The 55,479-nt window shown below is 60.6% G+C and carries 55 protein-coding genes and 1 pseudogene (1 of these 56 only partly in view); 32 read left to right on the plus strand and 24 right to left on the minus strand.

What is annotated here, in order from left to right; translation table 11 throughout:
• Genes dnaA through gyrB form a run of 4 tightly spaced genes read left to right on the plus strand, consistent with a single transcriptional unit; the run spans position 1 to position 6,216 of the window.
• Positions 1–1,521, plus strand: coding sequence for a chromosomal replication initiator protein DnaA (dnaA, locus tag V6607_RS00005; RefSeq protein ID WP_032868695.1), 1,521 nt, complete (start codon positions 1–3; stop codon positions 1,519–1,521).
• 39 nt (positions 1,522–1,560) lie between these two features.
• Positions 1,561–2,664, plus strand: coding sequence for a DNA polymerase III subunit beta (gene dnaN, locus V6607_RS00010; protein ID WP_003213582.1), 1,104 nt, complete (start codon positions 1,561–1,563; stop codon positions 2,662–2,664).
• Positions 2,665–2,684: 20 nt separating this feature from the next.
• On the plus strand, positions 2,685–3,788 hold the full coding sequence (recF, locus tag V6607_RS00015; RefSeq protein WP_003213585.1) for a DNA replication/repair protein RecF: 1,104 nt from the start codon (positions 2,685–2,687) through the stop codon (positions 3,786–3,788).
• 4 nt (positions 3,789–3,792) lie between these two features.
• A complete protein-coding gene (gene gyrB / locus V6607_RS00020; RefSeq protein WP_003213587.1) occupies positions 3,793–6,216 on the plus strand; it encodes a DNA topoisomerase (ATP-hydrolyzing) subunit B in 2,424 nt (807 codons plus the stop codon).
• Positions 6,217–6,314: 98 nt separating this feature from the next.
• Here gyrB and V6607_RS00025 read toward each other — a convergent pair whose 3' ends face one another.
• Complete coding sequence (locus tag V6607_RS00025; RefSeq protein ID WP_003213588.1) at positions 6,315–7,037, minus strand: response regulator transcription factor; 723 nt, start codon at positions 7,035–7,037, stop codon at positions 6,315–6,317.
• Positions 7,038–7,210: 173 nt separating this feature from the next.
• On the opposite strand from V6607_RS00025, the gene V6607_RS00030 reads away from it, so the two are divergent.
• The 3 genes from V6607_RS00030 to V6607_RS00040 all read left to right on the plus strand — a co-directional run bounded on the left by V6607_RS00030 (position 7,211) and on the right by V6607_RS00040 (position 11,037).
• Positions 7,211–7,462 (plus strand): hypothetical protein, encoded by a 252-nt coding sequence (locus V6607_RS00030; protein WP_003213590.1) that lies wholly within the window; start codon positions 7,211–7,213, stop codon positions 7,460–7,462.
• 269 nt (positions 7,463–7,731) lie between these two features.
• A complete protein-coding gene (locus V6607_RS00035; protein WP_256344554.1) occupies positions 7,732–8,727 on the plus strand; it encodes a FecR domain-containing protein in 996 nt (331 codons plus the stop codon).
• Between the two features lie 18 nt (positions 8,728–8,745).
• The gene (locus tag V6607_RS00040; protein ID WP_134325482.1) at positions 8,746–11,037 is read left to right on the plus strand and encodes a CHASE2 domain-containing protein; all 2,292 of its coding nucleotides are present in this window, start codon (positions 8,746–8,748) and stop codon (positions 11,035–11,037) included.
• A gap of 180 nt (positions 11,038–11,217) precedes the next feature.
• Here V6607_RS00040 and V6607_RS00045 read toward each other — a convergent pair whose 3' ends face one another.
• The 4 genes from V6607_RS00045 to glyQ all read right to left on the minus strand — a co-directional run bounded on the left by V6607_RS00045 (position 11,218) and on the right by glyQ (position 15,616).
• Positions 11,218–11,988 (minus strand): lysophospholipid acyltransferase family protein, encoded by a 771-nt coding sequence (locus tag V6607_RS00045; RefSeq protein WP_003213596.1) that lies wholly within the window; start codon positions 11,986–11,988, stop codon positions 11,218–11,220.
• A gap of 84 nt (positions 11,989–12,072) precedes the next feature.
• The gene (gene gmhB / locus V6607_RS00050; RefSeq protein ID WP_166742131.1) at positions 12,073–12,609 is read right to left on the minus strand and encodes a D-glycero-beta-D-manno-heptose 1,7-bisphosphate 7-phosphatase; all 537 of its coding nucleotides are present in this window, start codon (positions 12,607–12,609) and stop codon (positions 12,073–12,075) included.
• Between the two features lie 2 nt (positions 12,610–12,611).
• A complete protein-coding gene (glyS, locus tag V6607_RS00055) occupies positions 12,612–14,666 on the minus strand; it encodes a glycine--tRNA ligase subunit beta (RefSeq protein ID WP_003213599.1) in 2,055 nt (684 codons plus the stop codon).
• The gene (gene glyQ / locus V6607_RS00060; RefSeq protein ID WP_003213601.1) at positions 14,663–15,616 is read right to left on the minus strand and encodes a glycine--tRNA ligase subunit alpha; all 954 of its coding nucleotides are present in this window, start codon (positions 15,614–15,616) and stop codon (positions 14,663–14,665) included. The genes glyS and glyQ overlap by 4 nt, the downstream gene beginning before the upstream one ends.
• An 81-nt stretch (positions 15,617–15,697) precedes the next feature.
• Here glyQ and tag point away from each other — a divergent pair, with 81 nt between their 5' ends.
• Together tag and V6607_RS00070 are read left to right on the plus strand one after the other, a co-directional pair.
• Entirely contained in the window at positions 15,698–16,255 is a 558-nt protein-coding gene (gene tag, locus V6607_RS00065; RefSeq protein WP_087694571.1) for a DNA-3-methyladenine glycosylase I, read from the plus strand.
• Between the two features lie 40 nt (positions 16,256–16,295).
• Positions 16,296–17,183, plus strand: a complete 888-nt coding sequence (locus V6607_RS00070; protein ID WP_003213605.1) for a lysophospholipid acyltransferase — start codon at positions 16,296–16,298, stop codon at positions 17,181–17,183.
• Positions 17,184–17,317: 134 nt separating this feature from the next.
• Here V6607_RS00070 and V6607_RS00075 read toward each other — a convergent pair whose 3' ends face one another.
• From V6607_RS00075 to def, 5 genes are read right to left on the minus strand one after another with little or no spacing between them, the layout of a single operon-like run.
• Positions 17,318–17,629 carry a hypothetical protein gene (locus V6607_RS00075; protein ID WP_134325483.1) on the minus strand — a complete coding sequence of 104 codons (312 nt, stop codon included), beginning with the start codon at positions 17,627–17,629 and terminating at the stop codon, positions 17,318–17,320.
• An 18-nt stretch (positions 17,630–17,647) separates the two neighbouring features.
• The gene (gene trkA / locus V6607_RS00080; protein WP_003213611.1) at positions 17,648–19,021 is read right to left on the minus strand and encodes a Trk system potassium transporter TrkA; all 1,374 of its coding nucleotides are present in this window, start codon (positions 19,019–19,021) and stop codon (positions 17,648–17,650) included.
• A gap of 22 nt (positions 19,022–19,043) precedes the next feature.
• Positions 19,044–20,354 carry a 16S rRNA (cytosine(967)-C(5))-methyltransferase RsmB gene (gene rsmB / locus V6607_RS00085; RefSeq protein WP_134325484.1) on the minus strand — a complete coding sequence of 437 codons (1,311 nt, stop codon included), beginning with the start codon at positions 20,352–20,354 and terminating at the stop codon, positions 19,044–19,046.
• Positions 20,351–21,310 (minus strand): methionyl-tRNA formyltransferase, encoded by a 960-nt coding sequence (gene fmt / locus V6607_RS00090; protein ID WP_003213615.1) that lies wholly within the window; start codon positions 21,308–21,310, stop codon positions 20,351–20,353. Before fmt ends, rsmB begins: the two co-directional genes overlap by 4 nt.
• 57 nt (positions 21,311–21,367) lie before the next feature.
• Entirely contained in the window at positions 21,368–21,874 is a 507-nt protein-coding gene (def, locus tag V6607_RS00095) for a peptide deformylase (RefSeq protein WP_003213617.1), read from the minus strand.
• A gap of 150 nt (positions 21,875–22,024) precedes the next feature.
• On the opposite strand from def, the gene V6607_RS00100 reads away from it, so the two are divergent.
• The 3 genes from V6607_RS00100 (at position 22,025) to V6607_RS00110 (ending at position 24,583) form a co-directional block, all read left to right on the plus strand.
• Entirely contained in the window at positions 22,025–22,813 is a 789-nt protein-coding gene (locus V6607_RS00100; RefSeq protein ID WP_134325485.1) for a peptidoglycan-binding protein, read from the plus strand.
• A gap of 63 nt (positions 22,814–22,876) precedes the next feature.
• A complete protein-coding gene (dprA, locus tag V6607_RS00105) occupies positions 22,877–23,971 on the plus strand; it encodes a DNA-processing protein DprA (RefSeq protein WP_003213620.1) in 1,095 nt (364 codons plus the stop codon).
• A gap of 54 nt (positions 23,972–24,025) precedes the next feature.
• Positions 24,026–24,583, plus strand: coding sequence for an L-threonylcarbamoyladenylate synthase (locus tag V6607_RS00110; protein WP_003213622.1), 558 nt, complete (start codon positions 24,026–24,028; stop codon positions 24,581–24,583).
• 145 nt (positions 24,584–24,728) lie between these two features.
• Here the strand turns inward: V6607_RS00110 and V6607_RS00115 are convergent, their stop codons facing one another.
• Complete coding sequence (locus V6607_RS00115) at positions 24,729–25,706, minus strand: NADPH:quinone reductase (RefSeq protein ID WP_076013283.1); 978 nt, start codon at positions 25,704–25,706, stop codon at positions 24,729–24,731.
• A gap of 158 nt (positions 25,707–25,864) precedes the next feature.
• On the opposite strand from V6607_RS00115, the gene hemF reads away from it, so the two are divergent.
• Together hemF and aroE are read left to right on the plus strand one after the other, a co-directional pair.
• On the plus strand, positions 25,865–26,794 hold the full coding sequence (gene hemF, locus V6607_RS00120; protein ID WP_134325486.1) for an oxygen-dependent coproporphyrinogen oxidase: 930 nt from the start codon (positions 25,865–25,867) through the stop codon (positions 26,792–26,794).
• Positions 26,794–27,612, plus strand: a complete 819-nt coding sequence (gene aroE / locus V6607_RS00125; protein ID WP_134325487.1) for a shikimate dehydrogenase — start codon at positions 26,794–26,796, stop codon at positions 27,610–27,612. Before hemF ends, aroE begins: the two co-directional genes overlap by 1 nt.
• 114 nt (positions 27,613–27,726) lie before the next feature.
• On the opposite strand, the gene V6607_RS00130 is transcribed toward aroE, so the two are convergent.
• From V6607_RS00130 to betC, 3 genes are all read right to left on the minus strand, one after another.
• Positions 27,727–29,295 carry a SulP family inorganic anion transporter gene (locus tag V6607_RS00130; RefSeq protein WP_134325488.1) on the minus strand — a complete coding sequence of 523 codons (1,569 nt, stop codon included), beginning with the start codon at positions 29,293–29,295 and terminating at the stop codon, positions 27,727–27,729.
• A gap of 165 nt (positions 29,296–29,460) precedes the next feature.
• Positions 29,461–30,381 (minus strand): choline ABC transporter substrate-binding protein, encoded by a 921-nt coding sequence (choX, locus tag V6607_RS00135; protein WP_003213633.1) that lies wholly within the window; start codon positions 30,379–30,381, stop codon positions 29,461–29,463.
• A gap of 16 nt (positions 30,382–30,397) precedes the next feature.
• Positions 30,398–31,912 carry a choline-sulfatase gene (betC, locus tag V6607_RS00140; protein ID WP_008439571.1) on the minus strand — a complete coding sequence of 505 codons (1,515 nt, stop codon included), beginning with the start codon at positions 31,910–31,912 and terminating at the stop codon, positions 30,398–30,400.
• A gap of 104 nt (positions 31,913–32,016) precedes the next feature.
• Between betC and V6607_RS00145 the strand changes: the two genes are divergently transcribed.
• From V6607_RS00145 to V6607_RS00170, 6 genes are all read left to right on the plus strand, one after another.
• Complete coding sequence (locus V6607_RS00145; RefSeq protein WP_134325489.1) at positions 32,017–32,967, plus strand: LysR family transcriptional regulator; 951 nt, start codon at positions 32,017–32,019, stop codon at positions 32,965–32,967.
• Between the two features lie 31 nt (positions 32,968–32,998).
• Entirely contained in the window at positions 32,999–33,325 is a 327-nt protein-coding gene (locus V6607_RS00150) for a DOPA 4,5-dioxygenase family protein (protein WP_003213639.1), read from the plus strand.
• A 102-nt stretch (positions 33,326–33,427) separates the two neighbouring features.
• Positions 33,428–34,396, plus strand: coding sequence for a 2-dehydro-3-deoxygalactonokinase (locus tag V6607_RS00155; RefSeq protein WP_134325490.1), 969 nt, complete (start codon positions 33,428–33,430; stop codon positions 34,394–34,396).
• Positions 34,397–34,409: 13 nt separating this feature from the next.
• On the plus strand, positions 34,410–35,030 hold the full coding sequence (locus V6607_RS00160) for a 2-dehydro-3-deoxy-6-phosphogalactonate aldolase (RefSeq protein WP_134325491.1): 621 nt from the start codon (positions 34,410–34,412) through the stop codon (positions 35,028–35,030).
• A 33-nt stretch (positions 35,031–35,063) separates the two neighbouring features.
• Complete coding sequence (dgoD, locus tag V6607_RS00165) at positions 35,064–36,212, plus strand: galactonate dehydratase (RefSeq protein WP_003213645.1); 1,149 nt, start codon at positions 35,064–35,066, stop codon at positions 36,210–36,212.
• Positions 36,213–36,392: 180 nt separating this feature from the next.
• Complete coding sequence (locus V6607_RS00170; protein WP_003213647.1) at positions 36,393–37,697, plus strand: MFS transporter; 1,305 nt, start codon at positions 36,393–36,395, stop codon at positions 37,695–37,697.
• A 186-nt stretch (positions 37,698–37,883) separates the two neighbouring features.
• Here the strand turns inward: V6607_RS00170 and V6607_RS00175 are convergent, their stop codons facing one another.
• From V6607_RS00175 to trpB, 3 genes are all read right to left on the minus strand, one after another.
• Complete coding sequence (locus tag V6607_RS00175; protein ID WP_003214903.1) at positions 37,884–38,327, minus strand: anti-virulence regulator CigR family protein; 444 nt, start codon at positions 38,325–38,327, stop codon at positions 37,884–37,886.
• Between the two features lie 140 nt (positions 38,328–38,467).
• On the minus strand, positions 38,468–39,277 hold the full coding sequence (trpA, locus tag V6607_RS00180; RefSeq protein WP_003214901.1) for a tryptophan synthase subunit alpha: 810 nt from the start codon (positions 39,275–39,277) through the stop codon (positions 38,468–38,470).
• A complete protein-coding gene (gene trpB / locus V6607_RS00185) occupies positions 39,278–40,504 on the minus strand; it encodes a tryptophan synthase subunit beta (RefSeq protein WP_003214899.1) in 1,227 nt (408 codons plus the stop codon). It abuts the gene before it with no gap.
• 109 nt (positions 40,505–40,613) lie between these two features.
• On the opposite strand from trpB, the gene V6607_RS00190 reads away from it, so the two are divergent.
• Positions 40,614–41,510, plus strand: a complete 897-nt coding sequence (locus V6607_RS00190) for a LysR family transcriptional regulator (RefSeq protein WP_134325492.1) — start codon at positions 40,614–40,616, stop codon at positions 41,508–41,510.
• Here the strand turns inward: V6607_RS00190 and V6607_RS00195 are convergent.
• Entirely contained in the window at positions 41,507–41,833 is a 327-nt protein-coding gene (locus V6607_RS00195) for a DUF883 family protein (protein WP_003170746.1), read from the minus strand. The two genes, V6607_RS00190 and V6607_RS00195, sit on opposite strands and share 4 nt — an antisense overlap.
• 156 nt (positions 41,834–41,989) lie before the next feature.
• Here V6607_RS00195 and V6607_RS00200 point away from each other — a divergent pair, with 156 nt between their 5' ends.
• Together V6607_RS00200 and V6607_RS00205 are read left to right on the plus strand one after the other, a co-directional pair.
• Complete coding sequence (locus V6607_RS00200; protein ID WP_008439585.1) at positions 41,990–42,205, plus strand: dodecin; 216 nt, start codon at positions 41,990–41,992, stop codon at positions 42,203–42,205.
• A 117-nt stretch (positions 42,206–42,322) separates the two neighbouring features.
• Positions 42,323–42,550, plus strand: coding sequence for a DUF1161 domain-containing protein (locus tag V6607_RS00205; protein ID WP_003214893.1), 228 nt, complete (start codon positions 42,323–42,325; stop codon positions 42,548–42,550).
• A gap of 118 nt (positions 42,551–42,668) precedes the next feature.
• Here the strand turns inward: V6607_RS00205 and V6607_RS00210 are convergent, their stop codons facing one another.
• On the minus strand, positions 42,669–43,670 hold the full coding sequence (locus tag V6607_RS00210) for an LLM class flavin-dependent oxidoreductase (RefSeq protein WP_087694564.1): 1,002 nt from the start codon (positions 43,668–43,670) through the stop codon (positions 42,669–42,671).
• A gap of 217 nt (positions 43,671–43,887) precedes the next feature.
• Between V6607_RS00210 and V6607_RS00215 the strand changes: the two genes are divergently transcribed.
• Both V6607_RS00215 and V6607_RS00220 read left to right on the plus strand, forming a co-directional pair.
• Positions 43,888–44,319, plus strand: a complete 432-nt coding sequence (locus V6607_RS00215; protein ID WP_008439587.1) for an OsmC family protein — start codon at positions 43,888–43,890, stop codon at positions 44,317–44,319.
• Between the two features lie 113 nt (positions 44,320–44,432).
• Positions 44,433–44,672: a DUF1161 domain-containing protein gene (locus tag V6607_RS00220; RefSeq protein ID WP_003214887.1), complete on the plus strand. Its 240-nt coding sequence runs from the start codon at positions 44,433–44,435 to the stop codon at positions 44,670–44,672.
• Here the strand turns inward: V6607_RS00220 and V6607_RS00225 are convergent, their stop codons facing one another.
• On the minus strand, positions 44,673–45,095 hold the full coding sequence (locus V6607_RS00225; protein ID WP_032899915.1) for a hypothetical protein: 423 nt from the start codon (positions 45,093–45,095) through the stop codon (positions 44,673–44,675). It abuts the gene before it with no gap.
• A 142-nt stretch (positions 45,096–45,237) separates the two neighbouring features.
• Here V6607_RS00225 and V6607_RS00230 point away from each other — a divergent pair, with 142 nt between their 5' ends.
• Complete coding sequence (locus V6607_RS00230; RefSeq protein WP_134325493.1) at positions 45,238–46,293, plus strand: aminopeptidase; 1,056 nt, start codon at positions 45,238–45,240, stop codon at positions 46,291–46,293.
• Positions 46,294–46,389: 96 nt separating this feature from the next.
• Here the strand turns inward: V6607_RS00230 and V6607_RS00235 are convergent, their stop codons facing one another.
• Positions 46,390–47,043 (minus strand): HAD family hydrolase, encoded by a 654-nt coding sequence (locus tag V6607_RS00235; protein ID WP_134325494.1) that lies wholly within the window; start codon positions 47,041–47,043, stop codon positions 46,390–46,392.
• Between the two features lie 11 nt (positions 47,044–47,054).
• Positions 47,055–47,597 carry a gamma carbonic anhydrase family protein gene (locus V6607_RS00240; protein ID WP_134325495.1) on the minus strand — a complete coding sequence of 181 codons (543 nt, stop codon included), beginning with the start codon at positions 47,595–47,597 and terminating at the stop codon, positions 47,055–47,057.
• 54 nt (positions 47,598–47,651) lie between these two features.
• Between V6607_RS00240 and prlC the strand changes: the two genes are divergently transcribed.
• Both prlC and V6607_RS00250 read left to right on the plus strand, forming a co-directional pair.
• On the plus strand, positions 47,652–49,751 hold the full coding sequence (prlC, locus tag V6607_RS00245) for an oligopeptidase A (protein WP_173406107.1): 2,100 nt from the start codon (positions 47,652–47,654) through the stop codon (positions 49,749–49,751).
• Positions 49,748–50,020: a YheV family putative zinc ribbon protein gene (locus V6607_RS00250; RefSeq protein ID WP_003214872.1), complete on the plus strand. Its 273-nt coding sequence runs from the start codon at positions 49,748–49,750 to the stop codon at positions 50,018–50,020. Before prlC ends, V6607_RS00250 begins: the two co-directional genes overlap by 4 nt.
• Positions 50,021–50,047: 27 nt before the next feature.
• On the opposite strand, the gene V6607_RS00255 is transcribed toward V6607_RS00250, so the two are convergent.
• Positions 50,048–50,734: a tyrosine-protein phosphatase gene (locus tag V6607_RS00255; RefSeq protein ID WP_102604429.1), complete on the minus strand. Its 687-nt coding sequence runs from the start codon at positions 50,732–50,734 to the stop codon at positions 50,048–50,050.
• A gap of 284 nt (positions 50,735–51,018) precedes the next feature.
• Here V6607_RS00255 and V6607_RS00260 point away from each other — a divergent pair, with 284 nt between their 5' ends.
• The 3 genes from V6607_RS00260 to V6607_RS00270 are packed head-to-tail and all read left to right on the plus strand — an operon-like array spanning position 51,019 to position 54,842.
• Complete coding sequence (locus V6607_RS00260) at positions 51,019–51,759, plus strand: gluconate 2-dehydrogenase subunit 3 family protein (protein WP_003214869.1); 741 nt, start codon at positions 51,019–51,021, stop codon at positions 51,757–51,759.
• Between the two features lie 2 nt (positions 51,760–51,761).
• Positions 51,762–53,546: a GMC family oxidoreductase gene (locus V6607_RS00265; RefSeq protein ID WP_003214867.1), complete on the plus strand. Its 1,785-nt coding sequence runs from the start codon at positions 51,762–51,764 to the stop codon at positions 53,544–53,546.
• 12 nt (positions 53,547–53,558) lie between these two features.
• On the plus strand, positions 53,559–54,842 hold the full coding sequence (locus tag V6607_RS00270) for a cytochrome c (protein ID WP_102604427.1): 1,284 nt from the start codon (positions 53,559–53,561) through the stop codon (positions 54,840–54,842).
• A 54-nt stretch (positions 54,843–54,896) separates the two neighbouring features.
• Here V6607_RS00270 and V6607_RS00275 read toward each other — a convergent pair whose 3' ends face one another.
• Complete coding sequence (locus tag V6607_RS00275) at positions 54,897–55,082, minus strand: hypothetical protein (RefSeq protein ID WP_177437389.1); 186 nt, start codon at positions 55,080–55,082, stop codon at positions 54,897–54,899.
• A 287-nt stretch (positions 55,083–55,369) separates the two neighbouring features.
• On the opposite strand from V6607_RS00275, the pseudogene V6607_RS00280 reads away from it, so the two are divergent.
• A pseudogene (locus V6607_RS00280) lies at positions 55,370–55,479 on the plus strand (radical SAM protein); its annotated part runs 115 nt beyond the window's last position; the annotation flags it as partial.

Genomic DNA, 55,479 nt, shown 5'->3' on the forward strand with positions numbered 1-55,479 from the left:
GTGTCAGTGGAACTTTGGCAGCAGTGCGTGGAGCTTTTGCGCGATGAGCTGCCTGCCCAGCAATTCAACACCTGGATCCGTCCGCTACAGGTCGAAGCCGAAGGCGACGAGTTGCGTGTCTACGCACCCAATCGTTTTGTTCTCGACTGGGTCAACGAGAAATACCTGAGCCGCGTTCTCGAATTGCTCGACGAACACGGCAACGGGCTTGCTCCGGTGCTCTCCTTATTAATAGGCAGCAAACGTAGCTCGGCACCTCGTGCTGCGCCGAATGCACCGTTGGCAGCCAGTGCCTCCCAGGCTCAGGCCGCTGCGGCACCTGTTAATAACTCGCCAGCCCCGGTCGCCCAGACGCCTTCGAAATCCTCGTCGCAGAAAAACGCGCCTATAAATGAAGAGCCGTCCCGCGACAGCTTTGACCCAATGGCCGGCGCCAGCTCACAACAGGCCCCGGTTCGTGCCGAACAGCGCACCGTCCAGGTAGAGGGTGCGCTCAAGCACACCAGCTATCTGAACCGCACGTTCACCTTTGAGAACTTTGTCGAAGGTAAATCCAACCAGCTGGCCCGCGCGGCTGCCTGGCAGGTCGCCGACAATCCCAAGCACGGTTACAACCCGCTCTTCCTTTATGGTGGCGTTGGCTTGGGTAAAACTCACTTGATGCACGCCGTGGGTAACCACCTATTAAAGAAGAACCCGAATGCCAAGGTCGTGTACCTGCATTCGGAGCGCTTCGTGGCCGATATGGTCAAGGCGTTGCAGCTCAACGCCATCAACGAGTTCAAGCGGTTCTACCGTTCCGTTGATGCCTTGCTGATCGATGACATTCAATTCTTCGCCCGCAAGGAACGTTCCCAGGAAGAGTTTTTCCATACGTTCAACGCGTTGCTCGAAGGTGGCCAACAGGTCATCCTGACCAGTGACCGTTATCCGAAGGAAATCGAAGGCCTGGAAGAGCGCCTGAAGTCGCGCTTCGGCTGGGGCCTGACCGTAGCGGTAGAACCGCCGGAGCTTGAAACCCGCGTCGCGATCCTGATGAAAAAGGCCGACCAGGCCAAAGTCGACCTGCCGCACGACGCCGCGTTCTTTATCGCCCAGCGCATTCGCTCCAACGTGCGTGAACTGGAAGGCGCACTCAAGCGGGTCATCGCTCACTCGCACTTCATGGGTCGTGACATCACCATCGAGCTGATTCGCGAATCCCTGAAAGACCTGCTGGCGTTGCAAGACAAGCTGGTGAGTGTGGATAACATCCAGCGCACCGTGGCCGAGTATTACAAGATCAAGATTTCCGACCTGCTGTCCAAGCGCCGTTCGCGCTCGGTAGCACGTCCCCGCCAGGTAGCGATGGCGCTCTCCAAAGAGCTGACCAACCACAGCCTGCCGGAAATTGGTGATGTGTTTGGCGGTCGCGACCACACCACGGTCTTGCACGCGTGCCGCAAGATCAACGAACTTAAGGAATCCGACGCGGATATTCGCGAGGACTACAAGAACCTGCTGCGTACACTGACTACTTGATGAACACCAGCGCAGCTTATTAAGGCAAGGGACTAGACCATGCATTTCACCATTCAACGCGAAGCCCTGTTGAAACCCCTGCAACTGGTCGCAGGCGTCGTCGAGCGCCGACAGACCTTGCCGGTGCTTTCCAACGTATTGCTGGTTGTCGAAGGCCAGCAATTGTCCTTGACCGGTACCGACCTGGAAGTCGAGCTGGTCGGTCGCGTCCAGCTCGAAGAGCCCGCCGAACCCGGCGAGATCACCGTGCCGGCGCGCAAGCTGATGGACATCTGCAAGAGCCTGCCCAACGACGCGCTGATTGACATCAAGGTTGATGAGCAAAAGCTGGTGGTCAAGGCCGGTCGCAGCCGTTTCACCCTGTCGACCTTGCCGGCCAACGACTTCCCGACCGTGGAAGAAGGCCCAGGCTCGCTGACCTGCAGCCTGGAACAAAGCCGACTGCGCCGTTTGATCGAGCGCACCAGTTTCGCCATGGCCCAGCAGGACGTGCGTTATTACCTTAACGGCATGCTGCTGGAAGTCTCCGAAGGCATCATCCGCGCCGTAGCCACCGACGGTCACCGACTGGCCATGTGCTCGATGAAAGCCGATATCGGTCAGCCGGATCGCCACCAGGTGATCGTGCCGCGTAAAGGTATTCTGGAACTCGCGCGCCTGCTGACTGAGCCGGATGGCAATGTCAGTATCGTGCTGGGCCAGCACCACATCCGCGCGACCACTGGCGAGTTCACCTTCACTTCCAAGCTGGTTGACGGCAAGTTCCCGGATTACGAGCGCGTTCTGCCTAAAGGCGGCGACAAGCTGGTGATTGGTGATCGTCAGGCCCTGCGTGAAGCGTTCAGCCGTACCGCCATTCTTTCCAACGAGAAATACCGTGGTATCCGCCTGCAATTGGCCAACGGCCAACTGAAAATCCAGGCGAATAACCCTGAGCAGGAAGAAGCGGAAGAAGAAGTGGGCGTCGACTACAACGGCGGCAACCTGGAAATCGGCTTCAACGTCAGCTACCTGCTGGACGTGCTGGGCGTGATGACCACTGAACAGGTTCGCCTGATTCTGTCTGACTCCAACAGCAGCGCCCTGGTACAAGAATCCGACAACGATGACTCGGCTTACGTTGTCATGCCGATGCGCCTGTAATCATGTTCAGCAGAAGCTAGATGTCCCTCAGTCGCGTCTCGGTCACCGCGGTGCGCAATTTGCACCCGGTGACCTTCTCCCCCTCCCCCCGCATCAATATCCTCCACGGCGCCAACGGCAGTGGCAAAACCAGCGTGCTGGAAGCCATTCACCTGCTGGGGCTCGCTCGTTCCTTTCGCAGTGCCCGCTTGTTACCGGTGATTCAGTACGAACAACTGGCGTGCACAGTATTTGGCCAAGTCGAATTGGCCGAAGGCGGTCATAGCAGCCTGGGGATTTCTCGTGATCGTCAGGGGGAGTTTCAAATCCGCATCGATGGGCAGAATGCTCGTAGTGCTGCGCAGCTGGCAGAAATCCTGCCGCTGCAACTGATCAACCCGGACAGCTTCCGCTTGCTGGAAGGCGCGCCAAAAATCCGCAGGCAATTCCTCGACTGGGGAGTGTTCCACGTGGAACCGCGTTTCATGGCCACTTGGCAGCGCCTGCAGAAGGCCCTGCGGCAGCGGAACTCATGGCTGCGGCATGGTACACTTGACGCCGCTTCGCAAGCTGCTTGGGACCGGGAACTGTGCCTGGCCAGCGCTGAAATAGATGAATACCGCCGCGCCTATATCAAAGCCTTGAAACCAGTCTTTGAGCAGACCTTGAGCGAGTTACTTGAACTCGAGGGGCTGACGTTGAGCTACTACCGTGGTTGGGACAAAGACCGGGAACTGAGTGCAGTGCTCGCGACGTCCTTGCAACGGGATCAGCAAATTGGTCACACCCAGGCCGGACCACAACGGGCTGATTTGCGCCTTAGATTGGGCGCACATAATGCTGCGGATATCTTGTCCCGCGGTCAGCAGAAGTTGGTGGTCTGCGCTTTGCGTATCGCCCAGGGGCATCTGGTTAGCCAGGCCCGGCGCGGGCAATGTATTTATCTGGTGGATGACTTGCCGTCCGAACTGGACGAGCAGCACCGCCGCGCGTTATGCCGCTTGTTGGAAGACTTACGCTGCCAGGTGTTTATCACCTGTGTAGACCACGAATTATTGAGGGAAGGCTGGCAGACGGAAACGCCAGTCGCTTTGTTCCACGTGGAACAAGGCCGTATCACCCAGACCCACGACCATCGGGAGTGAAGGCATGAGCGAAGAAAATACGAATACGTACGACTCGACCAGCATTAAAGTGCTTAAAGGTTTGGATGCCGTACGCAAACGTCCCGGTATGTACATCGGTGATACCGATGATGGCAGCGGTCTGCACCACATGGTGTTCGAGGTGGTCGATAACTCGATCGACGAAGCTTTGGCCGGTCACTGCGACGACATCAGCATCATCATCCACCCGGACGAATCCATCACCGTACGCGACAACGGTCGCGGCATTCCGGTAGATGTGCATAAAGAAGAAGGCGTTTCGGCGGCAGAGGTCATCATGACCGTGCTCCACGCCGGCGGTAAGTTCGACGATAACTCCTATAAAGTATCCGGCGGTTTGCACGGTGTAGGTGTTTCGGTAGTAAACGCCCTTTCCGAAGAGCTGATCCTGACTGTACGTCGTAGCGGCAAGATCTGGGAACAGACTTACGTTCATGGTGTTCCACAGGAACCGATGAAAATCGTCGGTGACAGCGAAAGCACTGGTACGCAGATTCACTTCAAGCCTTCGGCTGAAACCTTCAAGAACATCCACTTCAGCTGGGACATTCTGGCCAAGCGGATTCGTGAACTGTCTTTCCTGAACTCCGGTGTGGGTATCGTCCTCAAGGACGAACGCAGCGGCAAGGAAGAGCTGTTCAAGTACGAAGGCGGCCTGCGTGCGTTCGTTGAATACCTGAACACCAACAAGACCGCGGTCAATCAGGTGTTCCACTTCAACATCCAGCGTGAAGACGGCATCGGCGTAGAAATCGCCCTGCAGTGGAACGACAGCTTCAACGAGAACCTGTTGTGCTTCACCAACAACATTCCTCAGCGCGATGGCGGTACTCACCTGGTGGGTTTCCGTTCTGCACTGACGCGTAACCTGAACACCTACATCGAAGCGGAAGGCCTGGCGAAGAAACACAAAGTCGCCACCACCGGTGACGATGCCCGCGAAGGCCTGACCGCCATTATCTCGGTCAAGGTTCCGGATCCGAAGTTCAGCTCCCAGACCAAAGACAAGCTGGTGTCCTCCGAAGTGAAGACAGCGGTCGAACAGGAAATGGGCAAGTACTTCTCCGACTTCCTGCTGGAAAACCCGAACGAAGCCAAGCTGGTTGTCGGCAAGATGATCGACGCAGCACGGGCTCGTGAAGCGGCGCGTAAAGCCCGTGAGATGACCCGTCGTAAAGGTGCGCTGGATATCGCCGGCCTGCCGGGCAAACTGGCTGACTGCCAGGAGAAAGACCCTGCCCTCTCCGAACTGTACCTGGTGGAAGGTGACTCTGCTGGCGGTTCCGCCAAGCAGGGTCGCAACCGTCGCACCCAGGCCATCCTGCCGTTGAAGGGTAAGATCCTCAACGTCGAGAAGGCGCGTTTCGACAAGATGATTTCCTCGCAGGAAGTCGGCACCTTGATCACCGCCCTGGGCTGTGGCATCGGCCGCGATGAGTACAACATCGACAAGCTGCGCTATCACAACATCATCATCATGACCGATGCTGACGTTGACGGTTCGCACATCCGCACCCTGCTGCTGACGTTCTTCTTCCGTCAGTTGCCGGAGTTGATCGAGCGTGGCTACATCTACATCGCCCAGCCACCGTTGTACAAAGTGAAAAAAGGCAAGCAAGAGCAATACATCAAAGACGACGACGCCATGGAAGAGTACATGACGCAGTCGGCCCTGGAAGATGCGAGCCTGCACTTGAACGACGAAGCCCCGGGCATCTCCGGTGAAGCGTTGGAGCGCCTGGTAAACGACTTCCGCATGGTGATGAAGACCCTCAAGCGTTTGTCGCGCCTGTACCCCCAGGAGCTGACCGAGCACTTCATCTACCTGCCATCCGTCAGCCTGGAACAGTTGGGTGATCATGCTCACATGCAGGCTTGGTTGGCCCAGTACGAAGTCCGCCTGCGTACCGTTGAAAAATCCGGCCTGGTCTACAAAGCCAGCCTGCGTGAAGACCGTGAACGTAACGTCTGGCTGCCAGAGGTCGAACTGATTTCCCACGGCCTGTCGAACTACGTCACCTTCAACCGCGACTTCTTCGGCAGCAACGACTACAAGACGGTTGTTACCCTCGGCGCGCAACTGAGCACCCTGCTGGACGACGGTGCTTACATTCAGCGTGGCGAGCGCAAGAAAGCGGTCAAAGAGTTCAAGGAAGCCCTGGACTGGTTGATGGCGGAAAGCACCAAGCGCCATACCATTCAGCGATACAAAGGTCTGGGCGAAATGAACCCGGATCAGCTGTGGGAAACCACCATGGACCCAGCCCAGCGTCGCATGCTGCGCGTGACCATCGAAGACGCCATTGGCGCGGACCAGATCTTCAACACCCTGATGGGTGATGCGGTCGAGCCTCGTCGTGACTTCATCGAGAGCAATGCCCTGGCGGTTTCCAACCTGGACTTCTGATCAGGTTGCAGCGCAAAAACAAAAAAGGCCAACGCTTAGCGTTGGCCTTTTTTATGGGCTGGATATGAGCATTTTATAAATGCTCCACGTGGAACATCTCAGTCCTCGGAAGCCGCCGTCACACTCTCCAACCGATATCCGTACCCATAGATCGTCAGCAACTGCCAACCCCGATCCGCCGTCAGCCCGAGCTTATTCCGCAGCCGATAAATATGCGTATCCAGCGGCCGCGACGACACCATCTCCTCATGGGTCCAGAACCGTTCATACAGGTACTCTCGAGACAGCGGCCGCGCCAGGTTCTCAAACAGGCACCGCGCCAGGCGGTATTCGCGCTCCGTCAGGCTGATGGGTTTTCCCGCCCTGCTCACCGTGAGTTCAGCATCATCAAAGGTCAGGTCATTGAAGGTATGCACCTCACTGGCTGCAGACTTCTGCAACCCGTGGCGACGCAGAACGGCATTCACCCGAGCCTTAAGCTCGTTGGGACGAAACGGCTTGCTGACGTAATCATCGGCACCACTGTTCAGCGCCTGGACGATATCGCTCTCGGCATCGCGGCTGGTAAGCATGATGGCGGCTGGCGGCGCTTCCATGTGCTCGCGGGTCCAGCGCAGCAATGCCAGGCCACTGAGGTCGGGCAGTTGCCAGTCAAGGATCAGCAAGTCGAAGGTCTCGCGGCGCAGTTGTCGCAGCAGGTCTTCTCCACGCTCGAAGCAGTGCAGGGTCCATGGCTGATCCGCAGCGCTGGGGATTTGTCGCAGTGTCTGTTCCACCCGCCGCAGTTCAGCAGGTTCGTCATCCAATATTGCGACACGCATGGCAGGGTCCTTTCTTATTGAAGAATGCGGGCATCGAATCTGAACAATTATGGCCAGATTCTCAGGCCCTCTGAATCTCTCGGTACGCTGATATCAAATGGCCGCAAGCCATTGGAAATCGTCAACACCCAAGCTGGGAAGATACCGGCTCGAGACCTTCAGGAAAAGGATCAATGGCAATCTGGTTTTATGCTGTTTCGAGACGTATGGCCGTTCTGGGGAAGGTTGATGTATGGGGAAGACTGGTATTGGTGGTGATGGTTGCTACGCTGGGCACGGAAACGGTCGGGGCCAATAAGCCGGCGATACCTATGCCGTTCGAGGAACGGCAGACTTTGAGTGAGCCCGGCAATGGCATGGGCTTCGCCCGTTCACCGTTTCAGCAACTCAGCGAACAGCAGCAGACCCAACGTTGGGTATTTTAAGTACCCGCAAATCTGAACAAATGTTGCGAATCGGTCCGATGCACCTATGTTGTAGGTAAATTCGCTCTCGCTGGATGACACACGGATTGGAGCGACGGAAGTGCTCCGACACAGGGACGTGTCATCTTCTGCAATGGATCTCACGCCCCCAGATATTTCGGCTATCGACTGGATACCTCATCGAGTATCGTAGACGGTACTCAAGGTCTTCCCGCTGCAAGACGCTGCCTGAAAGTGCTTTCTGATGACCCATTAGAACTAGAATCTTGATGAGCGCCATGACCTTTTTCCCCTGCCGATTCCGCTCTGCCGCTTCTACGCTGTTGAGTTCGGGCCTGATCGTTACGCTTGGCGTAGTGAGTCTTCCGGCCTTGGCACGCCCTGCCCCTCCCCGTGCACCCTATATCGACGACAACCGGATGTGCCGCGCGCAACCGCTTCCGGCGGTGGTGCAGCACCTCACGGGCGAAGCCTGGAAACTGGATGCCAAGGGTGTGTCCACGGCCCTGGAAGAAGGCATGTTCATTGATGAACAAGAAAGCGTAAAAACCTCATCGGGCGCATTTGTCAGCCTGTTGCTGGGGGACGGCTCGCGGATTGTCTTGCCCTCCAGCTCCCAGGTCCGATTGCATCTGGTCGAGGAGCAATCCATTCCCCAGGTGATTCTTGAAGAAGGTCAGGTCGAGGCTTACGTGATCAAGCGTGCCAGCGACTATGACCGTTTCCAGATCATGACCCCGGTGGGCGTTCTGGGGGTACGCGGCACGCATTTCCGTGTACGTAACGATGGCGAACAATCGCTGGTGGAAGTACTCAACGGGCAAGTGGCGGTCAATCGTGATGACGCTCCACCGACCCCGCGCCCTATCAAGAAGAAGCCCATTACCGGTCCAGTCTCTGGTGAAGTAAAGGTTGGTGCGCGGCAGGGCCTCGCGTTCAAGAAACAAGGCGAACTCAAACCCGTGGAACTGCTTGATGCGCCACGGTTGGTCGGCCAGGACGGTCAAAAGGGCGATGCGCCTGTCTGGACCCTGTTCCTGCGGCCATTGGCCGGGGCCCAGCGCTACCGGGCCCAGGTCGCGACCGATAAGGAGTTTCTGAACATCAAGCAGGAAAACTTCTCCGACAAGCCGCAAATGCGCTTCACTGGGCTGAAAGCATCGTTCTATCACGTTCGCTTGTCGGCATATGATGAACACGGGCTTGAGGGAGAAACCGGGGTTTATGACATTTTCTATTACCCACCCGCGAACCGCGTGCAGTAGTGCCCTGGACGCGAGCCGGTGAGGCTGTGGCACAGGGCTGAAAAGCGCCAACCGACTCAGGCTCAGCGGCTGTTCAATGGCCTGGTGCGCGAATGGCTGTGGGTCAGCCTGTTGCTATTACCCATCACGGCCTTCCTGTCCCTGAGCCCTGGCCTGGCCCTCAATAACCTGCTGTATGACAGCCTCCGCCGGCTGGCGCCTTTATCGGTGGATCCACGCATCCTGCTGGTCACGATCGACGACCGAAGCCTGAAGGAGCTCGGCCAATGGCCGTGGTCCCGACGTATGCATGCCGACCTGCTTGATCGGCTGAGCGCCGCCAAGCCTGCCGGCATCCTGTTTGATGTGATCTTCAGCGAGCCCGCCCGGGAGCCAGCCAATGACCTGCGCCTGGCCGAGGCTATGTGCAACGCTGGCAACGTCCTGTTGCCTTTGATTCGTGAAGGCTCGCCGCGCTACGGCCAGCCTGTGGCGCAAATCCTGCCCGTGTTGCCCTTGCGTGATTGCGCCCGTAGCGTCGGCCATATCAACGTGGAAGCGGACAGCGACGGCATCGTTCGAAGCCTGTATTTGCGTGAAGGTCCACCAGGTAATTTGACACCGCAGTTAGCCTGGCTGGCGTTTGAACTGAGCGGCCAGCCATCCGGAATGCCGGGCGCACCTGGTCCGTCGGAAAGCTCCAGCTGGCAGCGGGAAAATGCCATTCGAATTCCTTTTATTGCCAGTCATGCCGGCTTTCCCAGCGTGCCGTATATCAGTGTCTTGCGCGGGGAGGTGCCATCCGAGTTGCTGCGCGACCGCTTGATCCTGATTGGCGCTACGGCACCGGGCATGGGCGACCGTTATGTCACGCCGCTTTCGGCCAGTGTCGGCACCACCCCGGGCGTGGAGATCCAGGCAAATATTCTCAATGGCTTGCTGCAAGGGCGCAGTATTGTCGATCTGCCCGTGTGGATGGCGACGCTACTGGCCACCGCGATGGTCGCGGTGCTGTTGGGCCTTCTGCTGTTTCGCCCGCGTTATGCACTGTGGCTGACCCTCGGTTGCATGGTGGCTGCGCTTCTGGGTTCATGGGGCCTGTTGCGCCTGGGCCATTGGTGGTCGCCGGCAGCAAGTCTGATTGGCATGCTGCTCAGCTACCTGATCTGGAACTGGCGGCGCCTGAGCGTGATCCTGGCCTACTTCGGCTGGGAACTGGCACGCCTGGACAACGAACCCAAAGTGCTCCCGGAGCGCCGTCGAGCGCCCGCCAGCCAGGGTGATGTATTGCAGGGACGAATCTTCGCCCTCGAACAAGCGGTCAGCCGTACCCGGGACACTCGTCGCTTCATGGCCGATGGGCTGGAATGTTTGCCTGTAGCAACCTTGATTACCGACCCCAAGGGCAACGTCCTGCTGGCCAATCGAATTGCCCGCGATGTGTTCGGCAATGAACTGGTGGCCGAAAACCTCTTGGATCAGCTCGCCGCATTGGGTTATCCACCGCTGCAGGACGGTGTTCGCCCTGCCCTGTCGACGCTGGATATTGTCGAGTTCCGCGACACCCTTGACCGCAGCCTGCGCCTCGACCTGGCGCCGCTGCTGCCTGCAGACGGTGACGTGGCCCTGGGCTGGCTGCTGAGCCTCACAGACCTGAGCATTGAGCGTGATGCCCAGCAGCAACGGGAGACCCTGCTGCGCTTTCTGTCCCATGACCTGCGTGCGCCGCATTCGGCGATCCTGGCCCTGTTGGATGTTCAGGACTCCGCCGCGCCGATATTTGCGCAGATCGAACAACAAGTCCGCCGTGCCCTGAACCTGACCGAATCATTCGTGCAGTTGGCGAAAGCCGAATCCGATGGCTACCAATTCCAGCCCAGCCTGTTCGCCATGTTGGTACTCGACGCATTTGATCAAGTCGCAGTGCACGCCCAGTTGAAAGGCATTCGCCTGGTCCATCACCTGGATGAAGTCGGCGAAGAAATGGTGTGGGCGGATCAATCGCTGCTGACCCGCGCCTTGTTCAACCTGTTGGAAAATGCGGTGAAATACAGCCCATCGGGCACCACCGTTACGTTAAGCCTGACCCGCCATGAAGACGCTTTGGAGTGCCGTATCAGCGACCAGGGGCGAGGAATCTCCCCGCAGGATTTGCCCGAACTCTTCGCTCAATACCGGCGCTTCGCCTCGGCTCAGGGCAGTGAAGGATTGGGGTTGGGGCTGACCATGGTCAAGGCCGTCGTGGATCGTCACGGTGGGAGAATTCGCTGCGAAAGCGAGGTGGATAAAGGTACGACCTTCATGCTTCAGCTGCCATTGTGGCGAGACTGAATCGCGGCTTTTCACCTGTGCATAAAAAACCGGTCTCAAGGACCGGTTTTTTAATGCGGGAAAAACTTATGCACCTTTTCCGCTGTTTTATGAGCTTGGGAAATATGTAAGTAAATCAGCAGCCTATAAGCTAAAAAGCGCAATTCGCCAACAAACCGTACACAGGTTATCCACAGAAACTCAAATCACCGGCGTGTCGACCACAACCGGCTCCGGCGGCAACGAACCCATGGCCCGTTGTTGCGCTTCATTCCATGCCTGGGCACGGTCGTTCAGCGCTGCAATGGCACGTGGGCCTTCGCCCTCGGCATACATGGGCTCGCCAATGATTACAGTGATGGTGCCTTCACGCTTGGCCCAGCCGGTCTTTGGCCAGAACTTGCCGGCGTTGTGGGCAATCGGCAGCACCGGCAGCCCGGCGTTCACCGCCAGGGCCGTACCGCCACGTGAGAACTTGCCCACAGTGCCGTAGGGCACGCGTGTGCCTTCAGGGAAGATCAGCACCCAAACCCCATCCTTCAACAGCTCATCGCCCTTCTTGGCCACATGCTTGAGTGCGGCCTTGGGGTTGTCGCGGTCGATGGCGATCGGTCGCAGCATGGCCATGGCCCAGCCGAAGAATGGTACGTACAGCAGCTCACGCTTGAGCACCTGGCTCAGGGGCGAGAAATACGCAGACAGGAAAAAGGTTTCCCAGGTGCTCTGGTGGTTCGACAGAATCACACAAGGCTGGTCCGGGACGTTTTCGGCGCCCTTGATCTCGAAACGAATGTTCAGGAACACCTTGGTCAACCACAGCGCGCAGTTGCACCAAAAGACGTTGATGAAACGATAGCGCGCCTTGAACGGCAGGAAAGGCGCGATAAAAAAGCTCAGGGTGCACCAGAGAAAAGAGCTGGTGCCCAACAGCAGGTAAAAGAAGAAGGTTCTGATGGCCTGCAAAATCGACATGGCGGCATTTACCGTTGCGGGACAACGCCCGCCTGTTAAAAGCGCGCTCCCGAACAGTCCTTGGTCAGGAAGTCAGAAGGGCTGCTAGTTGTTGATAAGTTCTGCGGCAACCGCCGCCAGATCGTCAAAAATCAAGGTACCTACCGGCAGGGTTTTAGCCTGGGTCTTTTCGCCTTTCCCGGTTTTTACCAAAACTGGCTGAGAGTCGACGGCTTTGGCGGCTTCCAGGTCACCGAGGCTGTCCCCGACAAACCATAGCCCAGCCAACGGCACGTTGTAATGTTCAGCAATAGTTTTAAGCATACCCGGTTTGGGCTTGCGGCAATCGCAGCCTTCATCCGGGCCGTGCGGGCAATACACCACCAGCCCTACTTCACCGCCCTGCTCGGCCACCAGCGTGCGCAGGCGCGCGTGCATGGCGTCGAGGGTGGCGATGTCGTAGTAGCCGCGGGCGATGCCGGACTGGTTGGTGGCGATGGCCACCGTCCAGCCCGCTTTGCTCAACTGCGCGATGGCCTCGATCGAGCCGGGCAGTGGAATCCATTCCGCCACCGATTTGATGTAAGCGTCGGAGTCGTAATTGATCACTCCGTCCCGATCGAGAATCAGCAGTTTCAACATGGTCAGCTCAGTACGGAAATGTCAGCGATATTGATGAACAGGCCGCGCAGGCGCGCCAGCATGGCGTAGCGGTTTTTCCGCACGCCCGCGTCTTCGGCATTGATCATCACCGCTTCGAAGAACGCATCCACCGGCTCACGCAAGGTGGCCAGGCGCGCCAGTGCTTCGGCGTAGTTGCGTTCGGCGATCAGCGGCTTCACTGCGTTTTCCGCCTTGGCGATGGCCGAGTTCAGCGAGAACTCCTTGGCATCGGCAAACAGGCCCGGGTCGACTTCGGCATTACCGAGGTTGTCGGCCTTGCTCAGCAGGTTCGACACACGCTTGTTCACGGCGGCCAGGGCACCGGCTTCCGGCAGCTTGCGGAAGGCCTGTACGGCCTGCACACGCTGGTCGAAGTCCAGCGCCGAACCTGGTTGCAGGGCACGTACCGACAGGTACACCGAAACGTCCACGCCTTCGTCTTCGTAACGCGCACGCAGACGGTCGAACACGAACTCCAGCACTTGCTCGGCCAGGCCCGCTTGCTTGACCTTGGCACCGAACTGGCCAACCGCAAACACCACGGCCTGGGTCAGGTCGAGGTCGAGCTTCTTGTCGATCAGGATGCGCAGCACGCCCAGGGCCGCACGGCGCAGCGCATACGGGTCTTTGCTGCCGGTAGGCAACATGCCGATACCGAAGATACCGACGAGGGTATCCAGCTTGTCAGCGATGGCCACGGCCGCACCGGTGAGGGTGGTCGGCAGCTCGGCGCCAGCACCGCGCGGCATGTACTGCTCGTTCAGCGCGAGGGCGACATCCTGCGGCTCGCCATCATTCAGGGCGTAGTAGTAACCGGCAACACCTTGCATCTCCGGGAACTCGCCGACCATCTCGGTGGCCAGGTCGCACTTGGACAGCAGGCCGGCACGCGCAGCCCAGGCAGCATCGCCACCAATGCGTGGCGCGATGTAGGCCGCCAGCTTGGAAACCCGTACGGCCTTGTCGTAGACGCTGCCGAGTTTTTCCTGGAACACCACGTTCTGCAGGCGCAGGTTGAAGTCTTCGAGCTTCTGCTTCTTGTCTTGCTTGAAGAAGAACTCGGCGTCAGTCAGGCGCGGGCGAACGACTTTTTCGTTACCGGCGATGATCTGCTGGGGGTCCTTGCTTTCGATGTTGGCCACGGTGATGAAGCGCGGCAGCAGCTTGCCGTCGACGTCCAGCAGGCAGAAATACTTCTGGTTGTCCTGCATGGTGGTGATCAGCGCTTCCTGCGGCACGTCGAGGAATCGTTCCTCGAACGAGCACACCAGCGGCACTGGCCATTCAACCAAAGCGGTCACTTCGTCCAGCAGGCTTGGCGGCACGATGGCGGTGCCTTCCTGCAGGCGGGCCAGCTCTTCGGTACGCTTGCTGATCAGCTCGCGGCGCTCATTGGCATCCGCCAGCACATAGGCTGCACGCAGGTCATTGAGGTAGTTGGCGGGCGCGGTGATGCGCACGGCTTCAGGATGGTGGAAGCGGTGGCCACGTGAATCACGGCCGGCCTTCTGGGCGAGGATGGTGCAGTCGATGACCTGGTCACCGAGCAGCATCACCAGCCATTGGGTCGGGCGCACGAACTCTTCCTTGCGGGCACCCCAGCGCATGCGCTTGGGAATCGGCAGGTCGTTCAGCGAGTCTTCAACGATGGTCGGCAACAGGCTGGCGGTCGGCTTGCCGGTGATGACCTGGCTGAAACGCAGCTTCGGGCCGCTCTGGTCGATTTCGCTCAGCTCGACGCCACACTTCTTGGCAAAACCAAGGGCGGCTTGAGTCGGGTTGCCTTCAGCATCGAAGGCGGCCTGGCGTGGCGGGCCGTCGAGGTTGATGCTGCGGTCCGGCTGCTGGGTTTCCAGTGCGGTGAGCAACACAGCCAGTCGGCGCGGCGCGGCGTAGACTTTTTTTGCGGCGAACTTCAGGCCAGCGGTTTGCAGGCCTTTTTCGATACCGGCCAGGAATGCGTCGGCCAGGGTATTCAGTGCCTTGGGTGGCAGCTCTTCGGTGCCCAGTTCAACCAGGAAATCTTGAGCACTCATTGTGCAGCCTCCAGCTTAGCCAACACTTCATCACGCAGGTCCGGGGTGGCCATCGGGAAGCCCAGCTTGGCGCGAGCCAACAGGTAGGCTTGGGCGACGGAACGCGCCAGGGTGCGTACACGCAGGATGTATTGCTGGCGCGCAGTTACCGAGATGGCACGACGGGCGTCCAGCAGGTTGAAGGTGTGGGATGCCTTCAGAACCATTTCATAGCTTGGCAACGGCAGCGGCTGATCCAGTTCGATCAGGCGCTTGGCTTCGCTTTCATAGAAGTCGAACAGTTCGAACAGCTTCTCGACGTTGGCGTGCTCGAAGTTGTAGGTCGACTGCTCCACTTCGTTCTGGTGGAACACGTCGCCGTAGGTCACCTTGCCGAACGGGCCGTCAGCCCACACCAGGTCGTAGACCGAGTCCACGCCTTGCAGGTACATGGCCAGGCGCTCGAGACCGTAGGTGATCTCGCCGGTCACCGGGTAGCACTCGATGCCGCCGGCTTGCTGGAAGTAAGTGAACTGCGTCACTTCCATACCGTTGAGCCAGACTTCCCAGCCCAGGCCCCAGGCGCCCAGGGTTGGCGATTCCCAGTTGTCTTCGACGAAACGGATGTCGTGGACCAGCGGGTCCAGGCCGACATGTTTCAACGAGCCCAGGTACAGCTCCTGGAAGTTGTCCGGGTTTGGCTTCAGAACCACCTGGAACTGGTAGTAGTGCTGCAGGCGGTTCGGGTTTTCGCCGTAGCGGCCGTCAGTCGGGCGACGACTGGGCTGCACATAAGCGGCGTTCCAGGTTTCCGGGCCGATGGCCCGCAGGAAGGTAGCGGTGTGGAAAGTGCCGGCGCCTACTTCCATATCGTAGGGCTGAAGTACCACACAACCTTGCTCGGCCCAGTATTGCTGGAGGGCGAGGATCAAGTCTTGGAAGGTACGCACGGCTGGCGTAGGCTGGCTCACGAAATTCACCTGTTACTTGGGCTGCGATTTAAAGAGCGGGAGTATACCCGATTCGGCCGCGCCACCATCCCCTGGAGCCTTATGCCACGCTGCTTTTGGTGTTCTGAAGATCCGCTGTACATGGCTTATCACGATCAGGAGTGGGGAACGCCGCTGCGCGATGCGCAGGGACTGTTCGAGTTGCTTTTGCTCGAAGGGTTCCAGGCGGGCCTGTCCTGGATCACCGTTTTACGCAAACGCGAGCATTATCGAAAGGTCTTGTTCGGCTTTGATGCGCAGCGTCTGGCCCAACTGAGCGATGCCGAGATCGAAGCGCTGATGCTCGATCCGGGCATCGTGCGTAACCGCCTGAAACTCAATGCCACCCGGCGCAATGCCGCCGCCTGGCTGGCGCTGCAGGACCCCGTGGAGTTTCTGTGGTCGTTTGTGGGCGGCGTGCCCAAGGTCAATCATTTCAAGGACCGCAGCCAGGTTCCGGCCATTACGCCGGAGGCTGAGGCCATGAGCAAAGCCTTGAAAAAAGCCGGCTTCACCTTCGTCGGGCCGACCATCTGTTACGCGTTCATGCAGGCCTCGGGCATGGTCATGGACCACACTCAGGACTGCGACCGTTACGCGGACCTCGCCAACGCCGGTTAGAATGGCGGCTTTGCGCACCACACACGATCAGGAGTGACCTGTGGAAAAGTTTAAAGGCGCCTTGCTGGTAGGCGCTCTTCGGTTGTTTGCCCTGCTGCCCTGGCGCGCGGTGCAAGCGGTCGGTTCGGCAATTGGCTGGATCATGTGGAAAACCCCCAACCGTTCCCGCGAGACGGTGCGGATCAACCTGTCCAAATGCTTCCCGGACATGGATCCGGCCGAGCGCGAGCGTCTCGTTGGACGCAGCCTGATGGACATCGGCAAGTCCCTGACCGAAAGCGCCTGCGCCTGGATCTGGCCGGCCCAGCGTTCCATCGACCTGGTGCGCGAGGTCGAAGGCCTGGAAGTGCTGCACGAAGCCCTGGCCTCGGGCAAAGGCGTGGTCGGTATCACCAGCCACCTGGGCAACTGGGAAGTGTTGAACCACTTCTATTGCAGCCAATGCAAACCGATCATTTTCTACCGCCCGCCGAAGCTCAAGGCGGTGGATGACTTGCTGCGCAAACAGCGGGTGCAACTGGGTAACCGCGTGGCGGCGTCCACCAAGGAAGGCATCCTCAGTGTCATCAAGGAAGTGCGCAAAGGCGGCCAGGTGGGCATTCCTGCGGATCCGGAGCCGGCGGAATCGGCCGGGATCTTCGTGCCGTTCTTCGCCACCCAGGCGCTGACCAGCAAGTTCGTGCCGAACATGCTGGCGGGGCACAAGGCGGTCGGGGTGTTCCTGCATGCCCTGCGGCTGCCGGATGGCTCGGGCTACAAAGTGATCCTGGAAGCGGCGCCGGAAGACATGTACAGCACCGACACCGCCACTTCGTGTGCGGCGATGAGCAAGGTGGTGGAGCGCTATGTGGGGGCTTACCCGAGCCAGTACATGTGGAGCATGAAACGCTTCAAGAAACGCCCGCCGGGTGAGGCGCGGTGGTATTGATTTACGGCTGACTCAAGGTTGGCACAAAACAAAATGTGGGAGCGGGCTTGCTCGCGAAGGCGGTGTATCAGACACAAATTCGGTGACTGACACGACGCCTTCGCGAGCAAGCCCGCTCCCACATTGGGTTCTGCTTAAACTTGGCGGTCGAGTTTCTTCAGGAATACGGTCATTTCCTTTTCGGCCTGCTTGTCGCCATGTGCCAGGGCCGCTTCAATACCCTTCTCCCAAGCTAACCGCGCTGCAGCGTTATCACCCTGCCCCAACTGCGCCTTGCCCAACAGCTTCCACGCCGCCGAATACTTCGGGTCGAACTCGACGCATTTCTGCAAATGCTCGGCCGCTTTGGCGTTGTCCTTCAGATCAAGATAACCCTTGCCCAAACCAAACCGCAGCAGTGAGTTATCCACGCCCTTGGCGAGCATTTTTTCCAGGGATTCGAGCATGTCGGTCACTCCGTTTGATCAGAAAAAGCTCAGGCCCACGTGGAACAGCTTCTCCACATCGCGGATATGTTTTTTATCCACAAGGAACAGAATCACGTGGTCGCCCGTGGCGATCACCGTGTCGTCGTGGGCGATGATCACTTCTTCATCGCGAATGATTGCGCCGATGGTGGTGCCCGGCGGCAGGCCGATATCGCGGATCGCCTTGCCAATCACCTTGCTCGATTTTGAATCACCGTGGGCAATCGCCTCGATGGCTTCCGCCGCACCCCGGCGCAACGAGTGCACACTGACGATATCGCCGCGCCGCACGTGGGCCAGCAAGGTGCCGATGGTCGCCAGTTGCGGGCTGATGGCGATGTCGATATCGCCGCCCTGGATCAGGTCGACGTAGGCCGGGTTGTTGATGATGGTCATCACCTTCTTCGCCCCCAGCCGCTTGGCCAGCAACGACGACATGATGTTGGCTTCGTCATCGTTGGTCAGGGCCAGGAAGATATCGGCGTCGGCGATGTTTTCTTCCAGCAGCAGATCACGATCCGAGGCGCTGCCCTGCAGGACCACGGTGCTGTCGAGGGTGTCGGACAAATACCGGCAGCGTGCCGGATTCATCTCGATGATCTTCACCTGGTAGCGGCTTTCGATGGCCTCGGCCAAGCGCTCACCGATCTGCCCGCCGCCGGCGATGACGATGCGTTTATAGGTCTCATCCAGACGGCGCATTTCGCTCATCACCGCGCGAATGTTCGCTTTGGCGGCGATGAAAAACACCTCGTCGTCAGCCTCGATCACCGTATCGCCCTGGGGCAGGATCGGCCGGTCGCGACGGAAGATCGCCGCCACCCGCGTCTCGACGTTGGGCATGTGCTCGCGTAGCTGGCGCAGTTGCTGGCCCACCAACGGTCCGCCGTAGTAGGCCTTGACCGCCACCAGCTGTGCCTTGCCTTCGGCGAAGTCGATCACCTGCAAGGCGCCCGGGTGTTCGATCAGGCGCTTGATGTAATGGGTCACCACCTGTTCCGGGCTGATCAGCACATCGACCGGGATCGCGTCGTTGTCGAACAGTCCGGCGCGGGTCAGGTAGGCCGCCTCACGCACTCGGGCGATCTTGGTCGGAGTGTGAAACAGGGTGTGGGCGACCTGGCAGGCAACCATGTTGGTCTCGTCACTGTTGGTGACTGCCACCAGCATGTCGGCATCGTCGGCACCGGCCTGGCGCAGCACTGTAGGAAACGAGGCGCGGCCCTGTACGGTACGGATGTCCAAACGGTCGCCCAAATCCCGCAGGCGCTCCGCGTCGGTGTCGACCACGGTGATGTCGTTGGCTTCGCTGGCCAAATGCTCGGCCAGCGTACCGCCAACCTGCCCTGCGCCGAGGATGATGATTTTCATCCGGTCACTCCCTTAAAACCATTCAGCCGCGAGCGGCGGCAATCTTGATCAGCTTGGCGTAATAGAACCCGTCGTGGCCGCCTTCCTGGGCCAGCAACTGGCGGCCATGAGGCTGCTTGATCCCGGCCTGGATGTCGAGGTCCAGTTCCCGTGCGCCGCTGGTGCGAGCAAGGAAGGCTTCGATGACTTCAGTGTTTTCGGTAGGCAGCGTCGAGCAGGTGGCGTACAGCAGGATGCCGCCTACTTCGAGGGTCGGCCACAACGCGTCCAGCAACTCGCCTTGCAGCACGGCCAGGGCGGCGATGTCGTCGGGTTGGCGGGTCAGCTTTATGTCCGGGTGGCGGCGGATCACGCCGGTGGCGGAGCACGGTGCGTCCAGCAGGATGCGCTGGAACGGCTTGCCGTCCCACCAGGTGGCGGTGTCGCGGCCGTCGGCGGCGATCAGGTCGGCGCTGAGGCCCAGGCGCGCGAGGTTTTCCCGCACACGCACCAGGCGCTTGGCTTCCAGGTCGACGGCGACGACACCGGCCAGGTCTGCTTGCACTTCCATGATGTGGCAGGTCTTGCCGCCGGGGGCGCAACAGGCGTCCAGTACGCGTTGGCCCGGGGCCAGGTCCAGCAGGTCGGCGGCCAGTTGAGCGGCTTCGTCCTGCACGCTGATCCAGCCTTCGGCGAACCCGGGCAGGTTACGTACATCGCCCGGTTCTGTAAGAACGATGCCGTCCTGGCTGTAGACGCAGGCCGTGGCCGCTACACCGGCTTCGCCAAGCAATGTGAGATAAGCGTCGCGGGTGTGATGACGGCGATTGACCCGCAGGATCATCGGCGGGTGCGCGTTGTTGGCCGCGCAGATGGCTTCCCATTGCTCGGGCCAGAATGCCTTCAGGGATTTTTGCAGCCAGCGCGGGTGGGCGGTGCGCACCACCGGGTCATGTTCCAGCTCGGCCAGCAGCGCTTCGCTTTCGCGCTGGGCGCGGCGCAGCACGGCGTTGAGCAGGGCCTTGGCCCAAGGCTTTTTCAGCTTGTCGGCGCAACCGACGGTTTCGCCGATGGCCGCGTGGGCCGGCACGCGGGTGTAGAGCAGTTGATACAGGCCCACCAGCAGCAGCGCCTCGACATCGGCGTCCGCCGCCTTGAACGGCTTTTGCAGCAGCTTGGCCGCCAGCGCCGATAAACGTGGCTGCCAGCGGGCGGTACCGAAGGCCAGGTCCTGGGTAAAGCCGCGATCGCGGTCTTCGACTTTATCCAGTTGGGTCGGCAACGAACTATTGAGGGAAGCCTTGCCGTTGAGCACGGCGGCCAGGGCCTTGGCGGCGGACAGACGTGGGTTCATTGCGCGTCCACCGCTTGGCCGAGGACGATGCCAACGGCAAATTTCTCACGGCGGCTGTTGAACAAATCGCTGAAGTTCAGCGCCTTGCCGCCGGGCAATTGCAGACGGGTCAGACACAGCGCCTGTTCACCGCACGCTACCAACAGGCCGTCCTTGCTGGCGCCGATGATCTCGCCGGGGGCGCCCTTGCCTTCGGCCAGGGTGGCGGCCAGTACTTTCAAGGCCTCGCCATTGAGCGTGCTGTGGCAGATCGGCCACGGGTTGAAGGCACGCACCAGACGCTCCAGCTCAACGGCCGGGCGGCTCCAGTCGATGCGGGCTTCATCCTTGTTCAATTTGTGGGCGTAGGTGGCGAGGCTGTCGTCCTGCACTTCACCTTGCAGAGTGCCGGCAGCCAGGCCTGCGATGGCCTGGACGACAGCCGGCGGGCCCATTTCGGCGAGGCGATCATGCAGGCTGCCGCCGGTGTCTTGCCCGGTGATCGGGGTGGTGACTTTCAGCAGCATCGGCCCGGTGTCCAGGCCTGCTTCCATGCGCATCACGGTCACCCCGCTTTGCGCATCACCGGCTTCGACGGCACGCTGGATCGGTGCCGCGCCACGCCAGCGAGGCAGCAGCGAGGCGTGGCTGTTGATGCAGCCCAGGCGCGGGATATCCAGCACAGCCTGGGGCAGGATCAAGCCGTAGGCCACCACCACCAGCAGGTCTGGTTTCAGCGCAGCCAGTTCGGCCTGGGCATCGGCGTTGCGCAGGGTCGGCGGCTGCAGCACCACAATGTTGTTTTCCAGTGCCAGCTGCTTGACCGGGCTGGGCATCAGTTTTTGCCCACGACCGGCCGGGCGATCGGGCTGGGTGTAGACCGCCACGATTTCATAAGGGCTGGCGAGCAGGGCCTTGAGGTGTTCGGCGGCGAATTCGGGGGTGCCGGCAAAAACGATGCGCAGTGGCTCGGTCATAGGAAACGTCTCACAAAAGAAAAAGGCTTGCCGGAGCAAGCCTTTGAAAGAAGGGAATCAAGCTTGCTGGCGATGCTTCTTTTCCAGCTTCTTCTTGATCCGGTCGCGTTTAAGCGTGGACAGGTAATCGACAAACAGCTTGCCGTTGAGGTGGTCGCACTCGTGTTGGATGCACACCGCCAGCAGGCCTTCGGCAATCATCTCGAACGGCTTGCCGTCACGGTCCAGGGCCTTGATCTTGACGCGCTGGGGACGGTCGACGTTCTCGTAGAAGTCGGGCACCGACAGGCAGCCTTCCTGGTACTGGCCCATCTCGTCGGTCAGGGTTTCGAACTCAGGGTTGATAAACACCAGGGGCTCGCTGCGGTCTTCGGACAGGTCCATGACCACGACGCGCTGATGCACGTCGACCTGGGTCGCGGCGAGGCCGATACCCGGGGCTTCATACATTGTTTCAAACATGTCATCGACCAACTGACGAACCTTGGCGTCCACTACGGCCACTGGCTTGGCGATGGTGCGCAGGCGTGAGTCCGGAAATTCGAGGATGTTCAAAATAGCCATAAGCGTAATTGCTGCACATGTGAGGTAAAGGCAAGTCGGCGCCGGGGATGGACCCTTGATGTGCCGGGATAAGTGCCGTGGGAAAACGTCCGAAAGCCGCGAAGGCCAAGGCGTTTCACGCGAATGCACATAATAAAGGAGATTCACCCCATGAGGAAATCGCTACTCGTCTTGCTGCTGTGGGCCCAGGCCGTTATTGCCCAGGTTCCCGAGAGCTATCCACAGCCCGGCCAACCGTTGCCGCTTCATACGCAGCAGGCCATCCAGCGCTTTTTACTGCACAACCGCATTCTCGATACCCCCCAGGAACTGGAGCACGCTCCCTATATTGTTGCAGCAGATGCCGGACGAGTATTGGGCGCCGATGGCGAGCGTATTTATGCGCGAGGTGCCCTGAACCCTACCGCCGAAAGCTACGGGATCTTCCGTCGCGGCAAGGCCTATACCGACCCGCAAAGCCAGGAATTGCTGGGTATCAACGTCGACGACATTGGCACCGCACGTTTTGTGACGGCGGGCGATGTCAGCACGTTGGGTGTGCAGCGCGTCACCCAGGAAGTGCGGCCCGGCGACCGATTGCTCAGCCAGCAAGCGCCCACCGACCTCGCCAGCCTGGTGATTCAGATGCCTGCTCGCGCCACTGCCGGGCACATCATCGACGTGCCACGGGGCGTGACGCAGATCGGCGTGCTGGACGCGGTGACGCTGAACAAGGGCCGTCGTGACGGCCTGACGGAAGGCCATTTGCTGGCCGTGGTGAAAACCGGGGAAACCGTTCGGGACCGAGTAACCGGTGCTCCGGTGAAGATGCCCGACGAGCCGGCCGGGACGCTATTGGTGTTCCGCACCTACGAAAAGCTCAGCTACGGCCTGGTGCTCAGCGCGTCGCGTTCGCTGGCGGTAATGGACCGTTTTGAGGCGCCTGAACGAAGACAATAATTAGGTTGCTAAATAAGTTACCAACAGAGTTATCCACAGCTTGTTCCGATCAAGGACGATCATATGTTACCGACGAATGACCGTGAAATTTCCCCGGCAGAACTGGAAGCCCGACTACGCTTGCACAGGCTGCCGGAACTGGGTCCCAAGGGCTTTAAAAAACTTATCGAGGCCTTTGGTTCTGCGTCAAAAGCCATCAGCGCACCGGCCAGTGCCTGGCGCTCCCTGGGGCTCAAGGTGGCCAGCGCCGATGCCCGGCGTTGCGAGGAAGTACGTGATGGTGCCAGTGCGGCATTGGCCTGGTTGGAGCGTCCGGCCCAGCATTTGCTGATGTGGGACCAACCCGACTACCCGGCATTGCTTGCAGAATTGGATGACGCACCCCCGCTATTATTCGTCGCCGGCAACCCGGCGATTCTGGAGAAACCGCAGCTGGCGATGGTCGGCAGCCGTCGCGCCTCCAGGCCAGGAATGGATACCGCCGCCGCGTTTTCCCGCAGCCTGGCGAGTGCCGGTTTTGTCATCACCAGTGGCCTTGCCCTGGGTATCGACGGTGCTGCTCACCAGGCGGCTTTGGATGTTGGTGGACATACAATCGGCGTGCTGGGCACCGGGCTCGAAAATTTTTATCCACAGCGCCATCGACGCTTGGCCGAGGCGATGATTGCCCAAGGCAGCGCCGTGGTTTCCGAGTTTCCGTTGGACGCCGCGCCCCAGGCCGGCAACTTCCCGCGCCGCAACCGTATTATCAGTGGCCTGTCGCTTGGGGTACTGGTGGTGGAGGCCAGCATGGCCAGCGGTTCGCTGATCACCGCGCGGCTGGCGGCGGAGCAAGGGCGCGAGGTATACGCCATCCCCGGCTCCATCCATCACCCCGGGGCCAAAGGCTGCCATCAACTGATCCGCGATGGCGCGGTGCTGGTGGAAACCATCGAGCACATTCTCGAAAACCTGCGTGGCTGGCAGGCCCTCTCCCGCCCGGCGCCGATTGCGGTCAATCATCCGCTGGTGGCGCTGTTGCACGCGGCGCCCCACACCAGTGAAGCCCTGGCGATTGCCAGTGGCAGGGCCTTGTCCGAGGTGCTGGCCAGCCTGACGGAGCTGGAACTGGAAGGCCGGGTGATCTGCGAAAGCGGGCGCTGGCTTGCGCGCGGCTAGGTTTTGTAACGAAGATCGGTAAACTGCGCAGAGCTTTAGTCCGGAGAGTGAGTAATGGTCAACAGGTGGCGTGTGCGAGAAGCCGCACGAGAAATTCGCGCAGGCGCAGTGATTGCCTATCCAACCGAGGCGGTCTGGGGCCTGGGCTGTGACCCTTGGAACGAAGAAGCGGTGGATCGGTTGCTGGCGATCAAGGGCCGGTCTGTGGATAAGGGGCTGATCCTGATTGCCGACAATATCCGTCAGTTCGATTTTCTCTTCGAAGACTTTCCCGATGAGTGGATGGACCGCATGGCCAGTACCTGGCCTGGTCCGAATACGTGGCTGGTGCCCCATCAGGACTTGCTGCCCGAGTGGATTACCGGGGTGCATGACACGGTGGCGTTGCGGGTGACTGATCATCCGCAAGTGCGGGATCTGTGCTCGCTGGTCGGGCCACTGATTTCCACCTCGGCCAACCCGCAGGGCCGCCCGGCGGCGCGCACGCGGATTCGTGTGGAGCAGTACTTCCGCGGGCAGGTGGATCTGGTATTGGGCGGGAATCTGGGTGGGCGCAAGAACCCGAGTCTGATTCGGGATCTGGCGACGGGTGAGGTTGTGCGGCCTTCCTGAGACCGAGCCGCCTGCTTTCGCGAGCAAGCCCGCTCCCACATTTGACCGAGTCCAACTTTTGGAACGCGGACAAATGTGGGAGCGGCGGTGCGACGATTCGACTTGCTCGCGAAGAGGCCCTCAAAGCCGCTGAAAATCCAACGCCCTATGGCAACAGAATGGTCGACCCAGTCGTCCGCCGCGCCGACAACTCAATTTGCGCCTTCGCCGCATCCCCCAACGAAAACCGTTGGTTAATATCAATCTGCAGCTTCCCGCTGATGATCATCGAAAACAGATCATCCGCCATCGCCTGCAGGTTTTCCGGGTTGTTGGCATAGGTCGCCAATGTCGGCCGGGTCACATACAGCGAGCCCTTGGCCGCCAGAATCCCCAGGTTGACCCCATCCACCGCCCCCGAAGCATTACCAAAACTCACCACCAAACCGCGTGGCGCAACGCTATCCAAGGAGGTGAGCCAGGTGTCCTTGCCTACGCCGTCGTACACCACTGGGCACTTCTTGCCGTCAGTCAGTTCCAGCACGCGTTGTGCGACATTTTCCTTGCTGTAGTCGATGGTTTCCCAGGCGCCGAGGGATTTGGCCAGCGCGGCTTTTTCCGGCGAACTCACGGTACCGATCAGCTTCACGCCCAGGGCCTTGGCCCATTGGCAAGCCAGGGAGCCGACGCCACCGGCAGCGGCGTGGAACAGAATGGTTTCGCCGCCCTTCAACTCATAGGTCTGGCGCAACAGGTACTGCACCGTCAGGCCCTTGAGCATCGCGCCGGCGGCCTGTTCGAAGCTGATGTCGTCCGGCAGGTGCACCAGGTTGGCAGCCGGCAACACATGCAATTCGCTGTAGGCGCCCAGCGGGCCGCTGCCGTAGGCCACGCGATCGCCGACCTTGAATTGAGTGACTTCGCTGCCCACCGCATCAACCACGCCGGCACCTTCCGCGCCCAGGCCCGACGGCAAGGCCGGTGGTGCATACAGGCCGCTGCGGAAATAGGTGTCGATGAAGTTCAGGCCAATGGCCTTGTTCTGCACGCGAACCTGCTGCGGGCCGGGTTCTGCCGGGGTGTAGTCCACATACTCAAGCACTTCGGGGCCGCCATGGGCACGGAACTGGATACGTTTGGCCATCTGCACTCTCCTTAAGTCATTTCGCGTAGCCCCCTATCGGACTCCTAAGCTTGATCTTCGTCAACTGTGGCAGCAGTGGGTGCAGTGGTATCCTGTGCGCCCATTTGCCGCCGATGCCCAATGGCCTCGTGTAGCGTTGCCCGATTCAAGGTGATGTCATGACTACCCGCACCGAGGCTGTCAAAGCCTACCTGCTTGACCTGCAAGACCGCATTTGCAGCGCCCTGGAAACCTTCGAGACGGACACTCGCTTCATCGAAGACGCCTGGACCCGGCCTGCCGGCGGCGGCGGTCGCACCCGTGTGATCGAAAACGGTTCGGTAATCGAGAAAGGCGGCGTTAACTTTTCCCACGTGTTTGGCAGCGGCCTCCCACCGTCCGCCAGTGCCCATCGCCCGGAATTGGCCGGTCGCGGTTTTGAAGCCCTCGGCGTGTCGCTGGTGATCCACCCGCACAACCCGCATGTGCCGACTTCCCACGCCAATGTGCGTTTTTTCATCGCTGAAAAAGAAGGCGAAGAGCCTGTGTGGTGGTTTGGCGGCGGCTTCGACCTGACGCCCTACTACGGCAACGAAGAAGACTGCATCCACTGGCACCGCGTCGCCGAACAGGCCTGCGCGCCGTTTGGCCCGGACGTTTATTCACGCTACAAGGCCTGGTGCGACACCTACTTCCACATCAAGCACCGCAACGAACCGCGTGGCATCGGCGGTTTGTTCTTCGATGATTTGAACGAGTGGGACTTCGACACCAGTTTCGCCTTCATGCGCGCCATCGGCGACGCCTACATCGACGCCTACCTGCCGATCGTCCAGCGCCGCAAGGCCATGGCCTATACCGAGCAGCAGCGCGAATTCCAGGAATTCCGCCGTGGCCGCTACGTCGAGTTCAACCTGGTCTACGACCGTGGCACTTTGTTTGGCCTGCAATCGGGCGGGCGTACCGAGTCGATCCTGATGTCGCTGCCACCCCAAGTGCGCTGGAGCTATGACTGGAAAGCCTCCCCCGACAGCGAAGAAGCGCGCCTAACCGACTACTTCCTGCAAGACCGCGACTGGCTGGGTGTGCTGCCCAAGGCGGCGGTCTGATGGATCGTTATGTCGTCTTCGGCAACCCCATCGGCCACAGCAAGTCGCCGCTGATTCACCGTCTGTTCGCCGAACAGACCGGCGAGCAACTGGACTACAGCACCTTGCTCGCGCCGTTGGAGGATTTCACCGGCTGTGCAAAAGCATTTTTCGCACAAGGCCGTGGCGCCAACGTCACCGTACCGTTCAAGGAAGAGGCCTATCGCCTGGCCAACGCCCTGACCGAACGCGCCCAACGGGCCGGCGCGGTGAATACCCTGAGCAAGCTCGGCGATGGCAGCCTGTTGGGAGATAACACCGACGGCGCCGGCCTGGTGCGGGATTTGACGGTGAATGCCGGGTTCAGCCTGCAAGGCAAACGCATCCTGCTGCTGGGCGCCGGTGGTGCGGTGCGCGGCGCGTTGGAGCCATTGCTGGCTGAGCAGCCGGCTTCGCTGATCATTGCCAATCGCACCGTGGAAAAAGCCGAATTGCTCGCCGAGCTGTTCGACGATCTCGGCCCGGTGTCCGCCAGCGGTTTCGACTGGCTGCGTGAACCGGTGGACCTGATCATCAATGCCACGTCCGCCAGCCTGTCAGGCGATGTACCGCCGATTGCCGGCAGCCTGATCGAACCCGGAAAGACTTTTTGCTACGACATGATGTATGGCAAAGAGCCTACGGCTTTCTGCCGCTGGGCCGGTGAGCAGGGCGCGGCGGTGGCAATGGATGGCCTGGGGATGCTGGTGGAACAGGCCGCGGAAGCGTTCTTCCTGTGGCGCGGTGTGCGCCCGGATTCGGCGCCGGTGCTGGCTGAATTGCGTAGCCAACTGGCCTGACGCAATCCGAATGTGGGAGCGGGCTTGCTCGCGAATGCGGTGGATCAGTCGATACATACGGCGACTGTCACACCGCATTCGCGAGCAAGCCCGCTCCCACAGTTTTAACCGCATTCAGTCTTCGAAATGGATGGGGCATTGGTCGGCCCCTTCCAGTTTCCTCAACTCTTCCACCACCTGTGGCCGGGCCTTGCGCAACGCCAGGCTGCGCCCCACTCCATTCAATCGGCGCGCTTCCTGGTGCAGCATTTCCACCCCGGAATAGTCGATGAAGTTGATCTGCTGCGCCTCGATCACCACCCGCTGGCCGTGCAGGCTTTGCAGCCGCACCTGCAGGTAATGGCTGGCGCCGAAAAAGATCGACCCGCCGACCCGCAGCACATCGTCCTCTCCGTCACGCCATTGCTGGACCCGCGGCTGTGAGGTGCGCTTGAGGTAGAAAAACAGCGACGCCAGCACCCCGGCGTAAATGGCCGTTTGCAACTCCAGCAACAGCGTGGCGATGCAGGTCAGGCTCATCACCACGAACTCTGCGCGGCTGACCCGGAACAGCGCCCGAATACCACGATGGTCGACCAACCCCCAGCAAATCAGCAGGATGCTGGCGGCCATGCTCGGGATCGGGATATGCGCAATCAATGCCGCACCGAACAGCGCGAACAACGCCACCCACAACGCGGAAAACACTCCCGCCAGCGGCGAACAGGCGCCTGCCTCATAACTCAGGCCCGACCGTGTGAAGGAACCCGCCGACAAGTACCCCGAGAAAAATCCACCGACGATGTTGGATAAACCCTGGGCGCGCACTTCCTGATTTGCATCGAGCAATTGTTGGGAGCGGGCCGACAGTGAGCGCGCAATCGACAGGCTGGTCACCAGCCCCAGCATGCCCACCGCCACGGCACTCGGCAGCAGGCGCAGGACCATGTCCAGGTCCATCGGCAGCGGGCTGAACGGTGGCAGCTTGCCGACAAATGAACTGACCCGCGCCACCTCCCCGAACATCGTCGGCCACAGCCACGGGATGAGGCTGCCCAGGGCCAGCGCGATCAACAGGGTTGGCCAGCGCGGTACCCAGAGTTTCAGCAGCACCCCCACCAGCAAGGTGCCGAGCCCGAGCACCAGTGAAGGACGATTCCACTCCCCGGCATGGTTGATCAGCGCCAGCAGACTGTTGATCGCCGTGGCCTGGCTGGGCAGGTCCAGCCCCAGCAGGTTGGGCAGTTGGCCCAGGGCGATCACCACCGCAGCGCCGAGGGTGAAGCCGAGCACCACTGAATGCGAGACGAAATTCACCAGGGCGCCGAAGCGCAGCATACCCAACAGCCATTGGAAGACGCCGGCCAGGAATGTCAGCAACAGGATGAGTGTGATGTAGTCCTGGGAGCCGGGCACGGCCAACGGGCTGACGCTGGCGTAGAGCACGATAGAGATGGCTGCCGTGGGGCCGCAGATCAGGTGCCAGGAAGAGCCCCACAAGCAGGCGATCAATACCGGGATGATCGCGGCGTACAGGCCATACTCCGGTGGGAGACCGGCGATCAGCGCGTAGGCAATGGACTGGGGTAATGCCAGGACTGCACCGCTCAGGCCGACGACCGCGTCCCTTCCGACGCCGGCGCGGGTTTGGCGCGGGAGCCAGCTGAGGAAGGGAAAGAGTGTATGGCGGTTGGGCCAGGGCATTGGAAACTCGGTTGAAGAGGTTTGAATCAGAGTATCAGGCTCATGATGATCGTTCCCACGCTCTGCGTGGGAATGCCGTCCTGGACGCTCTGCGTCCGCTCTTGAGTCGTGACGCGCAGCGTCACCGGATGCGTTCCCACGCAGAGCGTGGGAACGATCAGTGCATCAGAGTTTGGCTTTTACAGCGGCCAGTGCATCCTGGCCATCGACGGTTTTAACCCCGTCCAGCCACTTGTCCAGCACCGCCGGGTTCGCCTTGATCCACGCCTTCGCCGCGTCCGCATTACTGAGCTTCTTGTTCACCACCTCAGCCATGATGGCGTTCTCCATCTCCTGGGTGAAACTCAGGTTGGTCAGCAATTTCCCCACATTCGGGCACGCCTGTGCATAGCCCTTGCGGGTCAACGTATACACGCTGCCGGTGTCACCAAAGTACTTCTCCCCACCCTTGAGGTAATGCATCTTCAACTGCACGTTCATCGGGTGCGGCGTCCAGCCGAGGAAGGTCACGAACTTCTGCTTTTTCACCGCCCGGGACACTTCGGCCAGCATCGCCTGTTCACTGGACTCGATCAGCTTCCACTGGCCCAGGTCGAAGTCGTTTTTCTTGATGATTTCCTGCAACGAGAGATTCGCCGGCGCACCCGAACCGATGCCGTAGATCTTCTTGTCGAACTTGTCGGCAAACTTGTTCAGGTCGGCAAAGTCATGCACCCCGGCGTCCCAGACATAGTCCGGCACGGCCAGGGTGAACTCGGTGCCGTCGAGGTTCTTCGCCAGTTGCACCACATCGCCATTGGCCACGAACTTGTCGTAGAAGCCCTGCTGCGCCGGCATCCAGTTACCCAGGAACACGTCCACCTGGCCGTCCTTGAGCCCGCCAAAGGTGATCGGCACCGCAAGGGTATCGACCTTGGCCTTGTAGCCCATGCCGTTCAACAGGAAACCGGTAATGGCATTGGTGGCGGCGATATCGCTCCAGCCCGGATCGGCCATCTTCACGGTGTCGCAGCTGGTGTCCGCGTAGGCGCCGGCACTGCTCAATGCCAGCAGCGCAACGCTCAACACGGTGGATAACTTTTGCATGGCCTTCCCCTCAGTTTTATTGGTTTTGGCAGGGTTGTGGAAAACGTGCCTTGCGCTCCAGATCGTCGAGGTCGATATGGTTGCGCATGTATTGCTGACTGGCGTCTACCAGTGGCTGGTGGTCCCAGCTCTTCAGCTTGCCCTGGGTCAGCGCCTCGAACACCAGGCGGCGACGGCGTTGGCTGGCGAGCACCTGCTGGTGGATCGCCGGGATGTCCCATTTGGCCCGCGCTTCATGCAAAAACGCCTCGAACAGTGGCCGGTGTTCCGGTGACTGGCTGAGGTCCTCCCGCTCGTGCGGGTCGTTGTGCACATCGAACAGCAGGCACGGATCGTCCTCACTGTAGATGAACTTGTAGGCACCACGGCGGATCATCATCAGCGGGCTGATGGTGCCCTCGGCCATGTACTCACCGAACACTTCGTCGTGCCCGCCCTGCCCTTGCAGGTGAGACACCAGCGAGCGGCCGTCCAGCGCCAGCCTCGGGTCCAGCTCGCCGCCGGCCAGTTCCACCAGGGTAGGCAGCAGGTCGGCGGTGGACACGGCGGCGGTCACCCGGCCGGCGGCAAACTGCCCCGGCGCGCTGATCAGCAGCGGCACCCGGGCGGCCATTTCAAACCAGTGCATTTTGTACCAGAGCCCGCGTTCGCCGAGCATGTCGCCGTGGTCGCCGGAGAAGATGATGATGGTGTCATCGGCCAGGCCCGTGTCTTCCAGGGTTTGCAGGAGCTTGCCGACGTTGCTGTCAATGTAGCTGCACGCGCCGAAGTAGGCGCGGCGTGCATCGCGGATCTTGTTCAGCGGCAGCGGCTTGTCCCACAGGTCATAGACCTTGAGCAGGCGCTGGGAGTGAGGGTCGAGGTCAGCCTGTGGCGGTGTTGCAGGCAGCGGGATGTCGTTGTCGTCGTACAGGTCCCAGAACGGTTTGGGAATGGTGTAAGGGTCGTGTGGGTGCGTCATCGACACGGTCAGGCAGAACGGCTGGTCGCCATCTTCGCGGATATGGTCGAACAGGTACTGCTGGGCCTTGAACACTACCTCTTCGTCGAAATCCAGCTGGTTGGTGCGCACGCACGGCCCGGCCTGCAGCACCGACGCCATGTTGTGGTACCAGGAGGGGCGCACGTCCGGCTCATCCCAGTTCACGGCCCAGCCATAGTCGGCCGGGTAGATGTCACTGGTCAGGCGTTCTTCATAGCCGTGGAGCTGGTCGGGGCCGCAAAAATGCATCTTGCCCGACAGCGCTGTGCGGTAGCCAAGGCGACGCAGGTAGTGGGCATAGGTCGGCACGTCGGCGGGGAAATCGGCTGCGTTGTCGTAGGCGCCGATCTTGCTCGGCAACTGGCCGCTCACCAGGGTAAAGCGCGATGGCGCACACAGCGGACTGTTGCAGTAAGCGGCGTCGAACACCACGCCCTCAGCGGCGAGGCGACTCAAGTTTGGCAGTTTGATAGGCGAAGGACCGTAGAACGGAAGCATCGGCGCGGCCATTTGATCGGCCATGATAAAAAGAATGTTCTTGCGCTTCATGGTTTTCGCGGCATTCCATAGTCGATGTTTATGCGAATGAGCATGCAGGCCATGGAAATCGTGGTAAAGCCCATGAGAAGCAATGTCTAGGATAAGCCCAGCTTATGTATGAATCCCTCGGTCACCTGTCACTCGACCTGCTGCGTGCCTTTGAATCCGCAGCGCGCCAACGCAGCTTTACGGCAGCGGCGATGGAGTTGGGCACCACTCAGCCGGCCATCAGCCAGCAGATCAAGCGCCTGGAAGAACAGCTGAAGGTGCGCCTGTTTGATCGCATCTACCGTGGCATCGAGCTGACCGACGCGGGCGCCTTGTTATTCGAGCAGGTACAGGCCGGTTTGCAGAGCATCAACCAGGGCCTGAGCGCGATTGCCGAGCAGGACCAGCATGAAGTCCTGCAGGTGGCGACCGACTTTGCCTTCGCCGCGTATTGGCTGATGCCACGCCTGCATCGTTTCCATGAAGCCAACCCGCAGGTGGACGTGAGCCTGGTCACCAGCGAGCGTAACCACGCCACGTTGCGCAGCGATATCGACGTAGCGGTGCTGTTCGGTGACGGCCGCTTCAAACAGGGCGACAGCCTGTGGCTGTTCAACGAGGAAGTGTTCCCGGTGTGCAGCCCGCAGCTACTCCAGGACCGAGTCGCGCCACCGTCGGTGCAGAGCCTGCTGGAGTTCCCCTTGCTGCACCTGCGCCAGCAAAACAACAACCAGTGGTTCGACTGGAGCGGCGTGTTCCGTGAGTTGGGCATCACCACGGCGCCCACCCCGGGCCAACTGCGTTTCGACAATTACACGCTGTTGATCCAGGCCGCGATCGCGGGCCAGGGCGTGGCCATCGGCTGGCGTCACCTTGTGGATAACCTGCTGGAGCAAAAATGGCTGTGCCGGCCGATTGGCGACACGGTGATCTCGCGCTTCGGCTATTACGTGGTGCTGCCCCAGCGCAAACGCCGCAGCCAGTTGATTGAGCGTTTCGTCGACTGGCTGATGACCGAACAGGCCAGCAGCGCACAATCGCTGACCGGTCTGGCCCTGCCGTCCATTGCGGTCTAGGATTTGCCGATCAATGAGTCCGGAGCCTGTCATGCAACGTATCAAGGGCTACCACGCCCATATCTATTTCGACGCCAACACCATCGACCAGGCGCGCAAACTCTGCGAAGACGCCGCGCAATTGTTTCCGCTGCGCATGGGCCGAGTGCATGAACGCCCGGTGGGCCCGCACCCGGACTGGAGCTGCCAGCTGGCATTCGAACCTGAATACATCGGCGTCGTGCTGCCTTGGCTGGCCCTCAACCGCAACGGCCTGGTGGTGTTCCTGCACCCGACCACCGGTGATGACCTCAAGGACCACACCGAACACGCGATCTGGATGGGGGCGATGCGCACGCTGGATCTGTCAATATTTTAAGCCTTTAATTTCCCTATATATGGGACTGATATTTATATATTGAGACTTTGCCGGTCTTGGGTTTATATTCGCCTCATCCGCTCAGAACACTCAGGTGAAGCGATGCAGGCGCAATTGATCGCGCTCGATTGGGGAACCAGTTCCCTTCGTGCTTACAAGCTCGGCCCGGCAGGCGTCGTGATCGAACGGCGCACCTTGGCGTCGGGGATCATGCACCTGCCCACTGAAGCCCGGGAAATAGCCGGTGTTCTCTGCAGCAACGGGTTCGAGCTGGCATTCGACGCAGCCTGCGGTGACTGGCTCGACACCCAGCCCGACCTTCCCGTTATCGCTTGCGGCATGGTCGGCAGCGCCCAGGGCTGGAGCGAAGCGGCTTACCGCGACACCCCGGCCGACGTCTCTACCCTCGGCCAGGCGCTGCATGTGGTGCGCAGCCTGCGGGGCGCAGCGGTGCACATCGTGCCCGGCGTGATTCAACGCGGCGCGTTGCCCAATGTGATGCGCGGTGAAGAAACCCAGGTGCTCGGCGTGCTGCAAAGCCTGTCTGCCCATACCGGGCGCGACGTATTGATCGGCCTGCCGGGCAGCCATTCCAAGTGGGTGGAGGTGGTGGAAGGCTGCATCACTCACTTCGATACTTTCATGACCGGCGAGTTGTTCGCCGTGCTCAGTCAGCACAGCATTCTGGGGCGCACCCAGCGCCCTTCCGAACAGTTCCAGGTGGCCGCTTTTGATCGCGGTGTTCAGGTTGCGCTGTCGGCAGACGGCCAAACGGGCCTGTTGTCGAACTTGTTCAGCGCACGCTCCCTGGGATTGACCGGCGAGCTGGCGCCTGACGAGCAACCGGACTATCTGTCCGGGCTGTTGATCGGCCACGAACTGACCGGCCTGCGCACTCGCAAGCCCAGCCAGCAGCGCGACATCGTCCTGGTCGGCACACCCCAACTCTGCACCCGCTACCAGCGTGCACTCCAACTCTGTGGCTTCCCCCACGTGACCCTGGCGCAGGAGGCTACCGAGCGTGGCCTTTGGCAACTGGCAATGGCGGCGGGGCTGCTGCCTGCAACCTGACGAGAGGCCCGACATGCTCAAGCAAGCACTGACACACAACGGTTTGATCGCGATCCTGCGCGGCCTGCGACCGGAGGAGGCGCTGGCAATCGGCGAGGTGTTGTACCAGGCGGGCTTCAGGGTGATCGAAGTGCCGCTCAATTCACCGGACCCTTATTCCAGCATCCGCATCCTGCGGGACAGCCTGCCCGCCGATTGCCTGATCGGCGCCGGCACCGTGCTGACCCCGGAACAGGTTGATCAAGTCAAAGCCGCCGGCGGCCAGGTCATCGTCATGCCCCACAGCGATGCCAAGGTACTGCGTGCCGCCAAGGCTGCGGGCCTGTATCTGTCGCCGGGTGTCGCCACGCCCACCGAAGCCTTTGCCGCGCTGGCCGAAGGCGCCGACGTGCTGAAACTGTTCCCCGCCGAGCAAATGGGCCCGGCGGTGGTCAAGGCTTGGCTTGCGGTACTGCCGGCGGGCACGGTGTTACTGCCGGTGGGCGGCATTACTCCGGACAACATGCAGGTATTTTTCGACGCGGGCGTCAAAGGCTTCGGCCTGGGCTCCGGGTTATTCAAGCCGGGCATGAGCGTCGCCCAAGTGGCGAGCAACGCCCAGGCCTACGTCGCGGCCTGGCACGCCTTGGGCTGATCAGCGTTCTCCATCTACAAGAGAGATAAGAAGATGAAAATCACCAAACTGACCACCTTCATCGTCCCGCCGCGCTGGTGCTTCCTCAAGGTTGAAACCGACCAGGGTGTGACCGGTTGGGGCGAACCTGTGGTCGAGGGCCGCGCCCACACCGTGGCTGCCGCCGTCGAAGAACTGTCCGATTACTTGATCGGCAAAGACCCACGCAATATCGAAGACATCTGGACGGTGCTCTACCGCGGCGGTTTCTACCGTGGCGGCGCGATCCATATGAGCGCCCTCGCCGGCATCGACCAGGCGCTGTGGGATATCAAGGGCAAGGCCCTCGGCGTGTCGGTCAGCGACTTGCTGGGTGGCCAGGTGCGCGACAAGATCCGCGTGTATTCGTGGATCGGTGGCGACCGCCCGGCCGACACTGCCCGCGCCGCCAAGGAAGCCGTGGCCCGTGGTTTTACCGCGGTGAAAATGAACGGCACCGAAGAGCTGCAATTTCTCGACAGCTTCGAAAAAGTCGACCAGGCCCTGGCCAACGTCGCCGCCGTGCGGGATGCGGTCGGGCCGAACGTCGGCATCGGCGTCGACTTCCATGGCCGGGTGCACAAACCCATGGCCAAGGTGCTGATGAAGGAACTCGACCCCTACAAACTGATGTTTATCGAAGAGCCGGTGCTCAGCGAAAACTACGAAGCGCTGAAAGAGCTGGCGCCGCTCACCAGCACCCCGATTGCCCTCGGCGAGCGCCTGTTCTCGCGCTGGGACTTCAAGCGCGTGCTCAGCGAAGGCTACGTCGACATCATCCAGCCGGATGCTTCCCACGCCGGCGGTATCACCGAAACCCGCAAGATTGCCAACATGGCCGAAGCCTACGACGTGGCCCTTGCCCTGCACTGCCCGCTCGGCCCGATTGCCCTGGCAGCGTGCCTGCAGCTGGATGCGGTTTGCTACAACGCGTTCATCCAGGAACAGAGCCTGGGCATTCACTACAACGAGAGCAATGACCTGCTGGATTACGTGCGCGATCCGGGTGTTTTCGACTACGACCAGGGCTTTGTGAAAATCCCCAACGGGCCAGGCCTGGGCATCGAGATCAACGAGGAATACGTGATCGAACGCGCGGCCATCGGGCATCGCTGGCGCAATCCGATCTGGCGGCATGCCGATGGCAGTTTTGCGGAGTGGTAAACACCGCGAATTTGAGATGAAAACCCGATCAATGTGGGAGCGGGCTTGCTCGCGAAGGCGGAGTGTCAGTCAACACCTCCTCTGCTGGTAGACCGCTTTCGCGAGCAAGCCCGCTCCCACATTTGATTCGGTTTCGTCAGTAAGACCTGTCCTCAATAACCATAAGAAGAGGCAACCCCCATGCAATCCGAGTCCTTCACCGGGCAGGCTTCTTTAGTCACGCCCAGCCGAAAGCGTTTCTTCATCATGGTGCTGCTGTTCATCACCGTGGTGATCAACTACCTGGACCGCAGCAACCTGTCGATTGCCGCTCCGGCCCTGACCAGCGAGCTGGGGATCGACCCGGTGCATGTCGGGCTGATCTTCTCCGCGTTCGGCTGGACCTACGCGGCCATGCAGATTCCCGGCGGCTGGCTGGTGGACCGGGTGCCGCCGCGCATTCTCTACAGCGTCGCCCTGCTGCTGTGGTCGGTGGCCACGGTGATGCTCGGTTTCGCCGCCAGCTTCATCGCGCTGTTCGTATTGCGCATGGCGGTGGGCGCCCTGGAGGCCCCGGCCTACCCGATCAACAGCCGCGTGGTCACCACTTGGTTCCCCGAGCGTGAACGGGCCACGGCGATCGGCGTTTATACCTCCGGGCAATTTGTCGGGCTGGCGTTTCTCACGCCGGTGTTGGCCTGGCTGCAACACACCTTTGGCTGGCACATGGTGTTTGTCGCCACCGGCGGCGTGGGCATTGTGTGGGCGTTGATCTGGTACGCGGTGTACCGCGAGCCACGGGATTTCAAAGGCGCGAATGCGGCGGAAATCGAGCTGATCCGCGAAGGCGGCGGGTTGGTGGACATCCAGGCGCAGGCGGCCAAGGCGCCGTTCAGCTGGGTCGACCTCGGCATCGTGTTGAGCAAGCGCAAGCTGTGGGGGATCTACCTGGGGCAGTTCTGCCTGAATTCCACGTTGTGGTTTTTCCTGACGTGGTTTCCTACCTACCTGGTGAAATATCGCGGCATGGACTTCATCAAGTCCGGCCTGCTGGCGTCGCTGCCGTTTCTGGCGGCGTTTGTCGGGGTGCTGTGTTCGGGGCTGTTTTCCGATTGGCTGATTCGCCGGGGAGCGTCCGTGGGGTTTGCGCGCAAGTTGCCGATCATTGGCGGGCTATTGATTTCCACGGCGATCATCGGCGCCAACTTTGTTGATTCCACGGCGTGGGTGATTGCGTTTCTGGCGGTGGCGTTTTTCGGCAATGGCCTGGCGTCGATCACCTGGTCGCTGGTGTCGACCCTGGCGCCGGCAAGGCTGCTGGGGCTGACCGGTGGGGTGTTCAACTTCATCGGCAATCTGTCGGCGATTACCACGCCGATCGTGATTGGCTTTCTGGCGACCGGGGATTCGTTTGCGCCGGCGATTACGTACATCGCGGTGCTGGCGTTGTTGGGTGCGTTGTCCTACATCTTGTTGGTCGGCAAGGTCGAGCGTATCGAGATTTAGGCGACTGCTGCGGCGAGGGAGCTTGCGGTGGCGAGGGAGCTGGTGTGGCGAGGGAGCTTGCTCCCGCTGGAGTGCGCAGCGCTCCCAGGATTTTGGGGCCGCTGCGCAGCCCAGCGGGAGCAAGCTCCCTCGCCACACCAGCTCCCCAGCCACAGCAAGCTCCCTCACCACAAAAGCAGTGCGGCTCTAGTACAGCGCGCCATCCAGAATCTGATAGACGATGCTGGTGCCAACGGCGATCAACACGATGTCCCCGCCCGAACGGCGCCATTCATAACCAGGGTATTGCGGCAGATGGCCCAGCGCCCGTGGGTCCAGACGCTCACCATAGTAGTTTGGCGGCAGGCGCTGGCCGCGCACCAGGTGGATGCCGGGAGGCGGCGGCGCGCCACGGCGGAAGTCGCCATGGTTGTCGCGGATGACCTGTCTCACAGGACCAAAGTCCTGAGGCGGCCCGCCACGGTGGTTGTCCTGCGGCCCGCGATGGTCATCGCCACGTTGATCGTGCTGGCCCTGTGGGCCACCACGGTCAGGTCCGCCACCCTGATCATAGGGCGCAGCTTGGACCAGGGCGCTGGCGCCAAGCACCAGCACGCCTACACCTGCAATCAAACGTTTGGGGATTTTCATGGGGCTGTTTCCTCAGTACTGCACGAACAAAAAAGGGATTTCGAACCGGGTTCGAAATCCCTTGGTCTTGTTAGCTTAGGTGCTGATTTGCCAGCATGATTCCTCTGTATCAGGAACTTTACCTACCGCTTACGAGCCGCTTACTTACGGGCGTTGCGTACACCTTCCGACAGCGCCGAGCACAGGGTCAATACACCGTCAATGGCCTGTTGATCATTGCTGGCGTTGGCGATGTGGTCGATCAGTGCCGACCCCACCACCACACCGTCTGCCAGGCGGGCGATTGCAGCGGCCTGCTCCGGGGTGCGGATGCCGAAACCGATGCTGATCGGCAGGTCGGTATGCCGACGCAGACGGGTCACGGCCTCTTCGACGTGTTCCAGGGTCGCGGCGCCGGCGCCGGTCACACCGGCCACCGACACGTAGTACACAAACCCTGAGCTGCCGTTGAGCACGGTCGGCAGGCGCGCGTCGTCGGTGGTCGGCGTGGTCAGGCGGATAAAGTCGATACCGGCAGCCTGGGCCGGGTCGCACAGCTCGCCGTTATGTTCCGGCGGCATGTCGACCACGATCAGGCCGTCGACGCCGGCTTCTTTCGCATCGCTGATGAAGCGTGGCACGCCGTACATGTGGATCGGGTTGAAGTAGCCCATCAGCACCAGCGGCGTGTCGCTGTTGCCCTCGCGGAACTCGCGAACCATTTGCAGGGTTTTCGTGAGGTTCTGCTTGGCGGTCAGCGCGCGGATGTTGGCCAGTTGAATGGCCGGGCCGTCAGCCATCGGGTCGGTGAACGGCATGCCCAGTTCGATCACATCGGCGCCGGCCGCCGGCAATCCTTTGAGGATCGCCAGCGAGGTGTCATACCCCGGGTCGCCAGCGGTGACGAAGGTCACCAGGGCGGCGCGGTTTTGTTCTTTCAGTTGCGCAAAACGTGTTTGCAGGCGGCTCATTTAGTGTTTCTCCTGCTTGGACTGTTCCATGTGGTGCATCACGGTTTGCATGTCTTTGTCGCCACGGCCGGACAGGTTGACCACCATCAGGTGATCTTTCGGCAAGGTCGGCGCGCGCTTGAACACTTCGGCCAAGGCGTGGGCGCTTTCCAGTGCAGGAATAATCCCTTCCAGGCGGCAGCATTTGTGAAAGGCGTCGAGGGCTTCGTCGTCGGTCACCGAGGTGTACTGGACGCGGCCGATGTCGTGCAACCAGGCGTGTTCAGGGCCGATGCCTGGGTAGTCGAGGCCCGCGGAGATCGAGTGGGCGTCGATGATCTGGCCATCGTCGTCCTGCAGCAGGAAGGTACGGTTGCCGTGGAGCACACCCGGTACGCCGCCGTTGAGGCTGGCCGCGTGTTTGCCGGTCTCGATACCGTAGCCGGCCGCTTCAACGCCGATGATTTCGACGCTGGTGTCATCCAGGAACGGGTGAAACAGGCCCATGGCGTTGGAACCGCCGCCGATGCACGCCACCAGGCTGTCGGGCAGACGGCCTTCCTGGGCCTGCAGTTGGGTACGGGTTTCCTTGCCGATCACGGCCTGGAAGTCGCGAACCATGGCTGGGTACGGGTGCGGACCGGCCACGGTGCCGATCAGGTAGAAGGTGCTGTCGACGTTGGTGACCCAGTCACGCAGGGCTTCGTTCATCGCGTCTTTCAGGGTGCCGGTGCCGGCGACCACCGGGATCACTTCAGCGCCCAGCAGCTTCATGCGAAATACGTTGGCCTGCTGGCGCTCGATGTCGGTGGTGCCCATGTAGATCACGCATTGCAGGCCGAAACGCGCGGCGACGGTGGCCGTGGCCACACCGTGCATGCCGGCGCCGGTCTCGGCGATGATGCGTTTTTTACCCATGCGCCGCGCCAACAGGATCTGGCCGATGCAGTTGTTGATCTTGTGGGCGCCGGTGTGGTTCAGCTCTTCGCGTTTGAGGTAGATCTTGGCGCCACCGCAGAACTCGGTCAGGCGCTCGGCGAAGTACAGCGGGCTTGGGCGTCCGACGTAGTCGCGCTGGAAGTAGGCCAGTTCTTCGTTGAAGGCCGGATCGATCTTGGCCGCTTCGTATTCGCGGGCCAGATCAAGGATCAACGGCATCAGGGTTTCCGCCACGTAGCGGCCGCCGAACGAACCAAACAGGCCATTGGCATCCGGGCCGTTGCGTAAATCGGTCTGGGTCTGAGTCATGGGACGCTCCAGGTAGAAAATGTGTAAGAGGCAATGACGGTCACTCTACCCCTGACGCTTCCACGTGAAAACCGATAAGATCGCCACAACCTGTCAGGAAAACTCACAGATGAGCCGAGACCTCCCACCGCTGAATGCCTTGCGCGCTTTTGAGGCGACTGCGCGCCTGAACAGCGTTAGCCAGGCCGCTGAGCAACTGCACGTGACCCATGGTGCGGTCAGCCGGCAGCTCAAGGTGTTGGAAGAACACCTTGGTGTAAGCCTGTTCGCCAAGGACGGGCGCGGCCTCAAACTCACAGATGCCGGCGTTCGTCTGCGGGATGCGAGTTTCGAGGCGTTCGAGCGACTGAGGGACACCTGCGCCGAGCTCACGCAAAGCAGTGCCGATGCGCCGTTTGTGCTCGGCTGCTCCGGCAGCCTGCTGGCGCGCTGGTTTATTCCGCGTCTGGGGCGCCTGAACGCCGAGTTGCCGGATTTGCGCCTGCATCTGTCGGCGGGTGAAGGCGATCTTGACCCACGCCGCCCCGGCCTGGACGCGCTGCTGGTGTTCGCCGAACCCCCATGGCCGGCGGATATGCAGGTGTACGAATTGGCCAGCGAACGCATCGGCCCGGTCATGAGCCCGCGTTTTGCCCATTACGAGCGATTGCGCCAGGCGCCTCCCGAGGCGCTGCTGAATGAGGCCCTGTTGCACACTACCTCACGCCCGCAAGCCTGGCCCAGCTGGGCGCAGCACCATGAGATCGACGCTGGCGCGTTGAAGTACGGTCAGGGGTTTGAGCATTTGTATTATTTGCTGGAGGCGGCGGTGGCCGGGCTAGGGGTAGCAATTGCGCCTGAGCCGCTGGTGGCAGAGGACCTGCGAGCGGGTCGCCTGGTTGCGCCGTGGGGTTTCAGTGAAACCCCGGCGCAACTGGCGTTGTGGCTACCCAAGCGCGCCGCAGATGGGCGCGCCGGGCAACTGGCGCAGTGGCTCAAGGCTGAGCTTGCGCGCCAGGACGTTTAATCGCCGCGTTTGCACAGCAAGTAGGCCGCCAGCAGACCCAGCGCGCCGACGGCAACACCGGCGGTAGTCCATGGATGCTCTTGCGCGTAGTCCCGTGTTGCAACACCGGTTTCGCGGATTTTGACTTTGCTTTCTTCGTAGGCATCGCTGATCAGGTGGCGAGAATGCTTGAGGGCGTTCTCGGCATTGCTTTTCAGGGCCTTCAGGGTTTTGCGCGACTCGTCAGACGCATCGTCCTTGAGGCTTTCCAAAGATTTGAGCAGGCTCGAAATCTCGGCTTCCATGCTTTCCAATGACGCTTTGCGTAAAGAGGTGTTGGCCATGTGGGCTCTCCTGGAGTGATTGAGTGGCGTGTGTTGTTTCCGACTGCGGCGGTTTCAGAAAGTGCAGTAAATCTGAACTTTCACATCGCAATAGCCGCCAGAAGCAGTACGAGAATTCACTGCTAGTCTTGATTAACGACCCCAGGAGAAAAACTTATGAGTGATCATCACACCTACAAGAAAGTCGAACTGGTGGGCTCTTCCGCGACCAGCATCGAGGAGGCCATCAACAATGCCCTGGCTGAAGCCAGCAAGAGCATCAAGCACTTGGAGTGGTTTGAAGTGACCGAAACCCGTGGCCACATCAAGGACGGCAAGGCTGCGCATTTCCAGGTCACCCTCAAGGTGGGGTTCCGAATTGCCAGTAGTTGATTGAGCCGGTTGAACTTGCGCGCTGGCCGATTGCCATAAACTCCGCTACAATCTTTAGGCACGTCGACGTGACGAGCGTCGGCGTGCTTCCTTTCGATCAACCCAAGGAAGTGACGGATGAAGAACTTTTTGTTGGCGGTAGGTTTGTTGAGCATTGCGGGCACGGCCCTGGCGGCGGGCAAGCCTTGTGAAGAGCTGAAAAGCGAGATTGCGGCGAAAATCGACGCTAAAGGCGCTTCGGGCTACTCCCTGGAAATCGTGGACAAAGGTGCTGCACCTAGTGACCACACGGTTGTCGGCAGCTGTGAAGCCGGTACCAAGGAAATCGCCTACAAGCGCGGGTGATCCCGTGTTGCAGACGTAAAAAACCGACGCGAGTGCGTCGGTTTTTTTATGCCTGCGATCCCTCGCTCCGCGTGGGAATGAAGCCTGGGATGCTCTGCGTCCCGCCTCACTCCTGGATTCAGCCCTTCATGACCTGCGCCAGCAGCTCGTAGGAATGAATCCGGTCGGCATGCTCGTACAGGTCACAGGTGAAGATCAGCTCATCCGCGCCGGTCTGCTCCACCAGCACTTCCAGCTTGGCGCGGATCTTCTGCGGGCTGCCCACCATGGCCAGGCCGAGGAAACTGCCGACCGCGTCTTTCTCATGGGGCAGCCACAGGCCGTCCATGGTCTTGACCGGCGGGCGCTGCACCAGGCTTTGCCCACGCATCAAAGCGAGAATTCGCTGGTACACCGAGGTGGCCAGGTAGTCGGCTTGCTCATCGGTGTCGGCGGCCACCAGCGGGATGCCGAGCATCACATAGGGCTTGTCCAGCACGGCCGAAGGCTTGAAGTGGTTGCGATAGACGCGAATCGCTTCATGCATCAGGCGCGGTGCGAAATGTGAGGCAAAGGCGTAAGGCAAACCGCGTTCGCCTGCCAGTTGCGCACTGAACAGGCTTGAACCCAGCAGCCATACCGGGACGTTGGTGCCGGTGCCGGGTACGGCGATCACTCGCTGGTCCGGAGTGCGCGGGCCGAGGTAGGCCATCAGTTCAGCCACGTCTTCCGGGAAATCATCGGCACTGCCGGAACGTTCACGGCGCAGGGCGCGGGCGGTCATCTGGTCGGAGCCGGGCGCGCGGCCCAGGCCCAGGTCGATACGGCCTGGGTACAGGCTTTCCAGGGTGCCGAACTGCTCGGCGATCACCAACGGCGCGTGGTTGGGCAGCATCACGCCACCGGAACCGACACGGATCGTCGAGGTGCCACCGGCCAGGTAACCCAGCAATACCGAGGTCGCCGAGCTGGCGATGCCGTCCATATTGTGGTGTTCGGCGACCCAGAAACGGTTGTAGCCGAATTTTTCCACGTGCTGGGCCAGGTCCAGGGAATTGCGCAGCGACTGCGCCGGGCTGCCGTTGGCGCGCACGGGCACGAGGTCGAGGGTCGAGAACTTTACGTCGGACAGCGATTTCATAAGCCTGCTTCTCCAATGGGGGCGCAGGCTTCTTAGACGAACCAAAACCTGCCGCTTCATGTGCATGTCCTATGCAATGAGGGCATATACCCGAGATTCAATAGCGATGGTGAAATTTCCTACTTAATCGCTAGGTTTCTCCGACAAGATGAACTTTGCCGTGGCGTCTATCCTCAGAACCCTTACTGACGCAAAACCACCGTTCGAGGAGACCGCTATGAGTATTGTTAAAAAAGCATCCGCGCATTGGGAAGGCGACCTGAAGACTGGCCTGGGTTCCATTTCCACCGAAACCGGCGTTCTGCGTGAAGCGCCTTACGGCTTCAAGGCCCGTTTCGAAGGTGGCAAGGGCACCAACCCTGAAGAACTGATCGGCGCAGCCCATGCCGGTTGTTTCTCCATGGCGTTTTCCATGATTCTCGGCGATGCCGGGCTCAAGGCCGACAGCATCGACACCCAGGCCGAAGTGACCCTGGACCAAGTGGACGGTGGCTTTGCGATTACTGCCGTGCACCTGACCCTCAAGGCGAAGATCCCGGGCGCCAGCCAGGCGCAGTTCGATGAGCTGAGCAAAAAGGCCAAGGAAGGATGCCCCGTGTCCAAGGTACTGAATGCAACCATTACCCTGGATGGCACGCTGGTTAGTTGATGCAACCCCCTTGCAGGGGTGAGCTTGCTCGCCCCTGCAGGTGCAAATGTGGTCGAATAGCCGATTGCAGACTCAGCGCACACCCGTGCGCGTGCATTCAGGGAGCTTCACACATGAAACGTATTGCCTTGGCGGTTATCTGCTGTGCACTGGCCACGTCGGCGCTGGCGGCGCCAAAAGATTGTGAAGAGCTCAGGAAGGAGATCGAGGTCAAAATCCAGGCGAATGCCGTTCCGTCCTACACCCTCGAAATCGTCACCAAGGAAGAAGCTGACAAGCACGACAGCGCCATGGTTGTCGGCAGCTGTGAGAATGGCACCAAAGCCATCGTCTACCAGAAGAACAACGACTGATCAGATGCAGTTGACGCTACGTTCTTCGGCCAGCAATTGACCCGCTTTGTTGTACAGCCGGATATTCGGGTTGTAGCCCAGTGAGCGCCCTTCCAGGCGATAGCGCTGGCCCGCCTCGAAACGGTCGTATTGCAGGGTCATGAAGCAGGTACGGTCAGTGGTTTGGCCAAACCCGCCGAAACTGCCGCCGGTAGGCACCTCGAAATCAAAACGTACCATCAGCTCATGGCTGCCAGGCGGCACCTGGAAGAAGCGCCCGTCGTTCAGGTTTTTCCCGTCCAGGCGTTGCGCCATTACCAGCTTGGCGCCGGGTGTCGGGGTAGCGAAGTCGACCCAGGCCTGGTGTGGATCAACCGGCGGTAGTGGCGTCGACGCACAGGCACTGAGAAAAATCGCGGCGACGGGAAGCAGTAGCTGACGCATGTTAAGCACTCAACTGTAGGAATGGTTTTTTGAACGGCTGCGTTCGGCAGCACGCTCCCTATGAGTATAAACACGCCACGCCATGGAAAAATTCCCCACAGGCGAGATAGTCTGGCGGGATGGTTACCGGCGAGAGGTTTTAATGGTCAGGCGTTTGCTTCCCGGCTTGATGCTGCTGTTGCTCAGTGGCTGTTCCAGCGTCAGTTATTACAGCCAACTGGCAGACGGCCAATGGCAATTGCTGCGTGCCCGGGAGCCGGTCTCCGCGGTCGTCGCCGACCCGTCCCGGCCACAGGTGCTGCGCGAGCACTTGGCGCAGTCGCAGAAAGCCCGCACCTTCGCCAGCGAACACCTGCACCTGCCGGATAACCAGAGTTACCGGCTGTATGCCGATATCGGCCGTCCTTACGTGGTCTGGAACGTGTTCGCCACGCCTGAATTTTCCCTGTCCCCGCAAACCCACTGCTTCCCGATTGCCGGTTGCGTGGCCTATCGCGGCTACTACAACCAGGGCGCCGCACGCGGCCAGGCGGCGTTGTTGAAGCAGCAAGGGATGGATGTGTCGATTGGCGGCGTGGAGGCCTATTCCACCCTCGGCTGGTTCAACGACCCGATCATGAGTTCGATGATGAGCTGGGGGGACGAGCGCCTGGCCACGCTGATTTTTCATGAGCTGGCGCACCAGCGGTTTTATGTGAAGGACGACACCGAGTTCAACGAGTCGTACGCCACCTTCGTCGAGCAGGAAGGTACCCGGCAATGGCGCGCCGCCCAAGGCTTGCCGCCTGCCAGCGAGTCGGCGCTGAAACAGCGCGACCAGTTCACCCGGCTGGTGCTCGATACCCGCAAACGCCTGGAGCAGTTGTATGCGCAGCCGCTGGCGGCAGATGCCATGCGCCAGGCCAAGGCCGCTGAATTCGAGCGCCTGCGCCGTGACTACCGGCACATGCGCGATAGCCAGTGGGGTGGCGACAAGCGTTATGACGCCTGGGTCAACCTGCCGATGAACAACGCAAGGCTGTTGCCGTTTGGGCTGTATGACCAGTGGGTGCCGGCGTTTGCCGCGTTGTTCCGGCAGGAAGGCGGGGATTGGGCGAGGTTTTTTGTCGCGGTGGAGAAGCTGGGCGGGTTGCCGGTGGATCAGCGCAAGGCGGCCCTGAGGGCGTTGGAGGGATCCGGGCAAGTGGTTGGCCGGTAGGGCCTCATCGCGGGCAAGCCCGGCTCCCACATTTGACTGAGTTGTCTTGGCCGACCGTGATCAAATGTGGGAGCTGGCTTGCCTGCGATAGCGCATTCAAGGCCGTTGCAAAAACGCCTGATGCATCTCGGCCAACGTTTCGAAATGCCAGGTCGGCGCCTCGGCACTCAGCTCTTCACGGCTGCCAAACCCATAACCCACCGCCGCCGAATCCAGCCCATTGCTGCGGGCCCCGATCAGGTCGTGCTTGCGGTCGCCAATCATCAAGGTGCTGGCCGGGTCCAGGCTTTCTTGCGCCATCAGGTGGGCGATCAACTCGACCTTGTTGGTGCGCGTGCCGTCCAGCTCGCTGCCGTAGATCATCTTGAAGTGCTTGGCGAAATCAAAATGCCGGGCGATTTCCCGGGCAAATACCCAAGGCTTGGACGTGGCTACATACAGCTGGCGGCCCTGGCCATTCAATTCCTCAAGCAGCGGCATCACGCCGTCGAACACGCGGTTTTCGTACAGGCCGGTGACCTTGAAGCGCTCGCGGTAGAAATTCACCGCCTCCCAGGCCTTGGCTTCGTCGAAGCCATAAAACTGCATGAACGCTTGCAGCAGCGGCGGGCCGATAAAGTGCTCAAGTTTGGTCAGGTCCGGCTCATCGATCCCCAGTTTGGCGAGGGCGAACTGGATCGAGCGGGTGATGCCTTCGCGCGGGTCGGTGAGGGTGCCATCGAGGTCGAACAAAACGGTCTGGTAATGCATGGGTGTCCTTGTCATTGGTCGAAGCCTTCGGCCAGGTGCAGGTCTTTGAGCTTTACGTAGTTCGCGGCGCTGTAGGTGAAAAATGCCCGTTCCTTGTCAATCAGCGGGCGGATTTGTTTAACCGGGCTGCCAACATACAAAAAACCGCTCTCAAGTTTCTTGCCCGGCGGCACCAGGCTGCCGGCGCCGATGATCACCTCGTCTTCCACCACGGCGCCGTCCATCACAATGCTGCCCATGCCGATCAGGATCCGGCTGCCTACCGTGCAGCCATGCAGCATGACCTTGTGGGCAATGGTCACATCGTCGCCGATCAGCAGCGGGAAACCATCAGGATTGAAGGGGCCTGCGTGGGTAATGTGCAGCACGCAGCCGTCCTGCACGCTGGTGCGCGCACCGATGCGGATGCGGTGCATGTCGCCGCGAATCACCGTCAGCGGCCATACCGAGCTGTCGGTGCCGATTTCGACGTCGCCGATCACCACCGCCGATGCATCGACGAAAGCCCCGGCGGCCAGGGCCGGCGTGTGATTCTGGTAGGTGCGAAGGGTCACGATAGGCTCTCTCTCTTCTGCTGATAGCTGCGGTGGGCGTTGATTGTAATTAAGATGGCCCCATCTTTGTTCTTACATGTTTCTTCAGCCAAGGTGCCAACCGTGAGCGCGAACAACCCTCTTCTGCAGTCCTACGACCTGCCGCCGTTCTCGGCGATCCGTGCCGAGCACGTACAGCCGGCCATTGAACAGATCCTCGCCGACAACCGCGTCGCCATCGAAGGCATCCTGCAAAGCCAGGGTAAAAATCCGACCTGGGCCGGGCTGGTCCTGGCCATGGACGAACTCAATGACCGCCTGGGTGCCGCCTGGAGCCCGGTCAGCCACCTGAATGCCGTGTGCAACAGCGCCGAACTGCGGGAAGCCTACGAGGCGTGCCTGCCGGCACTGAGCGCCTACTCCACCGAGATGGGCCAGAACCGCGAGTTGTTCCAGGCCTTCGACGCCCTGGCCAACAGCCCGGAAGCCGCCGGCTTCGACGTGGCGCAAAAAACCATCCTGGAACACTCCCTGCGGGACTTCCGTCTGTCGGGTATCGATTTGCCGCCTGAACAGCAAAAGCGTTATGCCGAAGTGCAGAGCAAGCTCTCCGAACTGGGCAGCAAGTTCTCCAACCAATTGCTCGATGCCACCCAGGCCTGGACCAAGCACGTCACTGACGAAGCAACCCTCGCCGGCCTGACCGATTCCTCCAAGGCGCAAATGGCTGCGGCTGCCCAGGCCAAGGGCCTCGACGGCTGGCTGATCACCCTGGAATTCCCAAGCTACTACGCGGTGATGACCTACGCCCACGACCGCGCCCTGCGTGAAGAAATCTACGCAGCCTACTGCACCCGCGCGTCGGACCAAGGCCCGAATGCCGGTCAGAATGATAATGGCCCGGTCATGGAACAGATCCTCGACCTGCGTCAGGAGCTGGCGCAACTGCTGGGCTTCGCCTCGTTCTCCGAGCTGAGCCTGGCCACCAAAATGGCCGAGTCCAGCGACCAGGTGCTGAGCTTCCTGCGTGACCTGGCCAAGCGCAGCAAGCCGTTTGCCACCCAGGACCTGCAACAGCTCAAGGCCTATGCCGCGGAACAAGGCTGCGCGGACCTGCAAAGCTGGGACAGCGGTTTCTACGGCGAAAAACTGCGTGAGCAGCGTTACAGCGTTTCCCAGGAAGCCCTGCGCGCCTACTTCCCGATCGACAAGGTACTCAGCGGTCTGTTCGCCATCGTGCAACGCCTGTATGGCATCGAGATCGCCGAGCAGAAAGGCTTCGACACCTGGCACCCGGATGTTCGCCTGTTCGAAATCAAGGAAAACGGCCAGCACGTCGGCCGCTTCTTCTTCGACCTGTATGCCCGCGCCAACAAGCGTGGGGGTGCCTGGATGGACGGCGCCCGTGACCGTCGCCGCACGGTTGATGGCGTGCTGCAAAGCCCGGTGGCCAACCTGGTGTGCAACTTCACCCCGGCCGACAGCGGCAAGCCTGCCCTGCTGACCCACAATGAAGTGACCACGCTGTTCCACGAATTCGGCCACGGCCTGCACCACCTGTTGACCCGTGTCGAACACGCCGGCGTGTCCGGCATCAACGGCGTGGCCTGGGATGCGGTGGAGTTGCCGAGCCAGTTCATGGAAAACTGGTGCTGGGAGCCGGAAGGCCTGGCGCTGATTTCCGGTCACTATGAAACCGGTGAGCCGCTGCCACAGGACCTGCTGGAAAAAATGCTCGCGGCGAAGAACTTCCAGTCCGGCCTGATGATGGTTCGCCAGTTGGAGTTCTCGCTGTTCGACTTTGAGCTGCACGCTACCCATGGCGATGGCCGCAGCGTGCTGCAGGTGCTGGAAGGCGTGCGTGATGAGGTGTCGGTGATGCGTCCGCCCGCCTACAACCGCTTCCCCAACAGCTTCGCGCATATCTTCGCTGGCGGTTACGCTGCGGGTTACTACAGCTACAAGTGGGCGGAAGTGCTGTCGGCCGATGCCTTCTCCAAGTTCGAAGAAGATGGCGTGCTCAATGCCGAGACTGGCCGGGCGTTCCGCGAGGCGATCCTGGCCCGTGGCGGTTCCCAGGCACCGATGGTGCTGTTCGTCGATTTCCGCGGACGGGCGCCGTCGATTGACGCACTCTTGCGCCACAGCGGCCTGAGTGAGGACGCGGCAGCATGAGTGAAGCACCTGTGAAAACCAAAAAACGCTTTATCGCCGGGGCAGTCTGCCCGGCGTGCAGCGAGCCGGACAAGTTGATGATGTGGAGCGAGGACGATGTTCCGCACCGCGAATGCGTGGCTTGCGGCTATTCCGACACGCTGAATGAACAAGGTCTGTCAGTGCCCAAGGAATTGGGTACGCGGGTCAATACGTCGGCGTTGAAAGCACCGGACCCCAAGGTGCAGGCGGTGCAGTTCTTCCCTAATCCGAAGCTGAAAAAAGACTGACCGAGAAGCGCTCCCTGGGTTGATGGCTCAGGGAGCGACCACCCAGGCGGTTTTTTCCTCGGCCGGGTCTTTGGCGTTGTCCGCGGTATTCAGCCAGCTTTTCATCGAGCACAGCGCAAAGGCGCTGGTGCTGCACTCGCCGTTGGCCAGTGCAGTGCGTAACTTGTCGACATCCGCCTTCATCATGTAGCGAACGCCGTCCTTGAAGCCGCTACTGGCGCCGAAGCCGCCCAAGGTCATTTCGTTCAGCGCGTCTTCCTTGCTCCATCCCTGAATCACCACCCGATACATCGCCGCCATCAGGCCCGTGCGGTCGGAGCCGTGTTTGCAGTGCATCAGCACCGGGCCGTTGGCTTCGGCATCCTGAATCGCACGCAACGCTGCGAGCACATCGGCGTCATCGACATGGTTGGTGCGATAAGACAATTGCACTTGGTTGATACCGGGTGATTTCAGCCACTTGGCATCGGACTCGGGCAGAAAGTTGATCACCGTACCGATCTTGAGCTTTTCCAATACAGGAACAGCACCGCTATCCGGCAGCGCGCTGCGATAGAGCGTGGGCGTCATTTGATACAGGTTGTATTGATTGCCCACCGGCTGGGCCCATTCCAACGAACGAATGGGCGTGAGCTCTTCGGCCTGGGACGGTGCGGTGGTGAACAGCGCCATGAACACGAGGCTGACGGCAGGCAGCAATTGATTCTTGAACATGCGCGATGTAACCGAATAGGGAAGGGGCTGATGGGGCCCAGATTCGCCTACAGGGGGTCAATGCCGTGTGAGGTACTCGTCAAAGAATCGTGAATAAGCCGGCTCCGGGCAGATTTTTTCGCGCTGAAACGATTTTCCCCAATCCTTAGCCTGCTATCCTTTGTAACTATTGATTGCTGCTGTGTTCTATCCCCTTGGGTCCTTTGGATCCCATTTACTGCCAAAACTATAAGTCGTTCCTCGAAGCGGCTGATAAATCCGTGACCACATGATGAGGTGCCACCATGTCTGATCAAGATCAAGACAACCCCCGGCGTGAGTTTTTACGCAAATCCTTGACCTTGATCCCCGTGGTCACTGTCGCCAGCACGGGCCTGGGCGGTTCGATGCTGATGGCGGTTCCCGAACCGGCTCAAGCCAGCCCGGAGAAGGCGCCCGTCAGCAGCAAGGCCTATGAGCCGAGCTATTTCACTGCCGAGGAATGGGCCTTTATCAACGCGGCCGTTGCGCGCCTGATCCCGGCGGACGACCAGGGCCCAGGCGCCCTGGAAGCCGGCGCGCCGGAATACATCGACCGTCAGATGAACACGCCGTACGCGGCGGGTGCCCTGTGGTTCATGCAAGGCCCGTTCAATGCCGACGCGCCGCCTGAAATGGGCTGGCAGAGCAAATTGGTGCCCAAGGAGATCTATCGCCTGGGCATCGCTGCCACGGATGCCTGGTCGAAAGCGATGAACGGTAAGCTATTTGCCGAGCAAGACAGCGCTACCCAGGAAAAGTTGTTGCAGCGCCTGGAGGCCGGCGACGCGCAGTTCGACAGCGTCCCGCCGAAGATTTTCTTCAATCTGTTGCTGCAAAACACCAAGGAAGGGTTCTTTTGCGACCCGGTCCACGGTGGCAACAAAGGCATGGTCGGCTGGACCATGATCGGCTTCCCCGGCGCCCGCGCCGATTTCATGGATTGGGTTGAACGCAACGAGCAATACCCCTTCCCGGCTGTTTCGATCCGTGGCGAGAGGGCGTAAACGTGGCGACCATCATGAAGAAAGTGGATGCAGTGATTGTCGGCTTTGGCTGGACCGGCGCGATCATGGCCAAGGAGCTGACGGAAGCTGGCCTCAACGTGGTAGCGCTGGAGCGCGGCCCGATGCAGGACACCTACCCGGACGGCAACTATCCCCAGGTCATCGACGAACTGACCTACAGCGTGCGTAAAAAGCTCTTCCAGGACATCTCCAAGGAAACCGTGACCATTCGCCATAGCGTGAATGACGTGGCGATGCCCAACCGCCAACTGGGCGCTTTCCTGCCTGGCAACGGTGTCGGCGGTGCAGGCCTGCACTGGTCCGGCGTGCACTTTCGGGTGGACCCGATCGAGTTGCGCATGCGCAGCCATTACGAAGAGCGCTACGGGAAAAACTTCATTCCCAAGGACATGACCATCCAGGATTTCGGCGTCAGCTATGAAGAGCTGGAACCATTCTTCGACTATGCCGAAAAAGTCTTCGGCACCTCCGGGCAAGCCTGGACGGTGAAGGGCCAGTTGGTGGGCGAAGGCAAGGGCGGCAACCCTTATGCGCCGGATCGCTCCAATCACTTCCCGCTGGAATCGCAGAAGAACACAGTCTCCGCACAGCTGTTCCAGAAGGCCGCCACGGCCGTGGGGTACAAGCCCTACAACCTGCCTTCCGCGAATACATCGGGGCCGTACACCAACCCTTACGGCGCCCAGATGGGCCCGTGCAACTTCTGCGGCTTCTGCAGCGGTTATGTCTGCTACATGTATTCCAAGGCTTCGCCGAACGTGAACATCCTGCCGGCCTTGCGCCAGGAACCCAAGTTCGAACTGCGGCCCAATTCCCACGTGCTGAAGGTCAATCTCGACAGCACCAGGAGCAAGGCGACCGGCGTGACGTATGTCGACGCCCAGGGGCGGGAATGCGAGCAGCCGGCGGACCTGGTGATCCTCGGTTCCTTCCAGTTCAACAACGTGCGCCTGATGCTGCTGTCGGGCATCGGCAAACCCTACGACCCGATCTCCGGTGAGGGCGTGGTGGGCCGCAACTTCGCCTACCAGAACATGGCCACCATCAAGGCGTTCTTCGACAAGGACGTGCACACCAACAACTTTATCGGTGCCGGCGGCAATGGCGTGGCGGTCGATGACTTCAACGCCGACAACTTCGACCATGGGCCTCACGGCTTTGTGGGCGGCTCGCCGATGTGGGTCAACCAGGCGGGCAGCCGGCCGATTGCGGGTACCTCCAACCCGCCGGGCACGCCGGCCTGGGGCAGCGCGTGGAAGCGCGCCACGGCTGATTACTACACCCATCAGGTGTCGATGGATGCCCATGGCGCCCACCAATCCTACCGTGGCAACTACCTCGACCTGGACCCGGTTTACCGCGATGCCTACGGCCTGCCGCTGCTGCGCATGACCTTCGACTGGCAGGAAAACGACATCAAGATGAACCGCTTCATGGTCGAAAAAATGAGCAAGATCGCCGAAGCGATGAACCCCAAGGCGATTGCCTTGCTGGGCAAAAAGGTGGGCGAGCACTTCAACACCGCGTCTTACCAGACCACCCACCTCAACGGTGGCGCGATCATGGGCACCGACCCGAAAACCAGTGCCTTGAACCGCTACCTGCAGTGCTGGGACGTACACAACGTGTTTGTCCCGGGCGCTTCCGCGTTCCCACAAGGCTTGGGCTACAACCCTACGGGCCTGGTGGCGGCATTGACCTACTGGTCGGCGCGGGCAATTCGCGAGCAGTACCTGAAAAACCCCGGCCCACTGGTTCAGGCATAAGGAGCGATGACCATGAAAGCATTTGTTATCGCGTCCCTGGCTTTGTTCAGCAACTGCTCGGTGAGTGCGGCTGAAACCGATCTGGTCAAACAGGGTGAATACCTGGCGCGCGCCGGTGACTGCGTGGCCTGCCACACCGCCAAGGGCGGAAAACCGTTCGCCGGTGGCCTGCCGATGGAAACCCCGATCGGCACCATCTACTCCACCAACATCACCCCGGATAAAACCGGCCTGGGCGACTACAGCTTCGAAGACTTCGACCAGGCCGTGCGCCATGGCGTCGCCAAGAACGGTAGTACGCTTTACCCGGCGATGCCCTACCCGTCTTACGCGCGGGTCAGCGAAAGCGACATGCAGGCGCTGTACGCGTACTTCATGAAGGGCGTGGAGCCGGTGGCGCAGGTGAACAAGGACAGCGACATTCCCTGGCCGTTGAGCATGCGTTGGCCGTTGGCCGGGTGGCGCTGGATGTTCGCCCCCAAGGTCGAGGACTACCAGGCCCAGGCGGGCGCCGATCCGGTGATCAGCCGTGGCGCTTATCTGGTAGAGGGCCTTGGCCACTGCGGTGCCTGCCATACGCCACGGGCCCTGACCATGCAGGAAAAATCCCTGAGTGCGTCGGATGGCAGCGCTTTCCTGTCCGGCAGTGCGCCGCTGGAAGGCTGGATTGCCAAGAGCCTGCGGGGCGACCACAAGGACGGCCTGGGTAGCTGGAGCGAGGAGCAACTGGTGCAATTCCTCAAGACCGGGCGCAGTGATCGCAGTGCGGTGTTTGGCGGCATGAGCGACGTTGTGGTCCACAGCATGCAGTACATGTCGGAAGAGGACCTGACGGCTATCGCCCGTTACCTCAAGACCCTGCCGGCGGTGGATCCCAAGGACCAGCCGCACCAGTACGACAAACAAGTCGCCGACGCGCTGTGGAAGGGCGATGACAGCAAGCCGGGGGCCTCGGTGTACATCGACAACTGCGCGGCGTGCCACCGTACCGACGGCCACGGCTACACCCGCGTGTTCCCGGCGCTGGCGGGCAACCCGGTGCTACAGACGGCGGATGCGACGTCGCTGATCAACATCGTGTTGAACGGCGGCACGTTGCCGGCGACGCATACGGCACCTTCGACCTTCACCATGCCGGCGTTTGCCTGGCGGCTGTCGGATCAGGAAGTGGCGGATGTCGTCAGTTTCGTTCGGGACAGTTGGGGTAATAAGGGAGAGCCTGTAAAGGCTTCGCAAGTGAAAGACTTGCGAAAAGATGCAGTAACTACCGAAGCTGATCAAACTTCAGAGAAGTAGTGTCAGTTGCCAGGTTTATAGTTTTATATATAAGCCTGGCAACTAGCCGATCAATTATCGAGGGGCGCAGGTTTTTACAAAGCTATTCGCCATGTTCAGGAAGATGGTCTTGTCCTGTTCATCGAAGTCGCCGTCGTTATCCAGGTCGGTGGTGGTGGAGGTGGTGTCGTAGTGCCCGTCCCTGTTGGAGGAAGAGGCATACATGGCGTAGGACAGTTTACCGTCGGTAAAGCGCGCCATTAATACTTCCGGGCTGTTATCTTTTTCAAAGTCTTCGCATGTAAAGCGTAGTTCATCCTGAGACATAAATATCCTGTAGGTGGTAATGAGTTAAGTTGTGATCATAGCGATGTGTTAATAACTTTATCCATGTCACATATGTCGCGATTTATTTCTTGTTTGGTTACATGTAGGAAGGTGTCATTCCGTTCGTGCGAAGGTCGATGCTAGACCGCGCCGCCCAGTGGTGCTGGTGAAAAGCGATCTTCTCGAATACTGTATATGGATACAGTTTATGAGGTCTGACTATGAATGTCCCTTTGCCGCCTCGCGGGCGCGGCACGGCCACCAACCTGCACAACCGTTTTGCGCCCACCGTCAGCGTGGCGGAAGACGACGGTTGGTATCAGGAAGTGCC

Origin of the sequence: Pseudomonas sp. KK18 (assembly GCF_037094675.1) — a bacterium.
GTDB lineage: Bacteria > Pseudomonadota > Gammaproteobacteria > Pseudomonadales > Pseudomonadaceae > Aquipseudomonas.

What these genes read in the sequence shown, in the direction of transcription:
- rsmB (WP_134325484.1), bottom strand. Translation starts at nt 20,354, where the DNA reads ATGAACCCACGTCTGTCCGCCGCCAAGGCCCTGGCCGCCGTGCTCAAC.
- V6607_RS00115 (WP_076013283.1), bottom strand. Translation starts at nt 25,706, where the DNA reads ATGGCCAAACGTATCCAGTTCCGTGCCCATGGCGGCCCCGAAGTGCTT.
- V6607_RS00225 (WP_032899915.1), bottom strand. Translation starts at nt 45,095, where the DNA reads ATGCGTCAGCTACTGCTTCCCGTCGCCGCGATTTTTCTCAGTGCCTGT.
- dgoD (WP_003213645.1), top strand. Translation starts at nt 35,064, where the DNA reads ATGAAAATCACCAAACTGACCACCTTCATCGTCCCGCCGCGCTGGTGC.
- trkA (WP_003213611.1), bottom strand. Translation starts at nt 19,021, where the DNA reads ATGAAAATCATCATCCTCGGCGCAGGGCAGGTTGGCGGTACGCTGGCC.
- gyrB (WP_003213587.1), top strand. Translation starts at nt 3,793, where the DNA reads ATGAGCGAAGAAAATACGAATACGTACGACTCGACCAGCATTAAAGTG.
- dprA (WP_003213620.1), top strand. Translation starts at nt 22,877, where the DNA reads ATGTTACCGACGAATGACCGTGAAATTTCCCCGGCAGAACTGGAAGCC.
- betC (WP_008439571.1), bottom strand. Translation starts at nt 31,912, where the DNA reads ATGAAGCGCAAGAACATTCTTTTTATCATGGCCGATCAAATGGCCGCG.
- dnaN (WP_003213582.1), top strand. Translation starts at nt 1,561, where the DNA reads ATGCATTTCACCATTCAACGCGAAGCCCTGTTGAAACCCCTGCAACTG.
- V6607_RS00200 (WP_008439585.1), top strand. Translation starts at nt 41,990, where the DNA reads ATGAGTGATCATCACACCTACAAGAAAGTCGAACTGGTGGGCTCTTCC.
- V6607_RS00255 (WP_102604429.1), bottom strand. Translation starts at nt 50,734, where the DNA reads ATGTTCAAGAATCAATTGCTGCCTGCCGTCAGCCTCGTGTTCATGGCG.
- V6607_RS00100 (WP_134325485.1), top strand. Translation starts at nt 22,025, where the DNA reads ATGAGGAAATCGCTACTCGTCTTGCTGCTGTGGGCCCAGGCCGTTATT.
- V6607_RS00170 (WP_003213647.1), top strand. Translation starts at nt 36,393, where the DNA reads ATGCAATCCGAGTCCTTCACCGGGCAGGCTTCTTTAGTCACGCCCAGC.
- V6607_RS00270 (WP_102604427.1), top strand. Translation starts at nt 53,559, where the DNA reads ATGAAAGCATTTGTTATCGCGTCCCTGGCTTTGTTCAGCAACTGCTCG.
- tag (WP_087694571.1), top strand. Translation starts at nt 15,698, where the DNA reads ATGCCACGCTGCTTTTGGTGTTCTGAAGATCCGCTGTACATGGCTTAT.
- V6607_RS00210 (WP_087694564.1), bottom strand. Translation starts at nt 43,670, where the DNA reads ATGAAATCGCTGTCCGACGTAAAGTTCTCGACCCTCGACCTCGTGCCC.
- V6607_RS00025 (WP_003213588.1), bottom strand. Translation starts at nt 7,037, where the DNA reads ATGCGTGTCGCAATATTGGATGACGAACCTGCTGAACTGCGGCGGGTG.
- choX (WP_003213633.1), bottom strand. Translation starts at nt 30,381, where the DNA reads ATGCAAAAGTTATCCACCGTGTTGAGCGTTGCGCTGCTGGCATTGAGC.
- V6607_RS00215 (WP_008439587.1), top strand. Translation starts at nt 43,888, where the DNA reads ATGAGTATTGTTAAAAAAGCATCCGCGCATTGGGAAGGCGACCTGAAG.
- aroE (WP_134325487.1), top strand. Translation starts at nt 26,794, where the DNA reads ATGGATCGTTATGTCGTCTTCGGCAACCCCATCGGCCACAGCAAGTCG.
- V6607_RS00190 (WP_134325492.1), top strand. Translation starts at nt 40,614, where the DNA reads ATGAGCCGAGACCTCCCACCGCTGAATGCCTTGCGCGCTTTTGAGGCG.
- V6607_RS00195 (WP_003170746.1), bottom strand. Translation starts at nt 41,833, where the DNA reads ATGGCCAACACCTCTTTACGCAAAGCGTCATTGGAAAGCATGGAAGCC.
- gmhB (WP_166742131.1), bottom strand. Translation starts at nt 12,609, where the DNA reads ATGTTGAAACTGCTGATTCTCGATCGGGACGGAGTGATCAATTACGAC.
- recF (WP_003213585.1), top strand. Translation starts at nt 2,685, where the DNA reads ATGTCCCTCAGTCGCGTCTCGGTCACCGCGGTGCGCAATTTGCACCCG.
- prlC (WP_173406107.1), top strand. Translation starts at nt 47,652, where the DNA reads ATGGCCCCATCTTTGTTCTTACATGTTTCTTCAGCCAAGGTGCCAACC.
- def (WP_003213617.1), bottom strand. Translation starts at nt 21,874, where the DNA reads ATGGCTATTTTGAACATCCTCGAATTTCCGGACTCACGCCTGCGCACC.
- V6607_RS00205 (WP_003214893.1), top strand. Translation starts at nt 42,323, where the DNA reads ATGAAGAACTTTTTGTTGGCGGTAGGTTTGTTGAGCATTGCGGGCACG.
- glyS (WP_003213599.1), bottom strand. Translation starts at nt 14,666, where the DNA reads ATGAGTGCTCAAGATTTCCTGGTTGAACTGGGCACCGAAGAGCTGCCA.
- trpA (WP_003214901.1), bottom strand. Translation starts at nt 39,277, where the DNA reads ATGAGCCGCCTGCAAACACGTTTTGCGCAACTGAAAGAACAAAACCGC.
- V6607_RS00220 (WP_003214887.1), top strand. Translation starts at nt 44,433, where the DNA reads ATGAAACGTATTGCCTTGGCGGTTATCTGCTGTGCACTGGCCACGTCG.
- hemF (WP_134325486.1), top strand. Translation starts at nt 25,865, where the DNA reads ATGACTACCCGCACCGAGGCTGTCAAAGCCTACCTGCTTGACCTGCAA.
- V6607_RS00250 (WP_003214872.1), top strand. Translation starts at nt 49,748, where the DNA reads ATGAGTGAAGCACCTGTGAAAACCAAAAAACGCTTTATCGCCGGGGCA.
- V6607_RS00110 (WP_003213622.1), top strand. Translation starts at nt 24,026, where the DNA reads ATGGTCAACAGGTGGCGTGTGCGAGAAGCCGCACGAGAAATTCGCGCA.
- V6607_RS00230 (WP_134325493.1), top strand. Translation starts at nt 45,238, where the DNA reads ATGGTCAGGCGTTTGCTTCCCGGCTTGATGCTGCTGTTGCTCAGTGGC.
- V6607_RS00155 (WP_134325490.1), top strand. Translation starts at nt 33,428, where the DNA reads ATGCAGGCGCAATTGATCGCGCTCGATTGGGGAACCAGTTCCCTTCGT.
- V6607_RS00235 (WP_134325494.1), bottom strand. Translation starts at nt 47,043, where the DNA reads ATGCATTACCAGACCGTTTTGTTCGACCTCGATGGCACCCTCACCGAC.
- V6607_RS00145 (WP_134325489.1), top strand. Translation starts at nt 32,017, where the DNA reads ATGTATGAATCCCTCGGTCACCTGTCACTCGACCTGCTGCGTGCCTTT.
- V6607_RS00275 (WP_177437389.1), bottom strand. Translation starts at nt 55,082, where the DNA reads ATGGCGCGCTTTACCGACGGTAAACTGTCCTACGCCATGTATGCCTCT.
- V6607_RS00150 (WP_003213639.1), top strand. Translation starts at nt 32,999, where the DNA reads ATGCAACGTATCAAGGGCTACCACGCCCATATCTATTTCGACGCCAAC.
- V6607_RS00035 (WP_256344554.1), top strand. Translation starts at nt 7,732, where the DNA reads ATGAGCGCCATGACCTTTTTCCCCTGCCGATTCCGCTCTGCCGCTTCT.
- fmt (WP_003213615.1), bottom strand. Translation starts at nt 21,310, where the DNA reads ATGACCGAGCCACTGCGCATCGTTTTTGCCGGCACCCCCGAATTCGCC.
- V6607_RS00175 (WP_003214903.1), bottom strand. Translation starts at nt 38,327, where the DNA reads ATGAAAATCCCCAAACGTTTGATTGCAGGTGTAGGCGTGCTGGTGCTT.
- V6607_RS00045 (WP_003213596.1), bottom strand. Translation starts at nt 11,988, where the DNA reads ATGTCGATTTTGCAGGCCATCAGAACCTTCTTCTTTTACCTGCTGTTG.
- V6607_RS00130 (WP_134325488.1), bottom strand. Translation starts at nt 29,295, where the DNA reads ATGCCCTGGCCCAACCGCCATACACTCTTTCCCTTCCTCAGCTGGCTC.
- V6607_RS00030 (WP_003213590.1), top strand. Translation starts at nt 7,211, where the DNA reads ATGGCAATCTGGTTTTATGCTGTTTCGAGACGTATGGCCGTTCTGGGG.
- trpB (WP_003214899.1), bottom strand. Translation starts at nt 40,504, where the DNA reads ATGACTCAGACCCAGACCGATTTACGCAACGGCCCGGATGCCAATGGC.
- V6607_RS00075 (WP_134325483.1), bottom strand. Translation starts at nt 17,629, where the DNA reads ATGCTCGAATCCCTGGAAAAAATGCTCGCCAAGGGCGTGGATAACTCA.
- V6607_RS00160 (WP_134325491.1), top strand. Translation starts at nt 34,410, where the DNA reads ATGCTCAAGCAAGCACTGACACACAACGGTTTGATCGCGATCCTGCGC.
- V6607_RS00260 (WP_003214869.1), top strand. Translation starts at nt 51,019, where the DNA reads ATGTCTGATCAAGATCAAGACAACCCCCGGCGTGAGTTTTTACGCAAA.